This window comes from Nocardia sp. NPDC005745 (genome assembly GCF_040630775.1).
GTDB lineage: Bacteria > Actinomycetota > Actinomycetes > Mycobacteriales > Mycobacteriaceae > Nocardia.
The window spans coordinates 1-57671 of the sequence record NZ_JBEXYF010000035.1; the positions used below are offsets into that span (position 1 = coordinate 1).

The 57671-nt window shown below is 69.1% G+C and carries 51 protein-coding genes, 1 pseudogene and 1 riboswitch (1 of these 53 running past the window's edge); of the genes and pseudogenes, 34 read left to right on the plus strand and 18 right to left on the minus strand.

Annotated features, from left to right (window positions below; genetic code table 11):
- The first annotated feature begins 800 nt into the window (after positions 1-800).
- The 3 genes from ABZ420_RS28700 (at position 801) to ABZ420_RS28710 (ending at position 3206) form a co-directional block, all read left to right on the plus strand.
- On the plus strand, positions 801-1481 hold the full coding sequence (locus ABZ420_RS28700; RefSeq protein ID WP_357129027.1) for an enoyl-CoA hydratase/isomerase family protein: 681 nt from the start codon (positions 801-803) through the stop codon (positions 1479-1481).
- Entirely contained in the window at positions 1478-2041 is a 564-nt protein-coding gene (locus ABZ420_RS28705; protein WP_357129030.1) for a TetR family transcriptional regulator, read from the plus strand. Before ABZ420_RS28700 ends, ABZ420_RS28705 begins: the two co-directional genes overlap by 4 nt.
- Positions 2042-2465: 424 nt before the next feature.
- Complete coding sequence (locus ABZ420_RS28710) at positions 2466-3206, plus strand: GAF and ANTAR domain-containing protein (protein WP_357129033.1); 741 nt, start codon at positions 2466-2468, stop codon at positions 3204-3206.
- 199 nt (positions 3207-3405) lie between these two features.
- Here ABZ420_RS28710 and ABZ420_RS28715 read toward each other — a convergent pair whose 3' ends face one another.
- Positions 3406-3663 carry a WGxxGxxG family protein gene (locus tag ABZ420_RS28715; protein ID WP_357129036.1) on the minus strand — a complete coding sequence of 86 codons (258 nt, stop codon included), beginning with the start codon at positions 3661-3663 and terminating at the stop codon, positions 3406-3408.
- 92 nt (positions 3664-3755) lie between these two features.
- Positions 3756-3959, minus strand: a complete 204-nt coding sequence (locus ABZ420_RS28720; RefSeq protein ID WP_357129038.1) for a hypothetical protein — start codon at positions 3957-3959, stop codon at positions 3756-3758.
- A gap of 423 nt (positions 3960-4382) precedes the next feature.
- Here ABZ420_RS28720 and ABZ420_RS28725 point away from each other — a divergent pair, with 423 nt between their 5' ends.
- Together ABZ420_RS28725 and ABZ420_RS28730 are read left to right on the plus strand one after the other, a co-directional pair.
- Positions 4383-4745, plus strand: coding sequence for an STAS domain-containing protein (locus ABZ420_RS28725; RefSeq protein ID WP_357129041.1), 363 nt, complete (start codon positions 4383-4385; stop codon positions 4743-4745).
- Positions 4742-5710 (plus strand): sensor histidine kinase, encoded by a 969-nt coding sequence (locus ABZ420_RS28730; protein WP_357129044.1) that lies wholly within the window; start codon positions 4742-4744, stop codon positions 5708-5710. The genes ABZ420_RS28725 and ABZ420_RS28730 overlap by 4 nt, the downstream gene beginning before the upstream one ends.
- A 151-nt stretch (positions 5711-5861) precedes the next feature.
- On the opposite strand, the gene ABZ420_RS28735 is transcribed toward ABZ420_RS28730, so the two are convergent.
- On the minus strand, positions 5862-6566 hold the full coding sequence (locus tag ABZ420_RS28735; protein WP_357129047.1) for a helix-turn-helix transcriptional regulator: 705 nt from the start codon (positions 6564-6566) through the stop codon (positions 5862-5864).
- A 162-nt stretch (positions 6567-6728) separates the two neighbouring features.
- On the opposite strand from ABZ420_RS28735, the gene ABZ420_RS28740 reads away from it, so the two are divergent.
- The 3 genes from ABZ420_RS28740 (at position 6729) to ABZ420_RS28750 (ending at position 9357) form a co-directional block, all read left to right on the plus strand.
- Positions 6729-7706, plus strand: coding sequence for a zinc-binding dehydrogenase (locus tag ABZ420_RS28740; protein WP_357129226.1), 978 nt, complete (start codon positions 6729-6731; stop codon positions 7704-7706).
- Positions 7707-7927: 221 nt separating this feature from the next.
- Positions 7928-8323, plus strand: coding sequence for an ectoine synthase (locus ABZ420_RS28745; RefSeq protein WP_357129050.1), 396 nt, complete (start codon positions 7928-7930; stop codon positions 8321-8323).
- A complete protein-coding gene (locus ABZ420_RS28750) occupies positions 8320-9357 on the plus strand; it encodes a beta-eliminating lyase-related protein (protein ID WP_357129053.1) in 1038 nt (345 codons plus the stop codon). The genes ABZ420_RS28745 and ABZ420_RS28750 overlap by 4 nt, the downstream gene beginning before the upstream one ends.
- 93 nt (positions 9358-9450) lie before the next feature.
- On the opposite strand, the gene ABZ420_RS28755 is transcribed toward ABZ420_RS28750, so the two are convergent.
- Complete coding sequence (locus ABZ420_RS28755; protein WP_040871975.1) at positions 9451-10038, minus strand: TetR/AcrR family transcriptional regulator; 588 nt, start codon at positions 10036-10038, stop codon at positions 9451-9453.
- Between the two features lie 159 nt (positions 10039-10197).
- On the opposite strand from ABZ420_RS28755, the gene ABZ420_RS28760 reads away from it, so the two are divergent.
- The 7 genes from ABZ420_RS28760 (at position 10198) to ABZ420_RS28790 (ending at position 23441) form a co-directional block, all read left to right on the plus strand.
- Positions 10198-11124, plus strand: a complete 927-nt coding sequence (locus ABZ420_RS28760; RefSeq protein ID WP_357129056.1) for a ParB N-terminal domain-containing protein — start codon at positions 10198-10200, stop codon at positions 11122-11124.
- Positions 11125-11178: 54 nt separating this feature from the next.
- The gene (locus tag ABZ420_RS28765) at positions 11179-13395 is read left to right on the plus strand and encodes an MMPL family transporter (protein WP_357129059.1); all 2217 of its coding nucleotides are present in this window, start codon (positions 11179-11181) and stop codon (positions 13393-13395) included.
- 15 nt (positions 13396-13410) lie between these two features.
- On the plus strand, positions 13411-14556 hold the full coding sequence (locus ABZ420_RS28770) for an LLM class flavin-dependent oxidoreductase (RefSeq protein ID WP_357129062.1): 1146 nt from the start codon (positions 13411-13413) through the stop codon (positions 14554-14556).
- Between the two features lie 129 nt (positions 14557-14685).
- On the plus strand, positions 14686-20967 hold the full coding sequence (locus ABZ420_RS28775) for an SDR family NAD(P)-dependent oxidoreductase (RefSeq protein ID WP_357129065.1): 6282 nt from the start codon (positions 14686-14688) through the stop codon (positions 20965-20967).
- A gap of 11 nt (positions 20968-20978) precedes the next feature.
- The gene (locus ABZ420_RS28780) at positions 20979-21941 is read left to right on the plus strand and encodes an AvrD family protein (RefSeq protein WP_357129067.1); all 963 of its coding nucleotides are present in this window, start codon (positions 20979-20981) and stop codon (positions 21939-21941) included.
- Between the two features lie 36 nt (positions 21942-21977).
- A complete protein-coding gene (locus ABZ420_RS28785) occupies positions 21978-22754 on the plus strand; it encodes an ATP-binding protein (RefSeq protein WP_040871970.1) in 777 nt (258 codons plus the stop codon).
- A gap of 9 nt (positions 22755-22763) precedes the next feature.
- Complete coding sequence (locus ABZ420_RS28790; protein WP_357129070.1) at positions 22764-23441, plus strand: class I SAM-dependent methyltransferase; 678 nt, start codon at positions 22764-22766, stop codon at positions 23439-23441.
- Between the two features lie 135 nt (positions 23442-23576).
- On the opposite strand, the gene ABZ420_RS28795 is transcribed toward ABZ420_RS28790, so the two are convergent.
- Positions 23577-26120 carry an AAA family ATPase gene (locus ABZ420_RS28795; RefSeq protein ID WP_357129073.1) on the minus strand — a complete coding sequence of 848 codons (2544 nt, stop codon included), beginning with the start codon at positions 26118-26120 and terminating at the stop codon, positions 23577-23579.
- A gap of 119 nt (positions 26121-26239) precedes the next feature.
- On the opposite strand from ABZ420_RS28795, the gene ABZ420_RS28800 reads away from it, so the two are divergent.
- Complete coding sequence (locus tag ABZ420_RS28800) at positions 26240-27442, plus strand: styrene monooxygenase/indole monooxygenase family protein (RefSeq protein ID WP_357129076.1); 1203 nt, start codon at positions 26240-26242, stop codon at positions 27440-27442.
- A gap of 14 nt (positions 27443-27456) precedes the next feature.
- Here the strand turns inward: ABZ420_RS28800 and ABZ420_RS28805 are convergent, their stop codons facing one another.
- Positions 27457-28713 carry a cytochrome P450 gene (locus ABZ420_RS28805; protein ID WP_357129079.1) on the minus strand — a complete coding sequence of 419 codons (1257 nt, stop codon included), beginning with the start codon at positions 28711-28713 and terminating at the stop codon, positions 27457-27459.
- 458 nt (positions 28714-29171) lie between these two features.
- Here ABZ420_RS28805 and ABZ420_RS28810 point away from each other — a divergent pair, with 458 nt between their 5' ends.
- From ABZ420_RS28810 to ABZ420_RS28830, 5 genes are all read left to right on the plus strand, one after another.
- Positions 29172-29567 (plus strand): hypothetical protein, encoded by a 396-nt coding sequence (locus ABZ420_RS28810; protein WP_357129082.1) that lies wholly within the window; start codon positions 29172-29174, stop codon positions 29565-29567.
- 82 nt (positions 29568-29649) lie between these two features.
- Positions 29650-29764: riboswitch (TPP riboswitch) on the plus strand.
- On the plus strand, positions 29761-31125 hold the full coding sequence (locus ABZ420_RS28815) for a cytosine permease (protein ID WP_357129085.1): 1365 nt from the start codon (positions 29761-29763) through the stop codon (positions 31123-31125). It overlaps the preceding riboswitch by 4 nt.
- A gap of 21 nt (positions 31126-31146) precedes the next feature.
- Positions 31147-31974 carry a DUF72 domain-containing protein gene (locus ABZ420_RS28820; protein ID WP_357129088.1) on the plus strand — a complete coding sequence of 276 codons (828 nt, stop codon included), beginning with the start codon at positions 31147-31149 and terminating at the stop codon, positions 31972-31974.
- A 5-nt stretch (positions 31975-31979) separates the two neighbouring features.
- Positions 31980-32735: an LOG family protein gene (locus tag ABZ420_RS28825; RefSeq protein WP_357129091.1), complete on the plus strand. Its 756-nt coding sequence runs from the start codon at positions 31980-31982 to the stop codon at positions 32733-32735.
- Complete coding sequence (locus ABZ420_RS28830; RefSeq protein WP_357129094.1) at positions 32648-33481, plus strand: alpha/beta hydrolase; 834 nt, start codon at positions 32648-32650, stop codon at positions 33479-33481. The genes ABZ420_RS28825 and ABZ420_RS28830 overlap by 88 nt, the downstream gene beginning before the upstream one ends.
- Positions 33482-33499: 18 nt before the next feature.
- Here the strand turns inward: ABZ420_RS28830 and ABZ420_RS28835 are convergent, their stop codons facing one another.
- The 6 genes from ABZ420_RS28835 to ABZ420_RS28860 all read right to left on the minus strand — a co-directional run bounded on the left by ABZ420_RS28835 (position 33500) and on the right by ABZ420_RS28860 (position 38169).
- On the minus strand, positions 33500-33823 hold the full coding sequence (locus ABZ420_RS28835; RefSeq protein WP_051175844.1) for a CopG family transcriptional regulator: 324 nt from the start codon (positions 33821-33823) through the stop codon (positions 33500-33502).
- Complete coding sequence (locus tag ABZ420_RS28840; RefSeq protein WP_357129097.1) at positions 33816-34094, minus strand: hypothetical protein; 279 nt, start codon at positions 34092-34094, stop codon at positions 33816-33818. The genes ABZ420_RS28835 and ABZ420_RS28840 overlap by 8 nt, the downstream gene beginning before the upstream one ends.
- Positions 34095-34128: 34 nt before the next feature.
- Complete coding sequence (locus ABZ420_RS28845; RefSeq protein ID WP_357129100.1) at positions 34129-35646, minus strand: DUF4173 domain-containing protein; 1518 nt, start codon at positions 35644-35646, stop codon at positions 34129-34131.
- Positions 35647-35855: 209 nt separating this feature from the next.
- On the minus strand, positions 35856-36899 hold the full coding sequence (locus ABZ420_RS28850; protein WP_357129229.1) for an ATP-binding protein: 1044 nt from the start codon (positions 36897-36899) through the stop codon (positions 35856-35858).
- Positions 36900-36937: 38 nt separating this feature from the next.
- Positions 36938-37633 (minus strand): response regulator transcription factor, encoded by a 696-nt coding sequence (locus ABZ420_RS28855; protein WP_357129103.1) that lies wholly within the window; start codon positions 37631-37633, stop codon positions 36938-36940.
- 86 nt (positions 37634-37719) lie between these two features.
- Positions 37720-38169: a MarR family transcriptional regulator gene (locus ABZ420_RS28860; protein WP_357129106.1), complete on the minus strand. Its 450-nt coding sequence runs from the start codon at positions 38167-38169 to the stop codon at positions 37720-37722.
- A gap of 154 nt (positions 38170-38323) precedes the next feature.
- On the opposite strand from ABZ420_RS28860, the gene ABZ420_RS28865 reads away from it, so the two are divergent.
- The gene (locus tag ABZ420_RS28865) at positions 38324-39763 is read left to right on the plus strand and encodes an MFS transporter (RefSeq protein WP_357129109.1); all 1440 of its coding nucleotides are present in this window, start codon (positions 38324-38326) and stop codon (positions 39761-39763) included.
- Between the two features lie 10 nt (positions 39764-39773).
- Here the strand turns inward: ABZ420_RS28865 and ABZ420_RS28870 are convergent, their stop codons facing one another.
- Entirely contained in the window at positions 39774-40910 is a 1137-nt protein-coding gene (locus tag ABZ420_RS28870) for a lipase family protein (protein WP_357129112.1), read from the minus strand.
- A gap of 116 nt (positions 40911-41026) precedes the next feature.
- Here ABZ420_RS28870 and ABZ420_RS28875 point away from each other — a divergent pair, with 116 nt between their 5' ends.
- The 5 genes from ABZ420_RS28875 to ABZ420_RS28895 all read left to right on the plus strand — a co-directional run bounded on the left by ABZ420_RS28875 (position 41027) and on the right by ABZ420_RS28895 (position 45239).
- Positions 41027-41656, plus strand: a complete 630-nt coding sequence (locus ABZ420_RS28875; protein WP_357129115.1) for a TetR family transcriptional regulator — start codon at positions 41027-41029, stop codon at positions 41654-41656.
- 65 nt (positions 41657-41721) lie between these two features.
- A complete protein-coding gene (locus ABZ420_RS28880) occupies positions 41722-42435 on the plus strand; it encodes an endonuclease/exonuclease/phosphatase family protein (RefSeq protein WP_357129117.1) in 714 nt (237 codons plus the stop codon).
- A gap of 176 nt (positions 42436-42611) precedes the next feature.
- Positions 42612-43109, plus strand: a complete 498-nt coding sequence (locus ABZ420_RS28885; RefSeq protein WP_357129120.1) for a hypothetical protein — start codon at positions 42612-42614, stop codon at positions 43107-43109.
- 353 nt (positions 43110-43462) lie between these two features.
- Positions 43463-44035, plus strand: coding sequence for a copper chaperone PCu(A)C (locus ABZ420_RS28890; RefSeq protein WP_357129123.1), 573 nt, complete (start codon positions 43463-43465; stop codon positions 44033-44035).
- Positions 44028-45239: a Dyp-type peroxidase gene (locus ABZ420_RS28895; protein WP_357129125.1), complete on the plus strand. Its 1212-nt coding sequence runs from the start codon at positions 44028-44030 to the stop codon at positions 45237-45239. Before ABZ420_RS28890 ends, ABZ420_RS28895 begins: the two co-directional genes overlap by 8 nt.
- A gap of 82 nt (positions 45240-45321) precedes the next feature.
- Here the strand turns inward: ABZ420_RS28895 and ABZ420_RS28900 are convergent.
- A pseudogene (locus ABZ420_RS28900) lies at positions 45322-46458 on the minus strand (transcription termination factor Rho, short form); the annotation flags it as partial.
- Between the two features lie 607 nt (positions 46459-47065).
- Complete coding sequence (locus ABZ420_RS28905) at positions 47066-48088, minus strand: ABC transporter substrate-binding protein (RefSeq protein ID WP_357129128.1); 1023 nt, start codon at positions 48086-48088, stop codon at positions 47066-47068.
- 155 nt (positions 48089-48243) lie between these two features.
- Between ABZ420_RS28905 and ABZ420_RS28910 the strand changes: the two genes are divergently transcribed.
- The 5 genes from ABZ420_RS28910 to katG all read left to right on the plus strand — a co-directional run bounded on the left by ABZ420_RS28910 (position 48244) and on the right by katG (position 53961).
- A complete protein-coding gene (locus tag ABZ420_RS28910; RefSeq protein WP_357129132.1) occupies positions 48244-49005 on the plus strand; it encodes an enoyl-CoA hydratase in 762 nt (253 codons plus the stop codon).
- Between the two features lie 295 nt (positions 49006-49300).
- Entirely contained in the window at positions 49301-49822 is a 522-nt protein-coding gene (locus ABZ420_RS28915; protein ID WP_357129135.1) for an SRPBCC family protein, read from the plus strand.
- A 12-nt stretch (positions 49823-49834) separates the two neighbouring features.
- The gene (locus ABZ420_RS28920; protein WP_357129138.1) at positions 49835-51004 is read left to right on the plus strand and encodes a zinc-dependent alcohol dehydrogenase; all 1170 of its coding nucleotides are present in this window, start codon (positions 49835-49837) and stop codon (positions 51002-51004) included.
- 246 nt (positions 51005-51250) lie between these two features.
- Positions 51251-51694: a Fur family transcriptional regulator gene (locus ABZ420_RS28925; protein ID WP_040871953.1), complete on the plus strand. Its 444-nt coding sequence runs from the start codon at positions 51251-51253 to the stop codon at positions 51692-51694.
- A gap of 35 nt (positions 51695-51729) precedes the next feature.
- Positions 51730-53961 carry a catalase/peroxidase HPI gene (gene katG, locus ABZ420_RS28930; RefSeq protein WP_357129142.1) on the plus strand — a complete coding sequence of 744 codons (2232 nt, stop codon included), beginning with the start codon at positions 51730-51732 and terminating at the stop codon, positions 53959-53961.
- Between the two features lie 78 nt (positions 53962-54039).
- Here katG and ABZ420_RS28935 read toward each other — a convergent pair whose 3' ends face one another.
- Positions 54040-54705 (minus strand): PhoU domain-containing protein, encoded by a 666-nt coding sequence (locus ABZ420_RS28935; protein WP_357045385.1) that lies wholly within the window; start codon positions 54703-54705, stop codon positions 54040-54042.
- Positions 54706-54831: 126 nt separating this feature from the next.
- A complete protein-coding gene (locus ABZ420_RS28940; protein WP_357129144.1) occupies positions 54832-55251 on the minus strand; it encodes a hypothetical protein in 420 nt (139 codons plus the stop codon).
- A 263-nt stretch (positions 55252-55514) separates the two neighbouring features.
- Here ABZ420_RS28940 and ABZ420_RS28945 point away from each other — a divergent pair, with 263 nt between their 5' ends.
- A complete protein-coding gene (locus ABZ420_RS28945) occupies positions 55515-56474 on the plus strand; it encodes an MBL fold metallo-hydrolase (protein ID WP_357129147.1) in 960 nt (319 codons plus the stop codon).
- A gap of 43 nt (positions 56475-56517) precedes the next feature.
- Here the strand turns inward: ABZ420_RS28945 and ABZ420_RS28950 are convergent, their stop codons facing one another.
- Positions 56518-57246 (minus strand): nuclear transport factor 2 family protein, encoded by a 729-nt coding sequence (locus tag ABZ420_RS28950; RefSeq protein ID WP_357129150.1) that lies wholly within the window; start codon positions 57244-57246, stop codon positions 56518-56520.
- Between the two features lie 128 nt (positions 57247-57374).
- Here ABZ420_RS28950 and ABZ420_RS28955 point away from each other — a divergent pair, with 128 nt between their 5' ends.
- Positions 57375-57671, plus strand: partial view of a TetR/AcrR family transcriptional regulator gene (locus tag ABZ420_RS28955; protein WP_357129153.1) — the start only. The gene runs 327 nt beyond the window's last position; the window shows 297 of its 624 coding nt (coding positions 1-297); it begins with the start codon at positions 57375-57377; its stop codon lies off the right edge, out of view.

Sequence of the window (57671 nt, forward strand, 5' to 3'; positions counted from 1 at the left end):
CCCGAACCACTCACCACCACACCAGCAACAACCAAAGCCGAGACCGTTATCGGAGCAGATACACGCATTCGGCCACACCCAATCCTCGACGTCGTCCGCGTCTCGGGCGGATGCATCCGCACGCGGACAACGGAGTCCTTCTGCAGGGCCCATATCGACCCCGGCCCACTCCGCAGAAGCGGAGCGAACCTGCGATAACATACAGTACACAACTGCGAGTACATCACGGGTACGATCGGGGAAATTACTAGTAACTTAACGCTCTTCGCAGCTGCTCTGAATCCAGAGTACCGGCCCGCGCGGCCCCACGCCCGTGCCCGTTTCGTCCGCTGCTGTCGCAGTTGAGGTTTCGCGAAGGCCTTGTCGCACTCGACATGTCGGTCGAACAGGCCCGGATCCAGCTACTCCTCCGCGAAGTGGAGCAGCACCGAGGACGCCGACGACTGCCGCATCCGGCCACGCCGTGGTATGGGATCCGTACCGGCCCAGGATGTTCGGCACGAGTCCTGGATGTCGGCCACGCGAATAGCCCACCGGCCACGAACCCCGAGACGCGGCGACGATCACGCCGCCCTGCCCGCCTGCACAGACGAAGGCCGCGGGGCCGTGCCGCGACGATCGGGTAGTCGTGCCCGACCGTGAACGTCACCGGCATCCGTAATCAATCGTTCGATGACAGCGTCTTCCAGACCGGTGTCGTAGTCCACGCCATGCCGGGCACCCGAGCTACGACGTATCGCGCCGACCCGGGAATCGAGCGGCCAACCCGATACTCGCACGGTCGTGCTACCTTATTGCGCATGACCCATGAGCACCTTGTGGTGGAGGACCTCGGCGGAGGCGTGTGGAAGTTGGGTCTGGACCGCCCCGACGCGCGCAACGCGCTCTCCTCGTCGCTGCGTGTCGCGGTCAGTGATGCGGTGGATCGCCTCTGCGGCCGTGACGATGTGGGCGCGCTGGTCCTCTCGGGCGCCGGTTCGGTGTTCTGCGCAGGCTTCGATATGGCCGAGTTCGGACGGGCCGCGGAAGATCCGGACTTCGGTGTCGAGTTGTGGGCGTCCAGCGACCGGTTCCACCACACCCTGTTGCGGTGTCCCGTCCCGCTGATCGCGGCGTTGAACGGGCCCGCGCTCGCCGGCGGCTTCGATCTCGCGACGATGTGCGACCTGCGCATCGCGCAGCCGGGAGTGTGGTTCGCTCGTCCCGAGGTCGCCTTCGCCGTGCCGCTCTACGAACCCCTGCGTGACCTCGTCGGTGGCGCGCTGGCCCGCGAGCTGTGCCTGACCGGCCGGCGTGTCGAACTCGACGAAGCCTTGCGCATCGGGCTGGTCAATCGCGTGGCGCCCGAGACCGGAGCGCTCGAGGCGGCGATCGAGTTGGCTCGCGAAATCGCCGCGCGGCCACGCGAGGCCATCAGGGCGACCAAGGCGAAGTTCGTGACCGCCGCCGGGGTCGCGGGTCGAGCCACCCTCGCGCTGTGAGCGACCGGCGCCGCAACGGCACCCGTGATCGGCTCATCCGGGTGGCCACGGGCCTGTTCCGCCGCCGGGGTGTGGCGGGCGTCGGCGTCGGTGAGATCTGCGCGGGCGCACAAGTCACCAAAGGCGTGTTCTCCCATCATTTCCCGGGCGGCAAGGACGAACTCGTCGTCGCAGTCGTCGACCGCAACGGTGCGGATGTCAGCGGGCAACTAGCGGCTTTCGGCTCCGGCGACGCGGCCGATTCCGTTCAGGCCCTGTTTCGCGCGTACGCGAGCGCGATGCGCCTGAAGGGCAGCGACTTCGGTTGTCCGGTCGCCGCCGCCGTCGTCGACGGGGCCGCCTCGACATCACCCACGATTTCCGCCGCGAACCTCGCTTTCGACCGGTGGCGCGTGATCCTCGGCGAACGGCTGGGCGACGACGACATGGGAGCACTCGTCGTCGCGGCGCTCGAAGGCGCGATCCTGCTCGCCCGCGCGGAGAAGGATCCGGCGACGCTGGAACGGGTCGGTGACGCGCTCGCGCAGCTGATCGAGCCCGCGACTCGAAGCGCCGGCTGATACCGGATCTGTGGGCAGAAACCACAATCCTTCCGGAATTGGGGTCGTCGCTGTGGGTAACCCACCCGACGTTGCCCGGCGCAGCTACTGCGTGACGAGGTCACTTTTCCCGGCCCGGATTGGTTCGTGGTTCTGCGTCACGCTTCTCGCTCACGGGTTGCGGGTATGCACGCGGCGGCAGGAGTTCAATGCGGCTCGACCGTGCACCTGGCTGCCGCGGTCGGTGTGTCGGCCCCCTTGTCGACCAGCGCCGAGGCGTTCGCCCACTCCCGGCGCACGCACGTCGGGGTCGATGACGTCGCTGCTACTACGCCACCGGTTCGCGCGTAGAGTGGTGTGCACTGTCCTTCGGAACCAGGGCGAGGCCGGCGCTCCCGGACGGCACCTGCCGGCTCGGGAGCTTTCTCGGAAAGACGGGCAGACGATGACGGATGCGCGCCTCAGCGACGACGACAACACACCGACCGGTTCCTTCGCGGCGGAGGGCGATCTGGCTGCGCGATTCGGCGATCTGGCACGTTACCTGCAGGAACAAGACGATCTCGATGACACGTTGCGCGGCATCGTCGATACCGCCGTGCAGACGGTGCCCGGCACCACCTACGCCGGAGTCCTGGTCAGCGACAACCGCGAGACGATGCATACGCCTGCCGCCACCGCCGACCTGATCCGTCGAGTCGACCGAGCGCAGATCGACCTACGGCAAGGGCCATGTATGGACGCGCTCTACCAGGAGCGCATCGTGGTACTGCCCGATACGACCGACGAGCCGCGGTGGCCACGTTTCGCGGCCCGGGCCGCCGAACTCGGCATCGGCAGCATTCTGTCTTTCCAGCTCTACGTCACCGGCAACGATCTCGGTGCCCTCAATCTCTACTCGCCGGCCCCCGCGGCCTTCGACGCCGAATCCGAGCACGTCGGGTCCCTGTTCGCCGCCCATGCCGCCGTAGCGCTGGCCTCCGCCCAGCAGGTGACCCAGCTCACGCGGGCGATCGACACGCGCGACCTGATCGGACAAGCCAAGGGCATCCTGATGGAGCGCCACAAACTGACCGCCGATCAAGCCTTCGCCCTACTCGTACGCGCCAGCCAGCACACCAATACCAAACTGGCCGATATCGCCGAGTACCTCACGCACCGCGGCGAACTACCGCCGCGCCCATGATCAGCGCTCGAAGAACGGCGTCACTGGAAGCCGACGGCGGTCACCGCGCACCGAGCCGCCCTCTCCAGCCGTTCAGGCGCTGATCCATCGCCGGATCGATCGGACCGGAATCCCGACGCATGGCGCTCGGGGGCCGCGGCAACCGGTGACGGGGCCCCTGCCTGCGGACAGGGGCCCCGTGATTCCCAGCGCTACCGTGTCAGGGCTGACGGGGGTGCGTACCGGTGGTGGGGGTCGTGCGAGCGTCCTTACGGCGCGCCAGTCCCGCCAGGCCGCCGAGGCCGAGCAGACCGAGCAGGCCCCACAGGCCGGTCTTGTCGCTGTTGTCGTCGTGGGTGTCCTGGGCCAGTTGCGCCGGCGCAGGAGCCGGGGCCGGGGCCGGGGCCGCGTCGGCTACCGCGGCACCGCCGAGCATGAGGACCAGGGCCGTCAATGGGATCGCGAAGGTTTTGCGCATCGTGCATCACTCCCTTTCTCTCGATGTCCCAGCCGCTGTACCCGGCGGGAGAGATCGGAAACATGCCGATCCCTGCTGACCGCTTCCGCGTGTCACCCGTTTTCGGTGACGGTGGTGTCCGGGTGGCGGCGGCTGGTGTCGGGCTTGACGAAGTGCCCGGTGATCGCCGAACGGTCGCGGCGGTTGTCACCCTGGTGCGGCTCGTCCTCGCCGAGCGTGGTCTTCGGGTTCTCCGCTGCGGTCTCCTCGCTCACATATTCGCCGGTCTCGGCGGAACGATGGCTTTTGTCGGTCACAAGATCCTCCTCGAGCTGTCTGGTCGCACCCCTCGTCAGGGTGCCGATCCAGTCCTTGACCGAATAGCACCCAGACGGCGCGGGAAACGTCCGCCGACAGCTGATTTCGAATCGGGTGGCCGCTGTGCGCGAGCGGGAAGCCGAAAGCGCCCGGCAAGCCACATCATTCGGGATCTTCCCGTCACAGCAGGCCGATGGGTCGCTTCCCATCCGCAGTGACACCGAGCACCGAGGCGGAGCGGGAGGCCCCGATGTGTCAGAGGCCCCGACGAGCCGCGACGAACGTCGCATAGGCCGTGACCACGCAGGATCGCAAATATGGCGTCGGGCCACGGCACAGCAGGCTGCCTGGAGGTGCCTCTCCGGCGGAGGCGTAGGATCCCCCGCGTCGTCTCGTGTTGACCAGTGGAAGGTCGGTGAGCAGTGGAGCCCGCACCGTCGGCCACACCTGCGCGTCGTGCCGCGATCTCCCATCCTTCGACCCTCCGGACGTCTCGGACCAGCAGTCCTTTCGGTCTACGGTGCGCAGGAGCGGTGGATTTCACCACTCGGGATGCATGGCGCTCGGCACTGGCGGAACTGACCGCCGCGAAGCGCGAGGCCCACTTGGATCTGTCCGCGCTGACGTTCATCGATGTCCACGGGACGTCGATTCTGGTGGAAGCTGCCGCCTCCCGCGCACCGCAGGCGCCACGAATCGTGTTACATCGGCCCCCGCCGATGATGCTTCGGATCCTCGGAGTGTTCTGGCCCTCCCTACCCACGATCGAGGTAGTGCACACATGAGCTCTGTTGGCGCTGCGTCGGCCACTGCGGAATCGACCGATCCGTTCGTGCATCCCGCGCTGTTCTATCGCGACACCGAGGAATACCTCGCGGGCACCCTCGGATTCATTCGCGAAGGACTCGCGAACGATGAACCGGTCGCCGTCGCGGTCCCCGGCCCGAACCTCGCCCTCCTGCGCGCCGAGCTGGGCTCCGACGCCGGCTCGGTACACCTGATGGACATGACCGTCGAGGGTCGCAACCCCGGCCGCATCATCCCGGGAGTGCTCCGCGCCTTCGCCGACCGGCATCGGTCCGGACGAGTGCGAATCATCGGCGAACCCATCTGGGCCGGCCGCTCGTCGCTGGAGTATCCAGCGTGCGCTCAGCACGAGGCGCTGATCAACGCGGCGTTCACCGGGCGCGAAGTCAGCATCCTGTGTCCCTATGACACCGCGCGCCTGTCGCCGGAGGTCCTGGCCGACGCGCACGCCACCCATCCCGTCCTCATCGACCACACGGGCCGGCGAACCAGCGACGACTACGACCCCGACCACATCGTCGACCTCTACAACGAACCGCTCCCCTCCGCACCCCCCACCGCCACCACGATCGTCTTCGACGCGACATCCCTGGCGCACCTCCGGCACGTCGCCACAGAGCACGCCCGCAAAGCGGGCATACCCGAGCACCGTCTGATCGATCTCGAACTGGTCATCGCCGAGACCACCACCAACTCCGTCGTCCACGGCGGCGGGAACGGCACGCTGCGGATGTGGGCCGACGACAACCGGCTGTGCTTCCAGATCAGCGACAAGGGATACATCACCAATCCACTCGCGGGCCGCCTGCCCGCAGAAACGTATCGACCGGGCGGCCGCGGTCTGCTGCTGGTCAACCAGCTCACCGACCTCGTGCGCATACACACCGGCCGGCACGGCACCACCATCCAGCTCCACTTCGACTTCGATCGCGAGCTGCCGTAGCCCACTGCGGAGCGGTCGGCGACCGGGGTAGCCGTCGACCAGGTGGCGGCTACCCCGGGTTCGCCGGAAGGTCAGTGCGATGCGCCGCGGCGGCCGGTCACCAGCCCGACCGGGAACAGCAGGATCACCGCGCCGCCAGTCGATTCATGCGCTACTTCGCCGGATACGCAGCCCGGTAGCGGCCGGGTGTTGTGCCGATGATGCCGGTGAATGCCGCGATGAAACTGCTGGGATTCGCCCATCCGCAGGCGTGTGCGACGTAGGCGGTGTCGTGGCCCTCGGCGAGCAGGACGAGTGCGTGATAGACGCGTAGCTGGGTGCGCCACTCGTAGAAGGTCATGCCGAGTTCGTTGTGGAACAGACGGCTGAGTGTGCGAGCGCCGGCTCCGATCGTCCGCCCGAGTTCGGCCAGCGTCGTGTTGTCCGCGGGGTTTCGGTGCAGTATCCCCGCGACGGCCTGCAACCGGTCGTCGTGCGGTTGCGGCAGGATCAGTGGCTGCTCATGCGCTTCGCGGAGTTCGTCGACGAGGACCCGGCGAAGGCGAGCGCGCGCGGCGCGCTCGTCGCCGGCGGCGACCCGGTCGCCATCGCGCGAACCCGTGAGGGTGAGAAGGATTTCGCGGACGAGGCCGGAGGCCGTGAACACGGCTGGGTGGGTTGGTACGAGGCGGGCCAGGGATGCCGGGAGAAAGACGATCCGCATATCGGTGTGCCCGTGCGCGCGGTGGTAGTGCGTGAATCCCGCAGGGGTCCATGCGACTCGATTGGCCGGAACGATCGATGTGCCACGTTCGGTGTGCACCGACAAGACACCACGCGCCGCGTAGACGAGATGCCCGCGGGGATGGGAATGCACCGCACTCGTTCCTCCCGACGGCCAGGTATGAACGCCTCCGGACGGCCATATCCGCGATGTCGCCCCGAGCCGGGGAGATTGGCGGGCAACGGGCATAACTCGGCATTCTATCGGTGGCAGGCCGGTCCGCCTCCCGGCGACAGTGGACACATGTCTACGACGATGCGAGCGGCGGTCTGTGTCGGAGCGGGTGGCCCGGAGAGGCTGGAGATCCGAGAGCTGCCGGTACCGGAGGTCCGGGAAGGCTGGAGCCTGGTGCAGGTGAAGGGCGCCGGCCTGAACCGGTCGGAACTGAGAACCCGGCAGGGTCACTCTCCGAACGTGAGGTTCCCCCGCGTGCTCGGGATCGAATGCGTCGGAATCGTGGCGGCCTCGACCGACCCCGGGCTGCCGGAGGGCACGACCGTCGCGGCGGTGATGGGTGAGATGGGCCGGGAATTCGACGGCGGTTACGCGGAGTACGCGCTGTTGCCGAACGCACTGCTGATGCCGGTCACCACCACGTTGCCCTGGGAGGTGTTGGCCGCGCTGCCCGAGACATATCTGACCGCGCAGGGGTCGCTGGACGCGTTGGGGGTCGTGCCGGGTGCCCGGGGGCGGTTGCTGATTCGTGGCGGGACCTCGTCGGTGGGGATGGCGGCCGCGTCGATCGCGTCCGGCCACGGTGTCGAGATCGCCGCCACGACACGGCAGCCGGGCAAGATCGACGCCTTGGCTGCGGCCGGCGTCCACCACGCACTCCTCGACGAGGGTGGCGCGCCCGCGGCGAGCGTGCATGCGATCTGGCCCGAGGGTCCGGACCATGTACTGGATCTCGTCGGGGCGAGCACGGTGGTGGACTCGCTGCGCCTGGTGCGCCGCGGCGGGACCGTGTGTGTGGCGGGCTCGCTCAGCGGGTGGTCGATTCAGGACTTCGAACCGATAGCGATGATCCCGTCCGGAACCAAACTCACGGCCTTCCACAGCGATACGGTGCAGGGCAGCGCGGGAACGCCGGTGCTGCGGCGGATCGTCCGCGCCGTCGAGGCCGGCGCCTATCGGCCCAACCTCGACCGTGTCTTCGGCCTGGCCGACATCGTTTCGGCCCACCGGTACATGGAGAGCGATCACGCCACCGGAAAGGTCGTCGTGGTGCCCTGACCACGTGCCCGTCGAAGGCCGACACCGAGACGGTGACGGCCGTCGGGAGCCACGACCGTCATGGCGCAATCTTGACGAGAGGGGGCGGTTCCGCCCCTGTCGCCGAGCTCGCGCGGCAGCCATGATCGGGAAGATCGCGAGTACACGCCCGTCGCGGGAAAGGGTGACGACCGCGGTGCCCGATGCACCTCGCCGTGCAGAACCGAGAGGAAACGTACTTCATGATCGTCCGTTCACTGAAAGAGATCGTCGGCACCGAGCGTGAGGTGAAGGGCCCCGCGTGGACCAGCCGTCGCCTGGTGCTCGCCGAGGAGAAGGCCGGCTTCTCCGTGAACGACACCGTGGTGCGCGCGGGCGCCGAGCTCGAGATGTGGTACGCCAACCACATCGAGGCCGTCTACGTCATCGAGGGGCGCGGCGAAGTGGTAGACCACGAGACCGGTGAAAGGCACCAGCTCGAGCCGGGCGTGATGTACCTGGTCGACGCACACCAGCGTCACACCCTGCGCGCCAACACCGAGTTCCGCGCGGTATGCGTGTTCGACCCGCCCCTCACCGGCCGCGAGGTCCACGACGAGAACGGCGCCTTCCCACTGCTGACCGAAGAGGACCAGTGAGCGACTCGATCTTTTTCGCCAGCGACAACAACGCCCCCGTGCACCCGGACATCATGGCGGCGCTGGCCGCCGCCAACGTGGGCCACCAGCCGGCCTACGGCGCGGACGTCCACACCGCGCGGTTGCGCGAGCTGATCAAGGACCATTTCGGCGAGCGCGCCGATGTCTACCCGGTCTTCAACGGCAGCGGCGCAAACGTCGTCGGGCTGCAGGCGATGTGCGACCGGTGGAGCGCGGTGGTGTGCCCGGACTCCGCGCACATCCACCTGGACGAGTGCGGCGCACCCGAGAAGGTGGCCGGGCTGAAGCTGGTCCCGGTGCCCACCCCGGACGGCAAGCTGACCCCTGAGCTGCTCGACCGGTACGCGTGGGGCTTCGGCGACCAGCACCACGCCCAGCCGAAGGTCGTCTCCATCACCCAGAGCACCGAGCTCGGCACCCTCTATACACCCGGCGAGATCGCGGCGATCGGCGCGCTGGCCCGCGAGCGCGGCATGCTGCTGCACGTGGACGGCGCCCGGCTGGCCAACGCCGCCGCCGCGCTCGGCCTGCCGCCACGCGCGTTCACCACCGACGCCGGTGTGGACGTGCTGTCGTTCGGCGGCACCAAGAACGGTCTGATGCTCGGCGAGGCGATCGTGGTGCTCAACCCGGACGCGGTGCGCGGCACGGCGTACCTGCGCAAGGCCGCGCTGCAGCTGGCCTCCAAGATGCGGTACGTGTCGGCGCAGTTCGTCGCGTTGCTGGAGGGCGACCTGTGGCTGCGCAACGCCGGGCACGCCAACGCGATGGCGACCCGGCTGGCCACGGCCGTCGCCCGGGTGCCCGGCGTCGAGATCGTACGGCCGGTCCAGGCCAACGCCGTCTTCGCCGTACTGCCCCGCGAGGTCACCGAGCGGCTGCGGAAACGGTTCCGCTTCCACGTCTGGGACGAGCGCACCGGCGAGGTCCGCTGGATGTGCTCGTTCGACACCACCGAGGCCGATGTGGACGCCTTCGCGGCGGCCATCGCCCGGGAGATGGCCGCCGCGTAACCGCAACCACAGCAACGTATGGGCTACGGCAGCTGCCCAGCATCTGTGAGCCACGAAAGATATTCGGTCCGAAGCACTTTCGTGCCGGGAAGCTCAAGTCGCATCGCCCTCGGGCGGTTCCCCGGCAAGCGATCCGGTGCGATTGGCGGTCAGCATCCGCACGGCCGCGATCCGCAGATCCGGACGGGCACGCCGGGAGGTCAGCTCGGCGAGGCAGATCTCACCGACCATGGCGACCTTCATCCGGGAGGCGGCGTCGGGGTCCGGCCACCCGGCGGCGACCATGTCCGGCCGCCCGACCGCGATGAACAGTTCGTGGCGGCGGCGGATCTCCTCGCGCAGATCCGGATCCGTGCGCGCTTGGACCATGAACGCCTCGGTGCCGCGGGCGTCGAGGCAGGCATCGAGGAACGCGTCCAGGCTGGGGCCGATCCGTTCGATCCCCGGCGGAATCCCGGCCAGCGCCGCGGCCACCGACTGCGACAGCGCGTCGAAGAATCGGCGGTGCAACGCGATGACGTAACTGCGGCGATTGACGAAGTGATGATAGAAGGTGCCCTTGGCCATCCCGGCTTCCTCGACCACCGCGTTGATCGAAAGCCGGTGCAGCCCCTCGCGTTCCGCCACCACGGTGCCCGCGATGAGCAGAGCCGTGCGACCGGGGTCGGCAATGACTGTCATGCTTTCGAATTCTCCCGACTCTTTTCGGAAAGCCTAGTGTCGCGCACCGGGCGCACCTACGCTGTGACCGATCGGTCGGTCGAAGCCTAGCCGGGTTCCGGATGGACCATCGGGTCATCGAGGACCGATCTGAATCCGGGCGACCCTGGGGGTTTCGAAATGTCCGCTGAGTTTAAATTGGTGAGCGGCGATGTGGTGCCGCTGGCGTCGAACGCACGCTATCTCGTATCCATCGATGAACTGTTGCCCGCGGACTCGCCGCGGTCGAACGGCGAGGACCGCAGGCATATCGCACGACTGGCCGAGAGCGACACCGAATTACCGCCGATTGTGGTGCATCGCAGCACGATGCGCGTCATCGACGGAATGCACCGGCTGCGGGCCGCGCAATGGCTCGGCCGCGAAGACATCGAAGTCGTGTTCTTCGACGGAACGGCGGCCGAGGCTTTTCTGCGCGGCGTCGAACTGAATACGACGCACGGGCTGCCGTTGACGCTCTCGGACCGCAAAGCGGCGGCCGAGCGGATCATCGAGACGATGCCGGAATTGTCCGACCGGGCCATCGCGTCCACCACGGGGCTGTCCGCGCGCACGGTGGCCACGCTCCGGCAGCGTTCGAGTGCGGAAATTCCGCAGTCGAACATCCGCGTCGGCGCCGACGGCAGGCGCAGGCCGATGGACCGCGCGCAGCGCAGGCGCCGCGTCGCCGAGCTGCTGGCGGACTCCCCGGACATGCCGTTGCGCGCGCTGGCCGCCGCCGCGGAAGTGTCCATCAGCACAGCGCACGCGATCCGCAAACGCTTGCGCGAGACCGGATCACCCGAGCACGACAGCGCCGCCGACCAGCCCGAGGGCAGCGCGCTGCTGCTGCAGCAACTCACCCGCGACCCGGCCATGCGGCACAGCCAGCAGGGCCGCGACCTGCTGCGCTGGTTGCACACACACTCGATGCAGCGCGAGGTGTGGACCGCCCTGGTGGCCACGGTCCCGCCCCATTGCATTCCGGCTGTCGCCGAACTCGCCCACCGCAATGCCAAGGAGTGGCGCGCGCTGGCCGGCTACATCGATCCCGGCGCCACCGAATAGCACCGATCGCATACGCATTCGCCACGGCCGGAGTTCGAGAAGAGGTCTTTCATCATGCTTGTTGGTCTCGCACGCCTCGCGATCCGGCGGCCGCGATCCATCCTCTACGGCGCGCTGCTCATCGGGATCGTCTGCGTCGGGCTGGGCTGGTCGGCGCCCGCCCACCTGAAGTCCGGTGGTTACGTTCCGTCCGACACCGAGTCCGCCGAGGTCGCGGCGTTCCTCGGCCGCGAATTCCCCGGCGCCGCGCCAAATCTCGTGCTGCTGGTCACCGCGCCGGATGGGCTCGACAGCCCCGCGGCGCGGGCGGTCGGTGAGCGCCTGACCGCGGATCTGCGTGGCCGCCACGAGATCGACGCGGTCCAGTCCTATTGGGAACTACCCCCGGATCTGCGGCAGGGCCTGCGCGGCAGCGACGGCCGCGACGGTCTGGTCCTGGCCCATGTCACCGGCGACGACACCGACGCGCCCAAACGGGCGGGCGCGATCGCAGGCCGGGTGAGCGGCGACTTCGACGGCGTCACCGTGCGGGCGGGCGGCCAGGCGGTGGCCTTCGACGAGATGAGCCATCGGATCGTCACCGACCTGCTGATCACCGAGGCGATCGCGATACCGCTGACCGGGCTCGCCTTGATTCTGGTGTTCGGCAGCGTGACGGCCGCGCTGATCCCGCTGGCGGTCGGCGTGTTCAACATCTTCGCGACGCTGCCGATCCTGCGGTTGCTCACCGAGGTCGGCGACGTGTCGATCTTCGCGCTGAACATGATGAGCGCGTTGGGTTTCGCGGTCGCGATCGACTCGAGCCTGTTCATGGTCAGCAGATTCCGCGAGGAACTCGCCGCTGGACGCGACACCGCCTCCGCGGTGTCGCGCACAGCACGCACGGCGGGGCGCACCGTCTTGTTCTCCGGTGTGGTGATCGCGCTGTCGCTGTCGACACTGCTGGTCTTCCCGCTGTATTTCCTCAGGTCGCTGGCGTACGCGGGGCTGGCAGTGCTGGGGGCGGCCGTGTTCACCACGCTGCTGTTGGTGCCCGCGGCGCTCGCCCTGCTCGGCCCCCGTGTCGACGCCTTCGACCTGCGAGCCCTCTTGCGCCGCCGATTCCACCGGCCGCGGCCGGCATCCGTCGAGATCACCGAGACCCGGTGGTATCGCGCGGTGCGGCTGGTCATGCGCCATCCCGTCGTGGCCGCGGCGGCCGTGATCGCGCTGCTGCTGGTGCTCGGGTCGCCGTTCCTGTCCATCCGGTTCGGCGCCGCCGACGACCGGGTCATCACCGGGGCGTCCAGCCATGTGGTCGGCGACGCCTTGCGCAGCGGCTTCCGGGAGAACGCGATGGCCGGCGTGCTCGTGGCCATGCCCGGATACCGGGGCGGCGACAGCGAAATCGCCGCCTACGCCGAACGTTTGTCACGGGTGGAGAACGTCTCGACCGTGCTGTCCGCGGCGGGCGTCTATGCCGGCGGGCTGAAAGTCGCCTCCGCGCCACCCGGCATGCGCGACGACGCGGGCACCTATGTGCGCGTAGGCACCCGGCTCGACCCGTACTCCCCCGCCGCGATCGATCAGCTCGACCAGGTGCGCGCAGTCCCCCCGCCGAGCCACGCGATGGTCGGGGGTGCGGCGGCCGAAAACGTCGACACGCTCGACGCGCTCGGAGCGAAAGTCCCCGTAGCCGTCTTCGTGATCGCGCTGTCGACCGTGGTGGTGCTGTTCTTCTTCACCGGCAGCGTGCTGCTGCCGATCAAAGCGCTACTGCTCAACACGCTTTCGCTGGCGGCGACGTTCGGCGCCATGGTCTGGATATTCCAGGAAGGGCACCTGTCGGACCTGCTCGGTTTCACCTCGACCGGCTATCTGGTGCCCACGATGCCGATCCTGATGTTCTGCATCGCCTTCGGCGTCTCGATGGACTACGAGGTGTTCCTGTTGTCCCGGATTCGCGAGGAATGGCTGTCCTCCGGTGACAACACCGGCGCCGTGGCGACCGGCGTCGCCCGCACCGCACGCGTCTTCACCGCCGCCGCCTGCCTGATGGCGATCGCCTTCGCGGGCATGGTGACCTCGCACGTGTCGTTCATCCAGCTGTTCGGCCTCGGCCTGACCCTGGCCGTACTCAGCGACGCGACGTTGATCCGCGGTGTGCTCGCCCCCGCCTTGATGCGCCTGCTCGGCGCGGCCAACTGGTGGGCGCCGTCCCGGCTCGCCCATTGGCACCGAAGGATCGAAATCCCCGAGACCAGTGCCGCTCTCGAACCAGTACCCGAATAGTGCGATAGGAACAACATGGCGAAATTCCGCACAGGTGTGATGGATTCCGGCGTCTACACCAGGTTCGCGCCCGACCTGCAATTTCGCGGCAGCCGCTCGGTGGCGATGGCGGGCGGAGCGGACTCGCTCTGGGTGACCGACCACCTGCCCTCGATCCTGCCCGCCTCGATCTGGAAACCGCGGCACGTCGGCATCACCCGGCTCGCACCGCACGCCGACGGGATCTACGAACCGTGGACGGCGCTGGGCTATCTCGCCGCGCAGAACCGCTTGGCCCGCCTGCGGCTCGGCGTGGGCGTCACCGACGCGGGCCGGCGCAATCCCGCGGTGACCGCGCAGGCCGCGGCCACCCTGCACCAGTTGAGCCGCGGCCGGGCCATTCTCGGCATCGGCACCGGCATCCGGGACAACAACGAGCCCTACGGCGTCGACTGGACCGCTCCGGTCGGACGGTTCGAGGAGGCGCTGGCCACCATCAGGGTGCTGTGGGATTCCGACGGCAGCCTGGTGACCAGGGACTCGCCGCACTTCCCGTTGCGGAACGCGGTCTTCGATGTCCCGCCCTACCGGGGCACCCGTCCGGAGATCTGGGTGGCGGCCGGCGGCCCGCGCATGCTGCGGGCCGCCGGTCGCTACGCCGACGTGTGGTTCCCGGGCTTCGCGCAGCGCCCGCACGAGTACCGGCACCGTCTCGAGCAGGTCCGCGCCGCGGCCTCCGACGCGGGCCGCGACCCGTTGACGGTCGCGCCCGCCGCCGTGTTCAGCGTGCTCACCGCGGCCCGTCCCGGGGAGGTGGACGCTCTGGTCGAGAGTGTCGGCGCGCGGGCGCTGACCCTGTGCGCCCCCGGCGAGATGTGGACCAGGCACGGCGCCACCCACCCGCTCGGCGCGGACTTCACCGGCCTGCAGGACTACCTGCCGCAGACGCTCGACGAGCGCACCGTGCTGGACTACATCGAGAAGGTCCCGGCTTCGCTGGTGCGGGAATTCTGCCTGGCCGGTACGCCGGACGAGATCGTCGAGCAGCTCGCGGACTGGCGCGACCACGGTCTGCGCTACGCCGTGCTGATGAATCTCAGCGCAATTCATCCGCGCCTCGCACGCGGGATGCTTTCCAACGCGCCATTGGTGGCGACGTTACGTAAATTGAAGAAGCTGTAACGCAGAACAATTGACGCTCGAGTGGGCTGCGCAATAGCATGACCATTCGAGCGAAGAAGCTCATCAGATATTTGTGCTGCTGCGGTCGGGGGGCTCAGCATGGACCCGCATTTCAGGCCAGGAGAAATAATGGTCGACATTGCAATAGTGGGTATCGGCTGCCGGTTTCCAGGCGGTGTATTCGACCCGGAGAGTTATTGGAATTTCCTGATCGACAAAGGTGACGGGATCGTCGATATCCCGCCGGATCGCTGGAGTATCGAAAAGTACTACGACCCGGATCCGGACGCGCCGGGGCGTATGTACACCCGGCGCGGCGGATTTCTCACCCAGCCGCTGTGGGATTTCGACGCCGACTTCTTCGGCATCGCCCAGAAGGAAGCCGCCATCCTCGACCCGCAGCAGCGACTGCTGCTCGAGGTGACCTGGGAGGCGCTCGACGACGCGGGCATGGCGGGCCGGGTCTCCGGCCACCGCGTCGGCGTCTACGTCGGCGGCTTCATCCTCGACAACGTGCTCGGACGCAGCGGTCCGCTGGTCCGCTCGGCGATCACCAGCCACACCGCGATGAGCGCCTCGCACACCTTGCTGTCCAACCGCATCTCCTATCTGCTCGACCTGCACGGCCCGAGCCTGACCGTCGACACCGCATGCTCGTCGTCGCTGGTCGCCACGCATCTCGCGGTGCGGGCGATCGCCAACGGCGAATGCGAGATCGCGCTGGCGGGCGGTGCGAACGCGATGCTGCAGCCCGAGACGTTCATCTCGATGTGCAAGGGCCGGTTCCTCTCGGTCGACGGGCGCTGCAAGACCTTCGACGCCGCCGCCGACGGATACGGCCGCGCGGAGGGCGCGGGCGCGGTACTGCTCAAGCCGCTCGACGTGGCGCAGCGCGACAACGACCGCGTCTACGCTGTGATCCGCGCGACGGGTGTGAACCAGGACGGCCGCACCATGGCCATCCCGGTCCCGAATCCCGTTGCGCAGGAACAACTGGCCCGCCAGGTGCGCGACGACGCCGGTGTCGCCGCGCACGAGGTGAGCTACCTCGAGGCGCACGGCACCGGCACCGCGGTCGGCGACCCGCTCGAGATGTCGGCGCTGGGCGCGGTGTACGGCGCGGTGGACGGCCGCGCCGAGCCGGTGCCGGTCGGTTCGGTGAAGAACAACTTCGGGCACACCGAGGCCGCCGCCGGGGTCGCGAGCCTGATCAAGGCCGCGCTCACCCTGCACCACCGCACGGTCGCGCCCCAATTCGACCTGACCACACCGAATCCGGAGATCAAGTTCGACGAGCTCCGACTACGCGTCCCGCTGCACCCCGAACCGCTGCCCGCGCAGCCGGGCAAGGGCGTGGTCGCGGTCAACGGCTTCGGCTACGGCGGCACCAACGCTCACGTCATCCTCTCCGAAGCGCCGCCGCGGGCCGCGCGGGCCGACGACGAACGCCCGGTGCCGAAGGTACTGCCGATCTCCGGCCGCCACGAGACCGCGGTACGCACGCTCGCAGGCGACCTCGCGCAGGCCCTCGACCACCATCCCGCCGACGCGGTCACCGCGGCCGCTTGGACCCGGCGCGCCCACCACCCCCTGCGGGTCGGCTTCGCCTACGACGACGCCGACGATCTGCGCACCCAGTTGCGTGCTTTCGCCGCGGGCGAGGGCCGGGCGCCGTCGCGGGTCATCGGTGACGGCGAGGTGGAGCCCGTCTTCGTCTTCAGCGGGATGGGCCCGCAGTGGTGGGGCATGGGGCGTGAGCTGCTCACCACCGACAGCACGTTCGCGAAGGTGGCCAGGGAGATCGACCGCGAGTTCGTCTCGATCGCGGGCTGGTCGATTCTGGACGAGATGCTCGCCGACGAGGCCGACTCGCGGATCGTGCGCACCGCGTTCGCGCAGCCTGCCAACTTCGTGCTGCAGGCCGCGCTGACCGCTGAACTGGCCGAGTACGGCGTGTATCCCGCGGTGGTGGTGGGGCACAGCGTCGGGGAGGTCACCGCCGCGTACGTCTCCGGCGCGCTCTCGCTGCGAGACGCTCTCACCGTCAGCTACCACCGCGCCCGGTTGCAGGCGACCACCGCGGGCACCGGAGGCATGCTGGCTCTCGGCATGTCCGAACGCGAGGCACGGGAGTTGCTCGCCCGCACCGACAGCATCTCGATCGCCGCGGTCAACAGCCCCGGCGCGGTTACCCTCGCAGGCGACAGCCAGGATCTGGAACTACTGCGCGACACCCTTTCGGCCACCGGCACGTTCGCGCGCAGCCTGCGGGTCGAGGTGCCCTACCACAGCCATCTGATGGACCCGATCCTCGACGATCTGCGCGGCGCGCTCGGCGGGCTCACCCCGCGGGACGCGAAACTCACCACGTACTCCACCGTGACCGCCGCCGAGATCGCGGGCACGGGATGGGACGCGGACTACTGGTGCCGCAACGTCCGGGAGCCGGTCCGGTTCGCCGACGCCATCGGCGCACTGGTCGACGCGGGCCACCGGGTCTTCCTCGAGGTGGGCCCGCATCCGGTGCTCAGCGGCAACATCCGCGAGATGCTGATCCATCGCGGGGTGATCGGCGCCGCGGTGACCACGCTCTCGCGCGACCTGCGCGACCGCAACAACGTGCTGCGCGCTGTCGCCGATCTGTATGTCGCGGGCTCGCTGGACGGTTCGGCCGTACCCGGCCGGCCGGACTCGATCGTCGAGCACCTGGATCTGCCCGCCTACCCTTGGCAGCGCAAACGGGTGTGGCACGACGAGCCGGTCACCCTGCTGGATCGTCTCGGCACGCCGGAGGGCTACGCGCTGCTCGGTGATCCCACGACGGCGGCGAACTCGGAATGGGAGGTGCAGCTGTCGGTCTCGCGGCTGCCCTGGCTGCGCGACCATGTCGTGGACGGGTATGTCGTGCTGCCCGGCGCGGCCTACCTCGATGCCGCGCTCAGCGCCGCCGTCGAGCGCACCGGCCGCATGAGCGCCGGCCTCGAATCGGTGGAGTTCGTCGCGCCACTGGTGATCGACGAGCACGACGTCCCGGTGCTGCGGGTGAGCGTCGAGGAATCGACCAAACGCTTCCGGATTCACTCGCGCTCGGCCACCGCCACCACCTGGACGCTCAACGCCCACGGCAGGCTCATCGAAGCCGACTTCGCCGCCGCCGCCGTGCACGTCGACGCCCCTGAGCATGCCGCCGCGGTCGCGGGGGCGGATCTCTATCGCGGGCTGGCGGCGCGCGGGCTGGACTACGGGCCCGCCTTCCAGCGCATCGTCTCGGCCGTCGTCGGTGCGGACGCGGTGGTCGCCTCGCTCGCGCCGGTCGAGCAGGCCACGCCGATCCGGCATCTGGCTCACCCGGCGGTGGTCGACGCCGCGCTGCAATGCGTCGCCACGCTGGCCGCGGACTCGGATGCCGACGTGGCGATCGTGCCTGCCGCCATCGCCGGGGTGCGCCTGCTCGGCGCGCTGCCGGAGCGGCCGCGGGTCGTGGTGACCCGCCGCGGCGCGGGCCCGCTGCGCGCCGACATCGCCATCGTCGGCGAGCACGGCGAGGTGGCGATGCGGCTGCTGGGCGTCGAATTCCGCCCGGTCAGCGCGGCAGTCGATGTCACCCACCAGCTGGAACGGGTGTTCTACCAGCCCATCTGGGAGATCGTCGAGGCACCGGCAGGTGAGCGTCTCTCGGAGGAGGAAGCCGTGATCGCCGTCTGTGTCGGCGCCGACGCGGCCGGCCGCGCGGCCGCACTGCTGGGCGACCGGACCGATGTCACCGTCGTGCTCGCCGACGCGGACGCCGACGACAACGACGAGCGCCTGCGGCTTGCGTTGCGCTCACCAGACGGTGTCCCGATCGCCGAACGGATCCGGGTGGTCAATGTGTTCGGCACGGCGCTCGACGGGGCGCGCAACGTCTACTGGCTCGCGCGCGTGGCGAATGCCATCGAGCATCTGCTCGCCGACGCGCCCCAGATCCGTGTCCACAGCGTCGTGGTCACCGAAAACGCGCTGTGCACCCCCGCCGACACCGCCGTACAGGTGTCGCACGGCGCGCTGGTGGGCGCGCGGCGGGCCCTGCTCAACGAACAGCCCGCCGCGGCGTGGCGGCTGGTCGATACGGGAGCACAGGCCACGGCGCCGCCGACCGATCTCGTTCTCGCCGAGAACGCGCTCGACGAGATCGGCGTGCGGGGAGACGACCACTGGGCGGTGCGGCTGGACCGGAATTTCGGCACCCACCTCGACGAGCGCAACCGCGCCGTTCCGCTGTCGGACCCGGAAGCCTCTTTCGTAGTGGAGATTCCGAAGTCCCGGTTGTTGTCCGACCTGGCGTTGCGCCGAGTCGACCGGGTCGCGCCCGGTCCGGGCGAGATCGAGGTCCGGATGGAGACGGCCGGGCTCAACTACAAGGACGCGATGAAGGTCATCGGCGTGCTCACCGAAAAGGAGCTCGCGGGAACCTATTTCGGCACGACGGTCGGAATGGAGGGCTCCGGCGTCGTCGAGCGCGTCGGGCCCGGCGTCACCGACGTCGCGGTCGGCGACCGGATGATGGTGTGCGCCAGGGACATCTTCCGCAAGTACGTGACGATGCCCGTCGACGCGGGCGCGACGCTACCGCACCAGCTGCTGCCCGGGGAGGACTACGACCCGCTCACCTGCGGATCCGGATTGCCGTTCCTCACCGCCGAATTCGGGCTGCGGACACTGGCGCGCCTGCGGCCGGGTGAGACGGTGCTCGTGCACGGCGCGGCCGGCGGCATGGGCATGGCCGCGGTACAGGTCGCGCTGGACATCGGAGCGACGGTGATCGCGACGGCGGGGACGCCCGAGCGGCGTGCGCAGGTGCGCCTGCTCGGCGCGCAGCACGTGCTGAACTCGCGATCGGCCGACTTCGTCGACGAGATCGCCGATCTGACCGGCGGACGCGGCGTCGACGTCGTCTACAGTTCGGCTCCGGGCGAGATCCTGCGCCAGAACTTCCGGGTCGCGGCGGAGTTCGGCCGTGTGGTCGATATCGGTAAGGCCGACATCTACACCGGCGGCGTCATCGATCTCGGCCCCTTCGACCGCAACCTCACCTTCTTCTCCGTCGACATGGACCGCGCGCTCGCCCACGACCCGGAACTGCTGCGCACGCCGATGCGGGCGAGCCATGCGGCATTGCGCTCGGGCACATACCGGTACCTCCCCTATACGGCTTATCCGGTGTCGGAGCTGGCCGCGGCTTTCGAGTCCGTCGCACGCTCCGACCAGATCGGCCGGGTTGTGCTGGACCTGCGCGAAGAACAGCCGATGGTGCGCCCCGAGCTCGCTCACCCGCGCATCGACCCGGACGGCTGCTATCTGGTGACCGGCGGCTTCGGTGGCTTCGGCCTGGCCACCGCCCGCTGGCTGGTCGCCGAGGGCGCACGGAAACTCGTGCTGGTCGGCCGCAGCGGCGCGTCCACGCCACAGGCCAGGGACCAGGTCGCGGCGTTCACCGCGGCGGGAGTGGCGGTGATCGACGAACGAGTGGACGTCGCCGACTACGCCGCCACGGCAGCGCTGGTGGAGCGTATCCGGTCGGTCGCACCGCTGCGCGGCATCTTCCACGCGGCGGGGGTGGTGAACAACTTGCCCATCCCGCAGATCACGCCTGAGTCGCTCGACGAGCTGTTCGCCAAAGTGCGTGGCGCCCAGCATCTGGACCGGGCGGTCGAGGCCGCGGGAATCGAACTGGACATGTTCGTGCTCTACTCCTCGATCAGCGCGCTGGGCTGCATCACCCCGCAGGTCGGCTACGCCGCCGCCAACGCCGCCTTGGACGCGCTCGCGGCCGACCGGCGTGCCCGCGGCGCCGCGGCGCTCGCGGTGAACTGGGGCTTCATGAGCGGCGGCGGCATGGCCGACAAGACCGAGGCACTGGCCGACTACGTGAAGTCGATCGGCTTCCTGCCCATCGACATGGACCGCGCCACCGCCCTGCTGCGCGAATGCCTGGCACTCGACAGCGCTCAGGTCGCGGTGGCCGATATCGACTGGACGGTGTGGTCGCGGGTGGCGCGCCCGTCCACCGACACCCGGCGCTTCGGCCAGTTGCTCGCCGACATCGGAGTCGGCGGCGAGGCAGGCGGCACCCTGCGTGCCGAGATCCTCACGCTGCCCACCGAACAGCGCGCCGATTTCGTCGCCCAGCGCCTCGCCGATCAACTCGCGGTGGTGCTCGGCGTGGACACCGACGCCATCAACATCGATGAGCCGGTCACCGACCTCGGCATGGACTCGCTCATGGCGATGGAATTCGGTGCCCGCACCGAGAAAGAGCTCGACGTCAAGATCTCCGCACTCGAACTCAGCCGGGGCCTGTCCTTGCGCGGCATCGGCGCCAAGGTGGTCAGCCAGTTCGCCGAGCCCGCCGACGCGCCGGCCGCGGCATGAAAGGAACCCACATGTCCACCGAGCTGATCGCCTACGCCGATATCGACACCGTGCTGGGACACCGGGACGGGCGGTTCTTCGGCGAGGGGTACAAGCGGATCACGCACCGCATCTTCGACATCGTCCTCGACCGCGACGCGCAGGACCGGCCGCGGCTGACGGCCACGGCCGGCGTGCACTATCCGCTGGACTGGTCGCGCAAGAGCACCCGCGTGCTGGTGCCGCACGTCAGCAGCATCGACTGCTCGATCTTCGGCTACCGGCTGCTCGAGGTGATCCTGCGCGAGTGCTACGGGCTCACCGACAGCGATGTCCGGTCGTGCTGGGTGCCGTACGTCCAATTCAGCAGCGGAACCATCGCGACGGAATCGCTGGAGGAGTTCCCGATCAGCGCGACGGTCGTCGCGGTGGAAGGGAACACGATCAGCATCACCGGAGCGCTGGGCGGCGGCATGAGCCTGGAGGCCACCGTGGCGCTGCCCGCGCCGCCGCGACCGTCGCAGGCCACACGGCGCACCGTGCACGAGACCGGGCGGGGATACTTCCACGGCGGGGTCTACACCCGCGGGCAGTATCTGCGCAACGTCGTCGTCTCCGACGGCGGCAGCCGCGCGCACGCCGATTTCGTTCTGGCGGAACCGGATTCGGCGGGTCCCTGGCAGGGCGTGGCCGACGCATACCAGCCTTCGGTGACGCTGGTCGACGCGACGGTGATCCTGGCGCAACTGTCCCAGGTCGTGCTCTACGAGCTGGACAACATCGCCCGCAAAGACAGCGAGACGCTGTGGATGCGCCGGATGACCGCGCGCGCGTCCACTCCCCCGGCGCCGCTCACCTCCGGCACCGCGACCACGCACATGGTGCGCTCGATGGTCCTCGCCTTCGGCGGCGGCGACTGGCGCATCTCCAGCTGGGCATCGGATTTCGCGGGCTGCGAGATCCGATACGACCTCGCGCACCGGCTGCCCGCCTGACCCCGCGCATCCCCGAACGATCGGAAAGGCACTCCCATGTCGGGAAACAACTATCGACGCATCGTCATCTCCGGAACATATTCGACCGGAAAGACCACGACCTCCACGGCGCTGTCCCTGCTGACCGGCATCCCCCGGGTGGACGCCTCCTCCGCCCGCGAGGTGGTCACCGAGCTCTACCCGGGCATGCGGTTCCAGGATTTGAGCACCACCGAATTGATGGCGCTCGGCTTCCGCAGACTGGAACTTCGCATCCAGGCCGAGGCGATCCTCGACGCCCAGGGCGGTTTCATCGCCGACGGCTCGGTGCTCAACGAGTGGGTCTACGGCACCACGCGGCTGGTCACCGGTCCCAACCCCGGATCGAGCCGATGGCACAAAGCCGTCAAGAACACCATCACGCTGCCCGGCCGGCCGTTCTACCGCCGCTACCTCAACGCCTACGGCGACATGGCCCGGCAGCGAGCCCGGCAGAACTACGACATCTTCTTCCACCTCCCGGTGGAGGTGCCGATGGACCCCGACGGCCACCGGCCGGTCGACGAGCGCTACCGCGCCATCTCCGATCGGCAACTGCTGCACGCGATCAGCGAGCTCGGGCAGCCGGTCGTGACGGTACGCGGCACCCCCGAACAGCGCCTGGAATCCATCGTCTCGATGCTCGACATCCCCACCGTCATGGACATCGACGTCGCGGTGAAGGAGGCGATGGAGATAGTGCGCAGCAGCCGCGAGCGCGTCCAGGAAACGATCGTCGCCCAGCAACAACCGCACACTCTCGGCCGCAAGATCAAGTTCGCCACCCGCGTTTAGGAGCACGCCATGACCGTCCTGCTGGACAAGACCAAGCGCTACAACCCGATCGACTCGTGGTTCTACGACAACTTCATCTCCGATGCCGTGCGGGAGATGACCCCGACCCTGTTCGCCGACATCGTCGCCCAGCTCGACGAGGGCGCGCAGGTTCTCGACGTCGGTTGCGGCGGTGGGCAACTCGCGGTCGGGCTGGCCACCGCCGGGACCACGCTGCGGCTGACCGGCATCGACCTCTCCCCGCAGCAGGTGCGCAGGGCTCGCAAGCGCGGCGCGGCGCTGGGCAGCCGCATCCAGTTCCGGGAAGGATCGGCGACGGACCTGCCGTTCCCCGACGCCGCCTACGACGCGGTGATCAGCTCCGGTTCGATCAAGCACTGGCCCGATCAGCGCAAGGGGCTCGCGGAGATGATCCGGGTGCTGCGGCCCGGCGGGCTGCTACTGGTGATCGAGGCCGATCGGGGCTGCACCTTCGAGGACGCGCGAACTTTCGTCGACCGCTGGAAACTGCCGCAGCCGATGGCGCGGGCCTGCCTTCCGTTCTTCCGCACCTACATCGCCGGCTACGGCCTCGATCTGGAGGACGGCCGCGACCTGGTGGCCGATCTCCCGGTCACCGACGCCGAGGTGCGCCGCATCCCGGGCGAGCCCGGCATCCAGATCACCGCGCGCAAACGGGCGGAGTGAGCACCGGTCGCCTCGGCGAATCCGGCCGGTAGCGGGCCGGGCGGCGTCCCCGCAGAGACGTCGCCCGGCCTGTCGCCCGTCATCGGGGCCGACGACACCACCGGACACCTCGGCCGAGTGCCGACGGTGCTGACCTCAGCGCCGGGCGCGCTGCGGTTTGCGCGCGGCCTCCTCGGCCACCTGGGCCTGCCGGTCGTCGGGCACGAGGGCGCGGATGTCCTCCCGCGAGCCGATCATCAGTTTTTGCAGGATCGCGGCCATCTGGGCGTCGACCGTCTTGAACGAACTGCCGCGCCGGGCGGCGATGGCGGTGTTCGTCCAGCCCGCCGCCGCCAGCACGGCGACCTCCTGTTCGGCGACAGACAAGTCCTCCCAGTGCGAAGGACGGTGCCGCCGGACCGGATGCTCGACGGGTAGCCGGTCCAGCGACAGCTTCCCCAGCGCCAGCTGTGCCACCTCGCCCAGTTCCGGCCGCAGCAACGCACCCTCGCGTTCCGCCTCCGCGAAGGCGGTCTCGCCCAGGACCGCCCGAGCGGTGTCGGCGGCGATGTCGGTTTCGGTGGCGAACGGGCCGAGATTGGCGATGTCCACGCCGATCCTGTCCCGCAGGGTGGCACCGCCACCGGTCAGGCGCGCGACTTCGCGCGCCCAACCCGTCACCGTGCCGGAGCGTTCGCCGTCGGTGTCGCGGATCAGGCGCGCCAGTGCCCAGCCGCGGATGTGGACGGCCCATACCGCGCCCCATTGGTCGCGCATCGCCAGCTGAGTGGTCAGGGACGCGTGCGTCACGGCGAGCGCTTGCTCCGGGTCACCGTGTTTGGTCAGTGCGATAGCCCGGGCCAGGCCGACCCAGGACGTCGCCCACCGCGCCCCGGAGCGCTCGGCGTGCTCCAGGTGCCGCCGGGAGATCTCCAAGGCCTGCGCGGGTGTGCCGAGCAACGCCGCGGCCAGCGCTTCGAACAATTCGCTCATCGCGGCCCCACCACGGTCGCCGTCGACGGAGAACTTCTCTCGCGCGCGGGCCAGCACCGCTATCGCGCGCACGTCGCGGTCCACCAGCATCATCTCGGCGCCTCGGGCGAACTCGACCGGGGCGGGCAGACCGAGGTCGCGGTCGGGGTGCTCGCGCCAGCCCGCCCGGGCGGCGCCGTCGGGCGCGCACAGCGCCACACACTCGTCGAGCGTGCGTTCGGCGTCGTGGTGCAGGCCTTGGCACAGGCTGATCCACGCGATCAGCGACATCGTCGTGACCTGCAGCGCCAGCGGCGGCGGGTCGAGTTCCCGGCTGGCGGCCAGCGTGCGCTCGGCCCAGTGGCGCGGTTCCCGCAGCGAGCCGGTGAGGAACGGGCAGCGCAGCGCGATCAGCCCGGCGGCGATCTCCAGCCCGACGGCGGCCTCCTCCGCGGTGGCGAGGCTGCCCGCCATCGCGCACAGCAGGTTGTCCCAGGCTGCCCGCGCCCAATCCAGCAGCCGCTGTTCGTCCGGGCCGAACCATCCGGCTCGGGCGGCGACGACCTTGTCGCGGTAGTAGCGGCGGTGCCCGCGCGCCAGCCGGGCCGGTTCACCGCCGCGTTCGCTCGCGCGCTGCTGGGCGAACAGGCGAACGCTCTCCAGCAGCGAATACCGCACCGTGGTCGCGGTCAGATGCACCGAGACCAGCGATTGGTCCGCCAATCGCTCGAGCAGGCCTTCGATCTCGGCGCGGGCCAAGCCGTCCGGCTCGTCATCGGCGCAGACCGCCTCGATCGCCTCCAGTTCGGCGCCGACGTCCGATTCCTCCGCATCCGCGTTGTCGTGGTCCACGTCGTACCCGGCCGCGAACACCGACAGGCGGTCGAACAGCAGCCGCTCTTTGTCCCCGCACAGGTCGTAGGACCAGGCTATGACATCGCGAATGCCTTGGTGGCGCGCCTCGGCACCGACGCGGGGACCATGCGACCAGCGCAGCCGCCGGTCGGTCGCCTCACCGCTGAGGTCACGCAGGATCATCGGCAGCGGCTGCCGCAACAGCCGCGCGGCGGCCAGCCGGATGTAGAGCGGATGGTTGTGCACGTGACGGCAGATCGCCACAGCCAGCTCGGTCTCGTCGTCGGCGACGGCGTGCCCGGTCAATCCGGCGCGGGCCCGGAAAAGAGCCAGCGCCTGTTCCCGCGACAGCGCGGGCACCGGCACCAACTGCTCGTCGACCCATCCGATCGCCTCTCGGCTGGTGGCCAGCACCGTGAGGCCCGGCGCCGCCTCCAGCAGGTCGGCGATCACCCGGCCCGCGCCGTCCAGGACGTGTTCGCAATTGTCCATCACCAGGATCGTCTGCAGGGTGCGCCCGACCGCGTCGCGGCGGCGCAGCGTGTCCAGCACCGCCTCCCACGCCGAGCGTCCGGAGAAGTCGGCGTCCATCAGCGAGCGCGCGACCTGTTCCTCGACCGCCGCCGCGTCGGCGTTACGCGAGAGCAGCGCCAAGCGCACCCAGTGCACCGGAACACGGCGCGCCTTGTGGAACCGGTGCACCGCTTCGGTCGCCAGCCGTGTTTTGCCGATGCCGCCGGCGCCGATCAGCGTGACCAGGCGGGTTCCGCCCAGCAGCGCCATCCCGATCCGCTCCAGCTCACGTTCGCGCCCGACGAAATCACTGGCGGCCGCGGGTGGGAGACCCGGACTCGACGCACGTCCTACCGACACAACAGTGCAGCGTAGTCCGGTCGCATCCGCAGATTCGCGGGTCTCTACCGATGTGCCGCGCCCACCTATACGCGGACTATTGCGCTGTCGCGGTAGTTCACGACCGGAAGGACACGACGGTGGGACAGATACTGGTACTCGGGGCGGGCGAATGCGGTTTACCCCTCGCCCATCGTCTGCTGCGCGGCGGCCGGGTCGTCACGCTGGTGACCGATCGGGACGCCGAGGCGGTGCTCACCGGCACGGTGACCAGCACCCAGGTCAAGTTCCCGCCGACGCTCGACCTCGAATCGGACCTCGGCCTGGGCTTCTGGCGCTCGACCGCCCCGAACATCGAAGGCATCCGGTTCACCATGGCCGCCGACCGGGCGACGGTGGTGACCTGGGCCGGACGATTCACCCGCCCCGCGCAGAGCGTTGATCAGCGGACGGTGTTCGCTCGCTGGCTCGGCGAGTTCCTGGCCGCGGGCGGCGACCTGCGCATCGCCGAGCCCTCGGTGGCCGAACTCGACCGGGCCGCAGCCGACTACGCCCTGACCGTGGTGACTCGCGCCGGTCGCGAACTCGCCGACTGTTTCGAGGCCGATCCGGCGTGGCCCGCGCCCGCCGCCGCGCTGCGGCGGCTCGCCGTGCTGTACCTGGACGGTGTCGAGCCGGACCCGGAAGGCCTCGGCTCCTACACCGCGCTACCCGAGCACGGTGAAGTGATCTCCTATCCCGGGCTCACCGGACGGCCGGGGCAGGAACGCCGCTGCGAGATCTTGCTTTTCGAGGCGCGGCCGGGCGGCGCGCTGGACGTATTCGACCAGCACGGCACGCCGGCACAGCGCTGGTCACTGGCCAGGCGACTGCTGGAGGCGCACCTGCCCGCCGAACTCGCCGAGCGCTACCGGCACGCGGAACCGACCGACGCCGGGGCCACGCTGGTAGGGGCGGTGACCCCGCTCATGCGCCGTCCGGTGGGCACCCTCCCCTCGGGACGGCCGGTGCTGGGCGGAGGCGACGTCGTCTGCCGGATGGATCCCGGTGGTGCGCAGGGCGCCAACAACGCCGTGCACTGCGCGATCCGCTACGGCGAGGCGATCCTGCACGACCCCGACGGCCCCTATGACCGCGCGTGGATGGAATGGGCGGCCGCGCCGTGGCTGACGGCTGTGGCGCACCCCGCCGCGCGGTGGACGGCGACGGTGCTCGATCCGCCCCCGGCCATGCAGGAGATGATGCTCGCCGCCCGGGACGAACCGGCGCTGGCCGATGCCTTCGCCGACACCTTCGCGCGACCGGCGAACCTCGCCCGGCTCGCACCGAAAGTGCCGTCCTGACCGATTACCGGATCTCAGGATCGCCAGGGCTGCGTTGCCGGGAAGACGACCGGCAGTGCGGCCAGGGCACGGTGGAAAGGCCCTGGCCGCCACGTCAATTCGCGCACGGGCACGGCGGGCCGCAATTCCGGCAGCGCGTCCAGCAGCTGGTCGACCGCATCCTGGGCGATGAGATAGGCCGGGCTGCGGGCGGGGCACGCGTGCGGTCCGGCGCCCCACGCCAGATGCGACCGGTTGCCGCTGTGGTTGTGCCCGCTGATCGCCGGGTCGTTGTTGCAGGCGGCGAAACTGATGACGACCGGTTGGTGGGCGGGCAGCCAGACGTCATCGATCAGGATCGGCTGGCGTGGATAGGTGACCGAGAAATTGGCCATCGGCGGGTCGGTGAACAACACCTCGTCCAGCGCGTCGCGAGTGGACAGGCTGCCGCCGAGGACGTCGCCACCGAACCGGTCGTCGGTGAGAATCAGCAGCAGGGTGTTGACGATCAGATTCTGCAGCGGTTCGATTCCCGCGCCGTAGAGCACGACGAGCTGGTGGATCACCTCCGCGTCGTCCAGGCCGGCCGGATGCCGCAGCAGTCGCGTGGTGATGTCCCGGCCCGGCTCGGCGCGCTTCAGCTCGATCAGCCGCAGCAGGGCGGTGCCGAGCATGCGGTTGCCCTCCTCGGCGTCCACCCCGTCGAACACGGCGGCGGTCGCGGCGGCGACCTCTCGCCCGATCTCCGGCGGGCAGCCCAGCAGGGCGTTGATCACCTCGAAGGCCAGCGGAAGGGCGTACTGGGACACCAGATCGGCGCTGCCCGCCGTGCCGAAGGCGTCGATCAGCCCGGCCGCGATCCGCTCCACCGTTTCGTGCAAGGCGTGCAGGTCGACGGCGTTGATGCTCGCGGTGTTGACCTGCCGGTAGCGCGCGTGCGCCTCGCCCACGCTGCGCATGGCGTTGGGGCGCCACTCCAGGACCGGCAGCACCGGGCAGTCGGCGGGGACGTTCGCCTGCCAGGCGCGCGGGTCGGCGGGAAAGTGCTGCGGGTCGTGCATGATTCGCACGGCGGTGTGGTAGCTGAGCACCAACGTCGCGGGCACGCCGGGGGCCAGCTCGACCGGCGCCATCGACCCGTAGCGGGCCCGCATGTCCCGGTAGGCGCGATGTGGATCGGTCGCGAAATCCGGCGAATACAGCGGTATCCGCTCGATCCGGTGGTCGATGGGCGAACCGTGGTGGGCGCCGGATTCGTTGATGATCCGGTCGAGATCTCGGGGCGTGGTCAAACGCGTGACTCCCACAGTAGAAGCGTTTTCGGCGAGCGCGGGGTGAGCGAACTCGGCGCGGATCCTCGCGACGCCGTCGTTCGGTCCATGCGGCGCACCGCTGGGCCGCGTCTTCTCGACGGCGCAGCGGCTCGACACACAGGATGGTCCCGTAGGTAGGGTCCGGGCATCGGTAGGGGCGGCCTGCCTGCGGCGATGCGATCACTCGTCCGCGCGGCATCCGCCCCCACACCGGCCACGGTCAAGCAGCCGCGCGCGGCTTCGTCCGCGCTCCCGAACCCGTTGGTGATGCTGAACATTCGCTGAAGGCGGTCGGGCCGATCGAGCGGTCGGGTGCGCTGCGAGGCGCCTGCCGCGTGCTCGCATCGCCGGGAGCACAAGCACTTCCACGCGCGGACGGCTGGTGTATAACTTCCATCGGCCCGGTCGATTCCACCGACAAGCGATAGCGAGACACGATGCACGGTTACCTGAATCAGGTGTCCCAAGGCACGACCCCCTCCGGCTATCCGACGCGTGAGCCCGAGACCCACGTGGTCGCACCGCCCCGCCCGGCGGATCTCGTCGTCAGCGCACTGTTGTGGTTCCTGCCCGCGACGCTGGCCGCGATGTCGACCATCCTCGCGCCGTGGTTCCTGATGGCGGGGGGCATCTGCGCGTCCAAGCCCGAGTGCCGGGTCGACACCAGCGCGGGCGTGTGGATCATGGTCGGGGGCGGGATCGTGGGATTCGCCGTGGGGGTGCTGCTCTCGGGTATGGCGGCCCGGCAGGGGCGGGCGTTGTTCCCCGGCGCGCTCGTCGGTGCGGTGCTGGTCGTGCTGGCCTGGTTCGCCGCCTCGTTCCTCATGGGCTGAAACGCCGGGCGGCCGGATGAACGTCCGCCCCGACTCTTCTCCCCCGGCACGGAAAATGGCGCGGGTGTACTATTCGCCGGAATCACCCCACCGCGGGAGCTCGGGTACGGCCGGGCTGAGAGGGCGAACCGCACGCGTCGCCGACCGCATGAACCTGTCTGGGTAATGCCGGCGTAGGGAGAGCGTTTCCGTCATGTCGTCATCGACCCGCGCGAACGCGCACGAAGCCCCCCTGACCCTCGATCAGCCCGCACCGAAAGTGCTCTCGTTCTGGGACCAGAGTGCGTTCTGGGCCAATCTCGGCGTCAGCCTCTTCGCCTTCTCCGGGGCGTACACGGTGCTCGCGCCGAACGCCGAGGGGGCCGCGCAGCTCTCGATCGCGGCCGGAATCCTGGCGACCGTCCTGGGCACCCTGATCGGCGCGGCGATGCTCGGCGCCGCGGCACTGACGGGTGCGCGCACGGGACAACCCGCGATGGTCCTGCTGCGCGGGCTGTTCGGCGCCAGGCTCAGCTATCTGCCCACCGCGCTCAACATCGCTCAGTTGATCGGCTGGGGAACGTTCGAGCTGATTGTCATCGGTGACGCGGCCGAGGAACTGTTCGGCGGCGGCCCGCACTGGCTCTACGTGGTGGCCGCGGGCGTACTGACGACGGTACTCACGATCTGGCCGCTCGGCTCGGTACGGTTGCTGCGCAGATTCGTCACCGCCGGCGTCGTGATCGCCCTTGTCTGGTTCTACGCGCAGTTCTTGCGCGCCGGTCTGCCCGATCTGCGGGCGAACCCGGGCCCGAGCGGGGGTGGGCCGTTCGGCGTCGACTGGAACCTCTTCTGGGTTGCCACCGATGCCGCCTTGGCCGTCTCCATCTCATGGGTGCCGGTCGCCGCCGACTACACCCGGCACGCACGCTCCGGTCGCTCGGCGTTCGGCGCGGCAGGCGGGGCCTACGCGCTCACCCAGATCATCGCCTACGTCCTCGGCCTGTTCGCGCTGGCGCTCGCGACCGGCGAAGGCGGACCGTACGCGCCTTTCCTGCAGGTGAGCCTCGGTGCCCTGTTCTTCTTCGTTTTCGTGCTGCGAGAGGCGGATCAGTCCTTCGCCAATGTCTATTCCACCGCCGTCTCGATCCAGAATCTGGCACCGCGCGTCGATCGCCGGGTGCTCTCGATCGGCCTCGGTGCCCTGATCACGATTCTGGCTCTGCGGTTGAACATGGCGAACTACTTCGGCTTCCTCGGGCTGATCGGCTCGGTGTTCGTGCCGCTGCTCGGCGTGCTCGTCGCCGACTTCTTCTTGCGTGCCCGCCGCGAGTGGAACACCGCATCGGACGCGCCAGCGCGCTGGGGCATGGTGGCCGCCTGGCTGACCGGGTTCGCCGTATATCAACTGGTCAACCCGGGTGACGCCGGTGCGTGGACGCGATTCTGGGACGGCGTCCGGCAGGCTGTGCACTTCATCGGGCAGGCGTGGATGAGCGCATCGCTGCTGTCGTTCCTGGCGGCGCTGGCGGTGGCCTGGCTGGTCGGCAAGGTGACGGCGAAGACCACATCGGCGTAGTGAATTTGCCACCATGGAGGGATGGGCCGGATCAGGATCGGTACGTCGGGCTGGGTCTACCCGCCGTGGCGCGGAACGTTCTACCCTCGGGGCCTCGCGCACAAGCGCGAATTGGCCTATCTGTCGGAGCGACTCGACAGCGTCGAGATCAACGGCTCGTTCTATTCGTTGCAGCGCCCGTCCAGTTACCAGAGGTGGGCGGAGCAGACTCCGGACGACTTCCTGTTCGCGGTGAAGGGCAGCCGCTTCATCACACACATGAAGCGGCTGCGCGACGGTGACGAACTGCTGGCGAACTTCCTCGCGTCCGGCCCGCTGGCGCTCGGGCCCAAACTGGGCCCGATCCTCTGGCAGCTGCCCCCGACCTTCCGCTTCGACGCCGACGTGCTGGACGACTTCCTGTCCCGGCTCCCCCGCGGCACCGAGCAGGCCGCCGAGATCGCGCGGCGCCACGATCACCGCGTCGACCCCGCGCACACCAGCACCGATGCCGACCGGCCGGTGCGGCATGCCCTGGAGATCCGGCACGACAGCTTCATGACCCCGGCGTTCACCGATCTGCTGACCCGTCACAACGTGGCCCTCGTCGTCGCCGACGCCGCGGGCAAGTATCCGCTGCTCGAAGAGGTCACCGCCGACTTCGTCTACATCCGGTTGCACGGGCACGACGAACTCTACGTCAGCGGATACACCGACGAGGGCTTGGACATGTGGGCGGAGAAGATCCGTTCGTGGGCGGGATCGTGCGACGTCTACACCTATTTCGACAACGACGCGAAGGTGCGGGCGCCCCGCGACGCGATAGCGTTGCGCGAGCGCCTGGAACCGGTCGTCCGGCCCGCGGGGTGAGGCCGGTGCGGCAGGTCGCGGTCTGCGGGCCGAGAGAGTGCACGCAGCAGGAAGCGGAGTGGGCCCGCGCGGTCGGCGCGCTCTTGGCGCGCGCGGGGGTGACCGTGCTGTGCGGTGGCGGTACCGGCGTGATGGCCGCGGTCGCCGCCGGCACCGCCGAGGCCGGCGGGCTGGTGATCGGCGTGCGTCCGGACACCGATCGCGCCGCGGTGTGTCCCGCGTTGTCGGCGGTGCTGTTCACGAACATGGGTGAGGCGCGCAACGCGATCCTCGTCGAGTCGGCGGACGCGGTGATCGTCATCGGCGGCTCGTGGGGCACGCTGTCGGAGGTCGCGCTCGCGCGGCGGCGCGGCGGGATTCCGGTGGTCTCCCTGGGCGGTTGGGAGATTCGCGAGGCGAACGGGCGACCGGTGGCTGCCACGGTGGTCGCGGCCGACCCGGCAGACGCGGTGCGCCGGGCGCTGGACGGGATCACGAGGCCGAGCCGACCTGATATCGCCGGGCTGGTTACCCACCGCCACAGTTGTTTCGGCATGCCGATGCCCCTGATCTGCTCTGACACAAACCTTTCCGATCACGCAATCTTGCGTGCCATGCAATTTTCGCTACGGTGGAGACGCCGGTCATCCGGGAGGCACTGCGGCAACTGTCCCTTCTTCCAGGAGCATTTCCGATGGACGTACCGTCCCAGCACACTCTCGCCGTCCCCGGCGCCACCCTCTACTACGAGGTCCGCGGCGCCGGACCGCTGTTGTTGCTGATCCCCGGCGGCAACGGCGACGCCGGGACTTTCGACGGCATCGCCGAACGTCTCGCCGACCGCTACCGCGTGGTCTCCTACGACCGGCGCGGTTTCACCCGCAGCCCCCTCGACGGACCGCCGGACGATCGCGTGGCCACCGACGGCCTGGACGCCGCGGCGCTGCTCACGCACCTGACCGACCAGCCCGCCCACGTGCTCGGCAGCAGCTCGGGTGCGATCGTGGCACTCGAATTGCTGCGCGTCCGGCCGGAACTGGTGCGCACGCTCGTCGCGCACGAACCACCGCTGGCCACGCTGCTGCCCGATGCCGAGAAGTGGCTGACCTTCCTGGACGGCATCCACGAACAGAGCAGGACCGAGGGCACGTCCGCGGCCATGGCGGCGTTCGCGAAGGGCGTCGGTCTGCGGATCGCGCCGCCTCCGCCGGGTGAGCAGCTGCCGCCGCAAGCCGTCGAGATGGTGCGGAGGATCCAGCGGAACCTGGTGTTCTGGATGGAGCACGAGCTGAGGCAGTACCCCCGATACACCCCGGATCTCGCGGCGTTGCGCGCGTCGGCGGACCGCCTGGTGCTCGGGGTCGGGCGCGAATCGCGAGGCACCTTCCCGGCGCTCCCGAACGCCGCGCTCGCGAAGGAACTCGGGCTGGATCTCGTCGAGTTCGCGGGCGATCACGTCGGCTACCGCAGCGCACCCGACGAGTTCGCCGCCCGGCTCGACTCGATCCTCACCCGCGACGACCGGTGACGCCGTCGCGGCGGCAGGTCAAGCCGACTGCCGCAGCGGATGCAGGGCAGCCAGTGCCCGCAGGGCGTCGGCGCGCGAAATGGGCTGATCGTTCTCCAGGGCGGCCAGCTCCAGTTCGATCCAGTCGCGAATGAGTGCGGACATGGTCACGTTGCGCTGCTCGGCGGCCTTCTTGACGCGCTGGTGTAGATCCAGCGGGATGCGCAGCGACGTGGTGACGGTGACCGTGTCCTCGGCGCGCAGCGGCGGGGGCAGCTCGGCCGGGTCGACGGGCGCGTCGCTGTATTCCAGACCGGACAGGAAGTCCCGGACGTCCTCGGGGTTCGTCGGATAGTCAGTCATCGGCGTGCTCCCAACGCTCGAGTTCGGCCACCTGGGCTTCGGTCATCTCGACCGCGCCCAGGATGTCCCACTGCCAGCCTTCGGTGCGGCGGACAGCGACGATGAGCGGCCGGCCCGTCTCGGTTCGGCCCCACACCGTCAGGACCGCGAGTTCGTTCCGGCCACGCGCCCACCGAGGCCATCGGCGGGCGCCCATGAGCACCTGCAGCACTTCGCGAGGGTCGATCCCCACCAGCGACAACAGTGCCCACTCAGGCCAGTTATAACCCACGATCAGCGATAATACAAGTGTATTGCACGGGAGCTCACCGTGCTCTCGCCCGGGACAGATTCCAGCTCTGCCAGGCGTCTCCGTCGAGGTCCGCGCGCAGCCGGGTTCGCACCTGCGTGCGCAGCGGCTCGGGGAGCCGATCGGTCGCGGGCAGGATGTCCGGCGAGAGAGTCACCAGGTATTCGGTGTCCAGCGTCTTGCCCCGCTGCCAGCGATCGATGTTCTTCTCGGCGATCAACCGCTCCGGGTCCAGGACGGCCAGCGCCAGCAGCGTCGCCATCGCGGTGCCCACCACGGCGCGCGGCAACCACGCCCGGCGCAGCCGCAGAACCGCGGCCGACACCAAGACGTAGACCAGGCCGAGCCACAGTTCGCAGACTTCCACCAGCAGGCGCAGCACCGTGAACCCGTAGGCCTGCTGGTAGGTCCACATCCGGCCGAGCGCCGAGGCGACGATCACCAGCGCGAGCACACTCACCGCCACCAGCAGCCCCCGCAGCCACCACCGGTCGGCGGCAGTGTCCTGGGCCGCCCAGCGCAGCACGACCATCAGCACCGCGAGGGTCAGCACGGTCACGGCCGACAGTTGCCAGAAACCGGTGCGCGCGTATTCGGCGTAGGTCAGGCCCGACGTCTCCTGGACGTAGTCGTCGCCACCGAAGAGCACCACGAACTGGGTCGCGACGAACGCCGCGAACAGGACCGCGAGCGCACCGACCGGCAGCGCCCATTCCGATCGGCGCAACGTTCGCCCGGCCACCGCCGCTGTGGCGGGCGGCGGTGGGCCCGCCAGCAGGAACAGTGCGCCGAGCGTGCCGAGACCGGCCACCGCGAACAGTGCGATCCAGCGCGCCACCGACGGCATGTCCACGTCCGGCGTCACGGTCTCGAGCAACGCCGCGAACATGGCGTCGGCGCTGCCGAGCAGCGGAACGAACACCGTGAGCAGCGCGACGGTCACCGCTGCCGACAGCCCGAGTCGCCGCGCACGCGGCGCGTTCCCGCTACGCACGCGGGCGGTACCGGCGTAGGCCCACGGCACGGCGGCAGCCGCCGCGAGCCAGACGGCGAACGCGTCGTAGAGGATGCCGTTCGCCGAGCGGCGTGCGACGACCGCCAGCGAACCGGCGACGCATGCCGCGACCACGCACAACGCGAACAACCAGCCCGCGGCGCGGACGGCGCCTACCGCGAGCAGGGCGAGGGCGAGCGCCGCCCACCACAGCCGCCCCGCGTTGAACCGAGCAGAACCGGTGCGGGCCGTCTGTCGTCCGGACGTCGCCTCGACCGCACCATCGCTCGTCGTACTCGCCGCTCGCCCGCGGGCATTGCGGTCGACGAGGAACACTGCCGTCGCGGCGACACCGGCCGCGAGGAGCCACCCGATGCCGGGCCGGTCCCAGTGGATCAGAACCGCGGCAGCCGATCCGGAGACGAGCGCGGCGAGCGCCACCCCGGGAGGGCAAGCGACCCCTCGCCACTTCGACGGACGCGGGGGAAGCGTCGGCCAGGCCACCGGCGGACCGGCCTTCTCCGCGCGCGCCTCGGCCACCGCGACCCCTGAGTGCCCCGGCGGAGCCCACACCGATGCCGGCGTGGCGGGGACTGCGCTGGAATCGGTTGCCGATGGCGCGGATTCAGTTGACACCGGGTCGGGAGCCGACGCTGATTCGGGTTCTGGAGGCATGGTTCGTTCCTTCGATGGGCGTGCGGAATCACCCCGGGTCCGCGCCTGCGGTCCGGGTCGGGTGGTGTGGCAGATCAGCGTCCGGGCAGAACCACCCGGATGCGGGAGCCGGGATCGGCGACGGCGATGGTGCCGCCGTGCAGGTCGACCACCCACCGGGAGATGGCCAGGCCCAGTCCGGTGCCTCCGCCCGCGGTGCGGCCGCCTCTGGTGAACCGGTCGAACACCTGGGCGCGTTCGGCGAGCGGAATGCCGGGGCCGTCGTCCTCGACGTCGATCACGGTCTCGCCCTGCGATGCGCGCACGGCCAGGCGGACTTCCCCGCCCGCGGGCCCGTGCCTGGCGGCGTTGTCGAGCAGGTTGAGCAGCACCTGATGCAGGCGGGCACGGTCGGCGTACACGCGGGCGGCGCCGGGCAGCACCTCGGTGCGGAAGCGCACGCCGCGTCCGAGCGCGGCGGTCATGACCTCCGCTTCGGCGACGACGTCGGCCAGCAGCGGCGCGATCGGCAGATCCTCACGATCGAGCGGGAAGGCGCCCGCTTCGATGCTGGAGAGGTCGAGCAGTTCCGAGACGAGCAGCGTCAGCCGTTCGGTCTGGGCCAGCGCGGTGCGCAGGGTCGCCGGGTCGGGTTGGGAGACGCCGTCCACCAGGTTCTCCAGCACCGCGTGCAACGCCGTGATCGGGGTGCGCAATTCGTGCGAGACGTTCGCGATCAGATCGCGGCGTTGCCGGTCGGCAGCCGCCAGGTCGGCGGCCATCTGGTTGAACGCCTCGGCGAGTTGCCCGACTTCGTCGCGCGAACTCGCCCGCACCCGCAAGGTGTAGTCGCCGTGAGCCATCCGCTTCGCCGCCGCGGTCATCTCCCGCAGCGGCCTGGTGATGCCGTGGGCGAGGAACTGCGAGGTGATCAACGCGATCACCACCGCGGTGAGCGTGGTGCGCGGCGGCAGCCACCCGATCTTGAATCGGAAGAATCCGAACGCCACACCGCCGGAGCACAGCATGAGGATCGCGAGCTTCAGCTTGATCGACTTCACCGGGTCCAACGGCCGCGGCAGCAGCTCGGCCACGCTGTCGCCGAGCCTGCGCCACTCGCCGGAAAGAGTGCCGGACATCGTCTTCCGCACCCGCGGCGCGTTCTCGGGACCGGCGCTCATCGGGCTTCCAGGGCGTATCCGACGCCGCGCACGGTACGGATCAGGTCGGCGCCGAGTTTGCGGCGCAACGCCTTGATGTGGCTGTCGACCGCGCGGGTGCCCGCCGCGTCGGACCAGTCCCAAACGTCTTCGAGCAGTCGCTCCCGCGCGAGCACCATGCGCGGACGCCGGGCGAGCCGGGCGAGCAGATCGAATTCCAGCGGCGTGAGCAACGCCTCCACCTCCGCGCGCCAGACCCGGCGCTGGTCGACATCGATGCGGAGGTCTCCGACCAGGATCGTCGCGCCGTCGCGGTCGGCCGCCCGGTCCATCCGGCGCAGCAGCGCGTGTACCCGGGCGGCGAGCACGCGCAGCGAAAACGGCTTCGTCAGATAATCGTCCGCGCCGACACCCAAGCCGACTAGCTGGTCGGTTTCGTCGGCGCGCGCGGTCAGCATGAGCACGGGCACCGCGCGGCGCGCCTGAATGCGACGGCACACCTCCAGCCCGTCGAATCCCGGCAGCATGACGTCGAGCACCACCAGGTCCGGGTCGACGGCCTCGGCGGCGGCGACAGCCGAGGGGCCGTCGTGTGCCAGCTCGACGGTGAACCCCTCCGCCCGCAGGCGCGCCGCGACGGATTCGGCGATGGTCATCTCGTCGTCCACGACCAGGATCCGCCGTACGGTGTGCGCCGGTGCGCTGTGTTCCATGCACCGAACCCTAACCACCGGTTGTGGAGAGAACCGGCGTCATTTGTGGAGATTGCGTGTGCATGGGCGGGCGGTGCGGCACTCGTTCACGGCCGGGGCCACGGACGCTTGTCGATGCGTTCGATGTCGGTGTTGAACCGCTTCAGGAATCCGGCGAACGCGGCGACGTCCTCGGCGGTCCAGTCCGACAGCACGCGCTCGAGAGCGCGGACGTTGTAGGCGCGTTCGGCATCGAGCTGGCGCCCGCCCTCGGCGGTGAGGCGGAACTTGCGCGCCATGCCGCCGTCCGGATCCGGAATGCGTTCGACGAGACCGGCTTCGCGCATGGCGGTCGTCTGGCGGTGCAGCGTGGAGGTGTCCAGACCGAAGGCGTCGCTGAGTTCGCCCACGGACATCGGGCCCTGCACTCGCAGCCTGTTCAGCACCGTGTAGGCGCTGCGGTCGAGGTGGCCGCTACCCCGGCGGGCCTTGGCGCTGAGGCTGTGCCGCCCCAACAGCATGGTTTCGAACTCCACCGAAGATACGGGCTTGTCCACACAACGCTCCTGCCGATATCCGCCGCTACGGGCTCATCTCCGCACGTATACCACACCCACCTGCGCGGACCAGCGCAATTGCATAGTGCAACTCTTGTGCATAATGCAATCCATATGTACTGTACACACAGATCGAATAGAGAGGGAGATCCGCGTGGCAGCACCATCGGAAGTCCGGTCCGAGGGCATAGTCGGTGTACTCGCGGCGGCGGGCATCGTCGCCGCCCTGATGCAGACCTTGGTGGTGCCCCTGATCGGGGACCTCCCCCGGCTCCTGGGCACCACGCCGTCCAACGCCTCCTGGGTCATCACGGCGACACTGCTCGCCGGTGCGGTGGCCACGCCCATCACCGGCCGCCTCGGCGATCTCTACGGCAAGCGGCGCATGCTGCTGGCGTGCACGGTTCCGCTCATCGGCGGTTCGCTGGTCTGCGCGCTGGCGAGCTCGGTCGTGCCGATGATCGCCGGACGCGGCCTGCAGGGCATCGGCATGGGCGTCGTGCCGCTGGGCATCAGCGCGTTGCGGGACCTCCTGCCCACCGAACGGCTCGGCACGTCCATCGCGGTGATGAGCGCCTCGATGGGGATCGGTGGCGCGCTGGGCCTTCCGATCGCCGCCGCGGTCGCCGAGAACGCCAGTTGGCGCGTGCTGTTCTGGGGCTCGGCCGTGCTCAGCGCCGGCGTGGCCACGCTGATCTGGCTGCTGGTGCCCGCCATCCCGGCACGCGGAGGCGGCGGCTTCGACGTGCTCGGCGCGCTCGGCCTCGGCACCGCGCTGGTGTGCCTGTTGCTCGCGGTGTCCAAGGGCGCCGACTGGGGCTGGACGAGCGGAACCACCCTCGGCCTGTTCGCGACCGCGCTCCTGGTCCTGGCGGTCTGGGGCTGGTGGGAACTGCGAACCGCCGACCCGCTGGTGGATCTGCGAGTGACCGCGCGCAAGCAGGTACTGCTGACCAACGCGGCCTCGATCGTGGTCGGGTTCGCCATGTACGCGCAGTCGCTGATCATCCCGCAGCTGCTGCAACTGCCGGTGGTCACCGGTTACGGCCTCGGGCAGTCCATGCTGGCGATGGGATTGTGGATGGCCCCCGCCGGTCTGGTGATGATGGCGGTTTCCCCGCTGGGCGCCCGGCTTTCGGCCGCGCGCGGCCCGAAGGTGACGCTCATCGTGGGCAGCATCGTCATCGCCCTCGGGTACGGCTCATCGGTCCTGCTGCTGGGATCGACCTGGGGTCTGCTCGTCGTGACGTGCGTGTGCAGCGGTGGCGTCGGCCTCGCCTACGGCTCCATGCCCGCGCTCATCATGGGCGCGGTCCCGCTGTCGGAAACCGCGTCGGCCAACAGCTTCAACACCTTGATGCGCTCGATCGGGACCACGGTGTCCGCGGCGGTCGTCGGAGTCGTCCTCGCGCAGATGAGCACCGGGCTCGGTGGACACACCATCCCCACCGAGGCCGGTTTCCGCACCGGGCTGCTGATCGGGTGCGGCGTCTCCGTGCTCGCCGCACTGGTCGCGCTGGCCATTCCGGTCCGCAAGCCCACCGAGCCGACGCGGGACACCGCAGAACTCGAGCCCGCGGCCGCGCGCGCCTGAGCGCGCCGACTCAGGCGAACAGGCGCGCGACGAACGGAATGCTGTGCGGCAACGAAGCGGCCATCGTGGCGCTGTGATCCTTCCCCGCGTACACGTGGACGTCGGGCCGGACACCGTGCGATTCCAGATCGATGACCAGTTTCGCGGTCAACGGCGCGGGGACGTCGGTGTCGTTGGTGCCCTGCCCGATGAACAGCGGCCGGTCGTATCCCGTCAGCGGGACGTCCATGACCGGGCGGGCCGTGGCGACGAAATCGCCGTCGGCGAGCGGGCGGGAGAACAACTGGTCGACCGAGATTCCCTGCGCGCGATCGGCGAGCGGCTGGAAGCACAGCGACTCCGCTGCGGTCGCCAATTGCTTGCCGACCGGGCTGAGATAGCTGTCCAGATCGAAGCCTGGTCGCGCCGCCTTCAATCCGTTCATCACATACGCGATATAGGCGGTGAGGTGCGCGTTGCCGATCGCGGGCACACCGGGTCCGAGGAGCGAAGCGGCCTCGACGATATTGGAGGCAGGGCCGGTCGCCACGGCGCCGCGATAGTCGAGGTCGGGTGCGTATTCCGTGGCCAGTGACGCGGTGAACACCGCGGCGCCCCCGCCTTGCGACTGCCCGATCGCCACCCATTTCGACGACAGCGAATCGTCGGCCGCGCGAGCCGCACGCACCATGTCGATCGCCGCGTGCGCCTCGGCACGTCCGTCCAGGTACGCGTGCGGTCCCGGGGTGCCCAGACCGATGTAGTCGGTCGCCACGACGGCGTAACCCTGGCGCATCCAGGTCGCCAGGTAGTCCAGGTCGCGTTTGCTGCGACCCGCGGTGGAAGGCGCGCATTCGTCGGCGAGGCCGACCGTTCCGTGTTCCCAGGACAACACCGGCCAGCCCCCGCTCGGCGGCGTGCCCGCGGGCACGAAGACGGCGCCGCTGGACAGCGCGGGCTGGTCGTCGGAAGTCCGGGTCCAGTACGTCAGGCGATGGGCCGAGCCCGCGCCCTCGATCCAGAGCGGTTCGGGCATCACCTCATCGGTGGCGACCGTGCCCGGCGCCGCCCCCGGCCCCGCGGGATCGGCCACCGCCGGACCCATCTGCGCCCCCGCGCACAGCAGCGCCGCCATGGCCACGGTAATTCCCGCACGTCGCACCGACATGGGCGTCACCTCTCGATCGTCGGCTTGGTGTCTCGATGAGACACTGTAGCCCGGCAATCGGCTAAAGTGTCACTTTGAGACATCAACGTCGGGACATCGCGAAGAGAGCTGCGGGCATGACGGGCGTGAACGGTCCACGCGAACGCGAGAAGACGCGAGTGCGCCGGGAGTTGGTCGAAGCGGCGCTGCGGCTGTTCGAACTACACGGGTTCGAACAGACCACCGTGCAGCAGATCGCCGACGCCGCGCAGGTCTCGCGGCGCACCTTCCACCGCCATTTCCCCTCGAAGCTCGCGGTGGTCTTCAGCCACGAGGAAGACCTGATGGCGCAGTTGCTCGCCGCCGTCGACCGGCGCCCGGTGAGCGAATCGGTGCTGACCGCGCTGCGCGCGGCATTGCGCGACTTCTTGCTCGACGAGCAGGACGCCCCGGCACGCCACCGACAAGCGGACACGGCGCGCCGGGCCAGGCAGCTGCTGGTCGGCAACCCGGAATTGCGCCGGGAGAACTTCATCGGCGCCCTCGGACGCCAGCGCGCGATGGCACTGAACTTCGCCGCCCGCGCCGGGCTCCCCGCCGGCGATCTGCGCCCGCAACTCACGGCCGCGGCCTGTTTCGCGGCCTTCGGCGTCGGACTCGATCACTGGATGATGGGTGCGGACCATTCGATTCCGGCCCTGCACCGCGTCCTCGATCGCGCGGTGGCCTCGCTCCAGCAGGGCATCGACATCCAGGGCGCGGGCTGAGCGCGCCGAGGGCGGCGCAGCCCGCGCCGTAACCCGTTCCGCCCGGGTCGCATACCATCGCGAAGGTGATCACGGTGGCCACTTGGAACGTTCTGCATCGCGTGCACGCCGAGAACTGGTACGAGGACGTCGCTACCCGATGGCCGGACGAGGGGGCGCGGATCGCCGCGGTGACCGCGCGGGTGGCCGAACGCACCGAACGAATCATCGCGTTACAGGAGGTCAGCGGTGATCAGTTGGCCGGCCTGCGAATGGCGCTGCCGGGCCGGACGATCCATGCGATGCGGTATCAGCGGCTGCCGACCCCGCGGCGCGTCCCGAGCTCCCTGCTCGACGGCGGCGAATATCTGGTCGTGCTCACCGCCGAGCCGAGCCGTGAAGTCACCGCCGAATCCTTTGCCCAGGACCGAGGTAAAGGCGCTCTCGTCGTCGACGCGGGCGGCCTGACCGTGATCGCCACCCACGTGACCGGTGACCGGCGCCGCACCGACCAACTCACCCGCCTGGCCGAACTCGCCACCGACGCATCGCAGAACGCCGCGGTGCTGCTTGGTGACTTCAACATCGACCGCGCCGCCGTCGCCGCCGGGTTGGGTGACGCCTTCGTCGTCGCCGAACACGCCGCAGACGCGATTCCCACCCGCCCGCGCGATTCGGGCCCGAAGTCGCAGTACATCGACCACGTGGTGGTGCACGGCGCGACCGTCACGACGGCGGCGGTCGACGACGTCGGCGGGGTATCCGACCACAACATCGTCCACGCGGCCCTCACGGTCTGAACGGGCCGCCGTCGCTGTTGCGCTGCGGAGATGTTGCGCCCCACGCCGATTCGGTCCGAACAGCGCGGACTCGCGGCAGACCCGATGGCAGGGCTCCAACTCGATCCGGTGCCGGTCACCGCTACGACAGGAAGTAGTATGAGCCGGTGGATAATCCGGCGATAGTAGCGGCGCGGATGCGCGGCGCGTTCGTCGGATCCGCGGCCGGGGCGGTGAGCATCGCGGCGCACGCGCTCGGCGGCGGCGCGCTGTCTCCCGGCGCCGCGCCGATCGCCCTGCTGATCGCCGCGTGCGCGGCGGTGGGCGTGCTGGCCGGTACGCGGCCGCACCGGCGTGGACCGGGCGAGATCATGGCGACGCTGGCGGTGGGGCAAGCCGTCGCACACGTCGCATCCACCCTGTCGGCCGGCCATCACCACCAGGCGGGCACCACGTCGGCGATGCTCTTGACGCATCTGGCGGCCGTTCCGCTCGGCGCGCTGCTCATCCGCGCCGCCGAACAAGGCGTGCTGCGAGCGGTTTCCGACGTGCGACGCGCGGTGCGCGTGCTCGCCGACGGGCCCAGCGCACCGGTCCGGCTCGGCTCGTTCGCCTTCGGCCGGGCGCTGCCTCATCCACGGCGCCTGCTGCTCGGTTCGGGCTCCGGTCTGCGCGGTCCACCACTGCGGGCCTGACCCTTCCTCGCGCCGGCGAGTATCGCGGGCTCACCGCCCCGCGACGCGAATCGGATCGACATCGTCCACGCGGCTCGAAACCTGTCCGAATCAGCGAATGCCATGGCAGTTCGTAGCACGGCACAACGGTTCGCCACGAGATTCGGTGAGCAGCAGCCTATTTCGGCGAGTCCCCTAGTGTTTGCGGCGTTCGGGGGAACCCCCGCCTCGGCCGGTCCGCTGATGTCTCCACGAGTCCGCTGCGCCGGCCGACAGCACCCGGTGACCCGACCGGCAGGCCCACCGGCGGATCGGTCGACGCCGCACGCCTCGTCGGCGCACCACACCACATCGCGCGAAACTCCGGAGTTCTCATGTTTGTCGATACCTTCACTGCACCACGCATCGCTCGCCTCCTGCGGGGCACGATCGCCGCCGCGGCGGTGCCGCTTCTGCTGACCGCGTGCTCGTCGGCCGACAAGACCGGCACCGTCGCATCAGCCGATGCCGTGACGATTGCCGACCAGTGGGTCAAGGCGGCCGACAGCGGGATGTCGGCCGCGTTCGGCGACCTGATCAACAGCGGCGACACCCCCCGCACCATCGTCTCGGCCACCAGTCCCGCCTCCGGCCGGATCGAGCTGCACGAAGTGGTCACCGACGCGAACGGGACGAAGGCGATGCGGCCCAAACGCGACGGATTCGTCGTCCCCGCGCACGGCCGCACCCAGCTGCGGCCCGGCGGCGACCACATCATGTTCATGGACCTGCACGGACCACTGCGCACCGGATCGGAGACGTCACTCACGCTGACCTTCGACGACGGCTCCAGCACGACATTCACCGCGCAGGTGCGCGACTTCGCGGGCAACCAGGAGAATTACGTGCCCGATCACGCGGGCGGCGAGTCACACGCCGGCGCGCAGACTCCCGCGCACGGTGGCTGAGCGGAACGGACCGCGACCCGCACGGATCAACCGGCGGCGCCTGCTGGGCGGCGGTGCCGCCGCGGCAGGCGTCGCCGGTGCCGGGCTCGCCGCCGCCGCCCGCATCGGACAGCGGGGGCCCGATCCGGCGCCGTGGGACGCGGCGGTGCCGTTCTACGGACCGCACCAAGCCGGGATCGATACCGTGGCGCAAGCGCACGCGGCGTTCGTCGCATTGGATCTGAGGGCGGGAGTCGGGCGTGAGGACCTCGTCGGACTGCTGAAGATATGGACCGGCGACGCCGCCCGGCTCACCCAGGGGCGGCCCGCCCTCGCGGACACCGAACCCGAACTGGCGCAGCGTCCGGCGCGGCTCACCATCACCGTGGGTTTCGGGCCCGCGGTGTTCCCGGCGGCCGGCCTCGAGCAGCGCAGGCCGTCCTGGCTGCGGCCGTTGCCCCCGTTCCCCATCGACCGGCTCGAAGCCGCCTGGAGCGGAGGCGACCTGCTCCTACAGGTGTGCGCGGATGAGGCGACCACGGTGTCGCACGCGGTGCGTGTGCTGTGCCGGAGCGTGTCGTCGCTGGTCACCGTGCGCTGGGTGCAGCGTGGATTTCGCGATGCCGCGCCGGGCGGGACGCCGCGCAACCTGATGGGCCAGGTGGACGGCACGGTGAACCTCGCTCCCGGCACACCCGCGTTCGCCCGCCTGGTGTGGGACGACGGCGCGACCCAGCCCTGGCTGAGCGGCGGTACCTCGTGCGTGCTGCGGCGGATCGCGATGACATTGGACACCTGGGACCGAATCGACCGAGAGGAAAGGGAACTCACCATCGGCCGCACCGTTGCCAACGGTGCTCCGCTGACCGGAACCGACGAGTTCGACGAACCGGACTTCACGGCCGTCGACGCGAACGGGATACCCGTCATCCCCCCGTCGTCGCACATCGCTCGGGCTCATCACACGCACGACGGCGAGCGTTTCCTACGTCGCGGCTACAACTACGACGACGCGCCCGCGCCGGGCGGGATCTCCAACTCGGGTCTGCTGTTCGCCGCCTATCAGCGCGACGTGGACGCGCAGTTCGTTCCGGTGCAGCGCAGGCTCGCGGAGTTCGACGCGCTCAATGTGTGGACGACGCCGGTCGGTTCCGCGGTGTTCGTGATCCCGCCCGGGGTCGCGGCACCGGGCGGCTATCTCGGGCAATCACTGTTCGAGGCGTGAGACGTGTTCGGCGCCCAGTGGGCGCCGAACACATCAGGTCAGCAGAACACCTGCAAGGCAACTCGTCGAACAGCGCATCGTCTCAGCCCGCGTTGCGAATCTGGGTCAGGAAATCTCCATTGGTCTCGGTTTGCCTCAGGCCGGTCAGCAGCAGTTCCAGCGCTTGCTGTGGGTCGCGGCCCGACAGGGTCTTGCGGAGGGATCGAGTGGCCGCGAGCTCATCGGCGGTGAGCAACAGCTCCTCTTTGCGGGTGCTCGACCGGTCGATGTCGATCGCGGGGAACAGCCGGCGGTCGGAGAGGTGCCGATCGAGCTTCAGTTCGGCGTTTCCGGTGCCCTTGTACTCCTCGAAGATCACGGTGTCGGCCAGCGAGCCGGTCTCGACCAGCGCGGTGGCGATGATGGTGAGCGAGCCGCCGTTCTCGATATTGCGGGCGGCGCCGAGGAATTTCTTCGGTGGCGCGAGCGCCCCGGCGTCGACGCCACCGGAGAGGATCCGGCCGGACCCGGCGGCCGCCAGGTTGTAGGCACGGGCCAGCCTGGTCAGCGAGTCGAGCAGCACGACCACGTCGCGGCCCATTTCGACGAGACGTTTGGCGTGTTCGATGGCCAATTCGGCGAGCGCGATGTGTTCGCGGGCCGGCTGGTCGAAGGTCGCGGCGGCGATCTCAGCGGGCACCGCGCGGGACAGGTCGGTCACCTCTTCCGGGCGTTCCCCGACCAGTACCAGCATCAGGTGGCACTCGGGATGATTCTTGGCGATGCCGTGCGCGATGGATTGCAACGCGGACGACTTGCCCGCTTTGGGCGGTGCGACGACCATCGCGCGCTGGCCCTTGCCGATCGGCATCATCAGATCGGTGACGCGAGTGGTCAGCTCGTGCGGCTCGGTCTCCAGCCGCAGCCGGTCCTGCGGATAGATGGGGACCAAGTCGGCGAAGTGCGGTCGCGACCCGGTATTGCCCGGAGGCAGGCCGTTGACGCTGCCGACTGCGACCAGCGGTGCGAGTTTCGCGCCTTCCCGCTTGGATCCGACTGTGCCGGTGACGATATCGCCGCGGCGAAGGCCGTACTCGCGGATCGAGCGCGCGGGCACATGAGCATCGTGCGGTCCGGACAGGTAGCCGTCGACGTGCAGCGAGGCATGGTTGTCGGTGATATCGAGGATACCCGTGACCGATGTCGCGCGGTTCTCTCCGGTTGCGTTGTCTTGTCTGCGAATAATGTTGTCCTGCATGGATTTACTCCTGGTGAGATGTGGATGCGGCGGGTCGCCGTGAATGCCGCCTGCTGGGAATGACGCTCGCTGCGGCGCGCCGATGTGCTGCGTGGCCGGAGCCGTCCAGTCCGAGCGCGGTGCTGTGGGCACGGCATGCGAGAACGCCGTGGCGAATGTGGACTCTTGTGGGAGGGAACTGTCACCTACATCCACAAGATGGAGACCGCACCAACAGTAGCGGCACCAGTGACAACACGCAACGGCGCCCGATTGTTCCAGTGGCCGATCCGATGACCGTCGCCATGATCGAACCAGTGCGACGCACGTCGCGTGAATCGCTCGGCAGGCGATATCGGGCATACGCCCGGATTGCGGTTCGATGCCCCCACCAGGCGGTTTGCGCTTTATCCGGTGAGATTCGGAGCCTACGGCAACGGCGGGCGCCACGTCGTACCGGCCCCTGACGGGAACAGTCTGTCGCTAGCCGAGGCACCCGCCGAATAGCTTCGCGGCGACACGAAATACGCGATACGACGCTCGGCTCCGCATCGAAAAATTCGACAGGTCAGGCTCTCGCGGCACAGCGGAGCCCGACCTGTCTTGCGCACTACTTCGGCGCGTACGGGTTGTATTCGTTGGTGTAGAACTTCGAAGGATCGAACGAACCGGTGATCGCGCCGGTATCTCGCAGCCAAGCCTCCCAGCGCAGAAAGTCGGCGTCGGTGATGACGCCGCTGACGGCGGGCACTCCGACCGACAACCAGTACTTCACCGACGAGGCGTCCTCGCCCGATCGCTTCCGCTTCTCGATGATCTCGGTGAACTTCGCGATCACCTGGTCGCGCGGGGTCGTCTTCTGCCATTCGATGGCTTTGGCGACCCCGTCGACGAATGCCCGGACACTGTCGGGATTCTTGGCGATGAAGTCGTTGCGGAAAACGTACTGACCGCCGTTGAACGGACCGAATTCCTCGTAGTCGGTGAACACCGGACGGAGTCCGCCGTTCGCGATCGCCCGCTGCTGGAACTGCCCGCTCAACGCGGCGACGTCGACCTGCCCGCGCCGAACGGCGTCCTCGGTGTTCGGCGGGGGCAACACCACCAGCTGAACCGACTTGATCTGTTGGTCGTCGAAACCGATCTTCTTCAACGCGGTGTGGATATCCGCCTCGGACTGGCCGCCCAGCGTATTCACTCCGATCTTCTTGTCCAGCAGATCTTTCGGAGTTTTGATCGGGCTGTTCTCGGGAACATAGAACCCGGTGAACGTCTTCTCGTCGGACCCGTAGTAGTTCACCACGGCCGTAATCGGCGCGCCGCCCCGCGCCAGCTTGGCCACCGCGCCCCCGAACGCACCGCCGAAGTCGACCTGACCGGTCGCCGCCGATTGGATGTCCTGCGGACCGCTGATGGTATTGCCTTGCCACTCGAGCTTCACTTTGCCGTCGAAGAAGCCGAGATCTTCCGCGAGTTCCGGAATGACGACTTGAGACGCCCAACCTTGATAACGCAGCACCGGCACACCGCCGGACGTACGGACCTCCCCGCCGCCGCATGCGGTGAGCAGCATCGCCACCGTTGCGGCGACTATCGCGCCGACCAGAAACCTGCTGTGCGCTCTCACGCTCATACTCTCCTCGCTAGCAGCAACGCACTGACGCGTCGCAGTCCAGCGATCGTTGAGCACGGGCAATCTCGCGTCCATGATTGTCTTCGGCGCGATTCGAAAGCGGCGATCATCACGTGCGTGTCCACCGGCCGCGCCCGGGCGCCTACGATCCGGTCATGGCGGAGATCAGCACAGAGCGGCGGGACAAGGTCGCGGTCATCACCGTGCACGACCCGGATCGGCGGAACGCGTTGACACCGGAGCTGTCCGGACAACTGGCCGCCGCGGTGGCCGAGGCCGAGCGCGATACCGGCGTGCACGCGGTGGTCGTCACCGGAACCCCGCCCGCCTTCTGCGCGGGCGCCGATCTCAGCGCGCTCGGCGAGGCCCGCGAGCAGGGATTGCGGGTGATCTACGACGGATTCCTCGCGGTCGCGCGGTGCGCTCTGCCGACCATCGCGGCGGTCGGCGGCGCGGCCGTCGGCGCGGGACTCAACTTGGCCCTGGCCGCCGACGTGCGGATCGCCGGCCCCCGCGCCCGGTTCGACGCCCGGTTCCTGCGGCTCGGCATTCATCCGGGTGGCGGGATGACCTGGATGCTGCAACGCGCCGTCGGGCCGCAGCGGGCCGCCGCGATGACGCTGTTCGGGGAGATTCTCGACGCCGAGGACGCCCGCGACGCCGGTTTGGCGCACCGGGTGATCGACGGTGACCACGACGCGCTGCTGGACGGCGCGGTCGAGTTCGCCGCGGCCGCTGCCGACGCGCCACGCGACCTGCTCATCACCACCAAGCGCACCATGCGCCACACCGCGAATCTGGCCGCCCACGCCGACGCGGTAGACGCCGAGATCGTGCCGCAGGTGGCCTCGCTCGAATCCCCCGAATTCGCCGCGCGGCTGGCGGCGAAGAAGGCCGAGATCGGCCGATCGAGATGATCCGGCGGCGCTCGTGCGGCGGGGGCCGGCCGCCGAGCGCAACCCTGGTCGGCGGCCGGACAGCCGAGGAAGGCGAGCTCCGGTCCCCCTGACCTTGTCGGACGCGAGCGACAACGGCGAATCCGGTTTGGTGTATCCGGCGGCGGGTAGCCGCTTCGAGACCGCATAGGACATGCGCGGCAGTTCTTGCTCCGCGTCCTCTGCGACCGACGATTCGTGCCGCTGACCCACAGGGCACGGTGCTTCTCGTGCGCGTCGAAGTGTCGGGCGACAACGGAGAGCAACAGGAGGCCCCATGCACTACATCGATGACACCAAACATTTGCTGAGCGACCTCGTGGGGCGGCTGATCGAGTCGGCGAGCAGCTATTCGAGCAGCCAAACCGTGACCATCGCTCGCCCGCGAGCCGAAGTCGAGCGGTTCTGGCGCGACCCGGCGAACCTGTCGGAGGTGCTGGGCGACGTCGCCGAGGTCAGGTCCACCGAACCGTCGACCTACGAGTGGTCTATGCACTCCGGCACCGACGGGCGCACGACCTGGAAGACCACCCTGCGCGAGGAGGACGGGCACCTCCGGTTCGTCGGCTCCGACGACGGGGACGGCACCTCCGCCCGTGGCCTCGAGGTCGACCTCGACTTCCGGGACGCGCCGCGCAATCTGGGCACCGAAGTGACCATGCGGGCGCGGACCCCACTGCCCGACCTGCTGACCGGCGCGGCCATGTTCACCGCCCTCTATCGAGCCCGAGCCCGGCTGCAGACCGGCGAAATGCCCACCCTCGCCCACAATCCGAGCGCTCGCTCGTCGGCTCGGTGAACAGGAGGAGACATGCGTGCGCTCTGCTGGAACGGCGTCAACGACCTCGCCGTGGAAACCGTGCCCGACCCGGCGCTGGTCAATCCGCATGATGTCATCGTGCAGGTGCGGCTGACCACCACCTGCGGCTCCGACCTGCATTTCATCGACGGATACCTGCCCGGCATGCGGGAAGGTGACGTTTTCGGGCACGAATTCATGGGCGAAGTCGTCGAAATAGGGGCCGAGGTCGGCTCGACGAAGGTGGGCGACCGCGTCGTCGTCCCGTCCTTCATCGGGTGCGCATCGTGCTGGTATTGCGACCACGAACTGTATTCGATGTGCGACACCACCAATCCGAACGGTGCGCTGCAACAACCGGTGCTCGGCTATCCGAGCGGTGGAATCTACGGCTACACCCACCCCTTCGGCGGCTATCAGGGATCCCACGCGGAATATGTCCGCGTCCCCTTCGGCGACGTCAACTGCTTCCGGATACCGGAAGGCATCACCGACGAACAGGCATTGTTCCTCTCCGATGCCGTACCGACGGGTCTGATGGGCGCCGAGTTCTGCAATATCCACCCGGGCGACACCGTCGCGGTGTGGGGCAGCGGCGGGGTCGGATTGATGGCCGGGCACACCGCCCGCCTGCTGGACGCCGACCGGATTTTCGTCATCGACCGGTTTCCCGAGCGGCTGGCCGTAGCGAGTGAGCAGTTCGGCGCGGAGACCATCGACTACACCGCCGTCGACAGCGTCCAGGAGACGCTGCGCGAGAGCACCGGTGGCCGCGGCCCGGACGCCTGCATCGACGCCGTCGGAATGGAAGGGCACGGCACCGGATTCCAGCAGATCTACGATAAAGCCAAACAACTCCTGCGGCTGGAATCCGATCGCGCGACACCGCTGCGAGAAGCGATTCTCGCGTGCCGGAAAGGCGGCGTGGTCGCGGTGCTCGGCATCTACGGCCTCACCGACAAGTTCCCCATGGGCGTCGTGACCAACAAAGGCCTCACCATTCGCACCGCACAGCAGTTCGGGCAGCGGTATGTGCCCCGGATGTTCGATTACATCCAGCAGGGTGACCTGGACCCGTCCTATTTGATCACCCACGACATGCCACTCGACGACGCGGTGTACGGCTACGACATCTTCAAGCACAAAAAGGAAGGGTGCATCCGATCCGTCTTCCGGCCTTGATCGGTTTCCGGCGGCCTGGGCCGGGCATCCGCCGAGCATGGCAGGACGGACAGAACCGGCGGTAGCCGCGTGATCGCGGCCTGCCGCCGGTGCGCCGCGGCGGGCGGCCGGGACCGCCGAAGGTGGACGCGCACCGACCCGCGTCCCTGACCTGCCACCGCCTCGGAAGCGCCGATCTCGATTGGGAGAGCGCGACTTTCGGACAAACTCTTGACTCGTTCCAGAAAGCGGACGAGACTTCCGTGCATGCCAACGGCCTCGGAATTCCAGCAGCTGCTGCGAGGAGTTTCGCTGCGTGTGACCCGTCCCCGGGTCGCGGTGCTCAGCGCGGTGCACGACCATCCGCACGCCGACACGGAGTCGATCATCCGTGCCGTTCGATCCGCGCTGCCCGAGGTATCCCATCAAACGGTGTACGACTCGTTGAACGCGCTCACCGCCACCGGCTTGGTGCGGCGTATCCAGCCCTCCGGGTCCGTCGCGCGCTACGAGTCGCGTGTCGGCGACAATCACCACCACGTCGTATGCCGGGCGTGCGGGGTGATCGCCGATGTCGACTGCGCCATCGGCGATGCGCCGTGTCTGACCGCGTCCGATGACAGCGGGTTCTCGATCGATGAGGCCGAAGTCATCTACTGGGGCCTGTGTCCCGATTGTGTGGAAACACAGGCTTCCCGATCACATCCGTGATCGCAGCCCACATCACTCATTCAGGAAGGAATGCTGTGTCATCCGATAGCCGCCCGCCCAATCCTGACACCGAAACTCACAGCTCGAGCGAAAGTGAGAACCCGGCGATCCCGTCGCCCACCGCGAAGACGGATCATCGCCCCCACAGCAACAAGGACTGGTGGCCGGAGCAGATCGATGTCTCGGTGCTGCACGCCCATTCGTCCAAATCCAACCCCCTGGGTGAGGACTTCGACTACGCCGCGGAGTTCGCGAAACTCGACGTCGATGCCCTCAAGGCCGACGTCGCCGCGGTCCTGACCAATTCGCAGGACTGGTGGCCCGCCGACTACGGCAACTACGGCGGCCTGTTCATCCGGATGAGCTGGCACGCCGCGGGTACCTATCGCATCGCCGACGGCCGCGGCGGCGGCGGTCAGGGCGCGCAGCGCTTCGCGCCGCTCAACAGCTGGCCGGACAACGCCAATCTGGACAAGGCTCGCCGGCTGCTGTGGCCGGTCAAGCAGAAGTACGGCAACAAGATCTCCTGGGCCGACCTGCTCGTCTTCGCAGGAAACGTGGCCTTGGAGTCGATGGGCTTCCAGACCTTCGGTTTCGGCTTCGGCCGCCCGGACATCTGGGAACCGGAAGAGGTCTTCTGGGGCCCGGAGGACACCTGGCTCGGCGACGAGCGCTACAGCGGCGACCGTGAACTGGCGGGCCCCCTCGGCGCCGTCCAGATGGGCCTGATCTACGTGAACCCGGAAGGCCCCAACGGTCAGCCGGATCCCGTGGCCGCCGCGCGGGACATCCGGGAGACGTTCGGCCGCATGGCGATGAACGACGAGGAGACCGCCGCACTGATCGTCGGCGGCCACAGCTTCGGCAAGACCCACGGCGCCGGTGACGCCGGCCTGGTCGGCGCCGAGCCCGAAGGCGCCCCGATCGAGCAGCAGGGCCTGGGCTGGAAGAGCGCCTACGGCACGGGCAAGGGCAAGGACGCCATCACCAGCGGCCTGGAGGTCGTCTGGACGTCCACCCCGACCCGGTGGGGCAACGGCTTCCTGCAGAACCTGTACGGCTACGAGTGGGAGCTGACCAAGAGCCCCGCCGGAGCCTGGCAGTGGAAGCCGAAGGACGGCGCGGGCGAGGGTGCCATCCCGGATCCGTTCGACGGCCCCGCGCGTACCCCGACGATGCTGACCACCGACCTCGCGCTGCGGGAAGACCCGATCTACGGCGAGATCACCCGTCGCTGGTTGGAGCACCCCGAAGAGCTGGCCGAGGCGTTCGCCAAGGCGTGGTACAAGCTGCTGCATCGCGATATGGGGCCGATCACCCGCTACCTCGGGCCGTGGGTTCCGGAGCCGCAGCTGTGGCAGGACCCGGTTCCCGCCGTCGATCACGAGCTGATCGACGAGCAGGACATCGCGGCCCTCAAGAGCAAGGTCCTGGAGTCCGGCCTGTCGGTAGCGCAACTGGTCAAGACGGCCTGGGCGTCGGCGGCCAGCTACCGCAGCACCGACAAGCGCGGCGGCGCCAACGGTGCTCGGATTCGTCTCGAGCCGCAGAAGAACTGGGCGGTCAACGAGCCGGACGAGCTGGCCAAGGTTCTGCCGGTGCTCGAGCAGATTCAGCAGAACTTCAACGGTTCCGCCTCCGGCGGCAAGAAGGTCTCGCTGGCCGACCTGATCATCCTGGCCGGGTCCGCGGCGATCGAGAAGGCCGCGAAGGACGCCGGGCACGAGGTCACCGTGCCGTTCACCCCCGGGCGGACGGACGCGACCCAGGAGAACACCGATGTCGAGTCGTTCGCGGTGCTGGAACCGCGGGCCGACGGGTTCCGCAATTACGCGCGCAGCGGCGAGAAGGCTCCGCTCGAGCGCCTGCTGCTCGACCGGGCCTACATGCTGGACGTGACCGCTCCTGAGCTCACGGTGCTCATCGGCGGCCTGCGGGCTTTGGGCGCCAACTACGGCGGCACCGACCACGGTGTGTTCACCGACCGGCCGGGCGTGCTGACGAACGACTTCTTCGTCAACCTGCTCGACCAGGACACCGAGTGGAAGGCGTCCGAGTCGGCGGAGAACGTCTACGAAGGCTTCGACCGGTCCTCCGGGGCGGCCAAGTGGACGGCCACCGCCAACGACCTCGTCTTCGGGTCGCACTCGGTGCTGCGCGCACTGGCCGAGGTGTACGCGCAGGACGACGCCGGGGCGAAGTTCGTGAACGACTTCGTCGCCGCGTGGGTCAAGGTGGTCGAGAACGATCGGTTCGACCTCGCCTGATCCGTCCGGGCGAATTCCAGGCCGGCCCTTCGGGGCCGGCCTGGATTCTCGGGTCACGATGTGGCGTGCCGCCCGGAACTAGCCGGGCTGCAGAGCCGTGTCGTCGGGCCGCTGCCCGGTGGTCATGTACAGAGTGCGGCGGCCGACCTCGACGGCATGGTCGGCGAAGCGTTCGTAGTAGCGGCCCAGCAGGGTGACATCGACCGCGGCGGCGGTGCCGTTGTCCCAGCCCTCGGCGAGGATCGCGGCGAGCAGATCGCGGTGCAGGTCGTCCATGGTGTCGTCGCGGGCGTCGAGATCCGCGGCGTCGCCGGGGTCGGCGGTGGTCAGTACGCCGACCGCGGCGTCAGCGAGGTCGACCGCCGTCTCACCCATGTGACTCACCAGGTTGCGCACCGGCGCGGGGACGGCGTCGGCGGGATGCCTGCGCCTCGCGGTGCGGGCGATGTGCTCGGTGAGGGTGCTCATCCGGGTGAGGTCGTCGACCAATTGCAGCGCGGTCACCACTCGCCGCAGTTCTCCCGCCACCGGCGCCTCGAGCGCCAGGAGCGTGACCGCGGCATGTTCGGTGTCCTCGCGCATCGCCACGGTTTCGGCGCAGTAGTCGATGGTGCGCTCGGCCAGCTCCAGATCCGCGCCGAGCAGCGCGTCGGTCGCCATCGCGATGGCTTCCCGATTGCGCGCGCACATCACTCGCAGTTGACCGGCGAGCTGCTCGAGGTGATCGTGATAGCGGGTGCGCACTACTCCATCATCGCGCGTATCCCACTCGCGCGCTGCAGGCTCGCGGCGTCGGCCCGGTAGAGGTCGGTACGCCGCCGTGAGTCAACCGCTCCCGCCACGGCGGACAGGGTCTGGTGCGAGACCTGGTCAGCGCCGCACGTGGTCTGCTCGTTGCACCTTCCTGGCGGCGAGCACCAGTGGGATTTGCAGCGGAAGCCGCACCAGGGCAACCGCTTTCACGGGCGCCGGGATCCGATCGTTGCGCAGCCAGTCGACCGCCATCTGAATGTTGGCCGGGAACACCGCCAGGAACAACCAGGCGGCCCAACGCCCGCCCCACCGCCGCGTACGCGGCGTGACGAGTGCGGCGGCCACGACGAGTTCGGCGACCCCGGAGCCGTGGGTGTACAGGCGAGGCCGGCCGGGCAGCCGGGCGGGGATCACCGAATCGAACGGCTGTGGCGCGAGGAAGTGCAGTATCCCCACGCCGAACAGGAGCGCGGCCAGTCGCCGCGCCGTCGATGCCGCTGCGCGTTCGCTCGCGTCGGCATGTTCCACTGATGCCATCACCTCTCGCTTTCCGGCAACCAAACGGCATACCTGCATGAACAAATAGAACTTCTAGTAACTTAATTACCTGACGACTCTAGCGGCCCGGGTATAAGCGGTCGACACAACATCGAATTTCATGAGCAATCGGCCGCTCCATCCCCCTATGCGGACGATCGCGAACCACTCGACCAACGACGAGAACGAAAGTTCACATAGGGCGGTGCGCGAGTAGGCTGTCGTCGGACATGTCGCTGCTGGTCGGGCGGGAAGGGGCGGGTGTGGGATTCCCATCAACCGGACCGTTGACGGCGCGCACCGGCGCTGCCGGAACGTGGTGGTCGTGTTGTGCCGCCGGGATGTCGATGCCGTGGCGCACGGTGTTCCCCCGCCGCCCCGACGCGGAGTTGCTGGGATCGATCACGAACGCGGGACTGCCCCCGGCACGGGCCACAGTTCGTTTGACGGCGCTCGTCCATGGTGTGCGCCCCGCCCCGGCCTACGGGGTGATCGAAGGAGCGCTGCGGCCGCCCACGGTAGCGATCGCGATGACCAGTTTCCTCGTCGAACACCCGGAAGCTCGTTTCCTGGTCGATCCGGCGATGTGCGCCGACGTGCACACCCAGGTCCTGCCGCGGCTGCGCCGCCCCTATCGCGGGCTCGTCGCGCCGTGGAAACCGCTTGTCGGATTGGGCGATTCGCTCGCGATGTCGGCTGTCCCCGTCGACGCGGTCGACTTCGCGATCGCGACGCATATTCACTGGGACCACGTGGCCGGACTGCTCGATCTACCGGCGTCACTCGCACTGCGGGCGTCCACGGCCGAACTGGCGTGGGCGACGAACCCCGCGACGGCCCCGATGGGAGTCGCCGAGTCACTCGGCTCACGACCCACCCCGTCCTTCGACCTCGACGGACCTCCGGTTCTGACCTTTTCGCGCAGCCACGATTTCTTCGGCGACGGCTCGGTCCTGGCGGTGGATCTCTCCGGCCACACCCCGGGCAGCATCGGGCTCGTTCTCGCCGTACCGGACGGCGGCACCGTGCTGCTGGCCGGTGACGCCGTCTGGCGCCGCGAGCAGATCGCCCTGCTCCGCGAAAGGCCTCCGCTGCCGGGCCTTCTCGTCGACCATGATCGATCCGCCGCCTTCGCCGCCATCCACCGCCTGCACCGCCTACCCGCCGGCATCGAGGTCATTCCCGCCCACGACCACGCGGCCGCGAAAAGATGGGCGCCGTAAGAGATCCCCATCGCGGAGATGGCCGGCCGCTCAGGGGCCGCGGTCATCTCCGGAAGCGGGTGGCGAGGGCGGGAAGCTTGGACGCGGCCAGCAGGGCACGGAACCGCCAGCTGCCGTCGCCGGGGAGGATCCCGGCGCGTTGCGTGACATCGAAAGCGTCGTAGAGGGTTTCGCCTTCTTCCATCAGGCCGTCCTGGTTGAAGTGATAGCGGTCCACGGCCGGGCATTGGATGAATCGGCCGTCGCCATGGAGCGCGGGCGCGCTGTCGTCGTAGGGATACAGGCGCAGCGGGCCGTCCCAATGGCCGCTGCCGATGTACCGGATGACCGTGCGCACCCTGCCTTCCGGCGTCACGTCGAGGTACACCTGGCCGGGCACCGGGTCGTATCGCCAATCCGGGATGGCGTCGAAGAAGGCGAAGTTGTACTTCACGAACTCGTCGATGCCGACGATCGTGCGTCCGAACGTGGTCACGTCGGTATAGCGGACGTCGGCGGTGTAGAGCTCGTGGTTGCGGCTCATGTCCCGGACCAGGAAGCTCCACCAGTACTTCTTCGCCCAGTCGAGCAGCCAGCTCAGATCTATGCCGAGCTTCCCGTAGTAGGCCAGTTTGCGCTCGAACTCGCCGAACCACTCCTCGGTCGTGGCCTGTAGCTCCACTTCCGGGACAGCCCGGATCGGCACCGCCCGGTTCGTGCTGAGGAACTCCGGTACCGGTTTCGACAATCGGGGACGACGTAGGGCTTGCTGGAACTGTTCGTCGCTGAACATGGGCAACCTTTCACCGCGGCCGCAGGGCGGGCGAGGCGGCACGCCCCACCAAACTTGAATCAGATGATTCATGTTGAATCGGTTGATGTCAACATGGTGGCGCGGCAGCGCGATGCGAGGATGAGCGGGTGAATGCGCCCAAGCTCTGGCGTGGCCAGACGCTGCGAGACCGATCCGGCGATCGCCGCGAACAACTCCTGGACGTCGGGTTCGAACTGCTCGGTACGGCGGGGACGAGCGCGGTCACCATGCGGGCGGTCACGCGTCAGGCGAATTTGAGCCCGCGCTACTTCTACGAAAGCTTCGACAGCCGCGAGACACTGATCCGGGCTGTCTACGACCGGGTCGAAGCGGCCTTGCGGGAGCGGGTCGCCGCCCTCGAGCCCGCCACCGATCCGCGCGCCGCCGTCCGATCCGCGCTGCGG

Bases quoted from the DNA above. Each gene is read 5' to 3' on its own strand.
- ABZ420_RS28700 (WP_357129027.1), top strand. From the start codon at position 801: ATGACCCATGAGCACCTTGTGGTGGAGGACCTCGGCGGAGGCGTGTGG.
- ABZ420_RS28710 (WP_357129033.1), top strand. From the start codon at position 2,466: ATGACGGATGCGCGCCTCAGCGACGACGACAACACACCGACCGGTTCC.
- ABZ420_RS28715 (WP_357129036.1), bottom strand. From the start codon at position 3,663: ATGCGCAAAACCTTCGCGATCCCATTGACGGCCCTGGTCCTCATGCTC.
- ABZ420_RS28730 (WP_357129044.1), top strand. From the start codon at position 4,742: ATGAGCTCTGTTGGCGCTGCGTCGGCCACTGCGGAATCGACCGATCCG.
- ABZ420_RS28740 (WP_357129226.1), top strand. From the start codon at position 6,729: ATGCGAGCGGCGGTCTGTGTCGGAGCGGGTGGCCCGGAGAGGCTGGAG.
- ABZ420_RS28745 (WP_357129050.1), top strand. From the start codon at position 7,928: ATGATCGTCCGTTCACTGAAAGAGATCGTCGGCACCGAGCGTGAGGTG.
- ABZ420_RS28755 (WP_040871975.1), bottom strand. From the start codon at position 10,038: ATGACAGTCATTGCCGACCCCGGTCGCACGGCTCTGCTCATCGCGGGC.
- ABZ420_RS28760 (WP_357129056.1), top strand. From the start codon at position 10,198: ATGTCCGCTGAGTTTAAATTGGTGAGCGGCGATGTGGTGCCGCTGGCG.
- ABZ420_RS28765 (WP_357129059.1), top strand. From the start codon at position 11,179: ATGCTTGTTGGTCTCGCACGCCTCGCGATCCGGCGGCCGCGATCCATC.
- ABZ420_RS28770 (WP_357129062.1), top strand. From the start codon at position 13,411: ATGGCGAAATTCCGCACAGGTGTGATGGATTCCGGCGTCTACACCAGG.
- ABZ420_RS28775 (WP_357129065.1), top strand. From the start codon at position 14,686: ATGGTCGACATTGCAATAGTGGGTATCGGCTGCCGGTTTCCAGGCGGT.
- ABZ420_RS28780 (WP_357129067.1), top strand. From the start codon at position 20,979: ATGTCCACCGAGCTGATCGCCTACGCCGATATCGACACCGTGCTGGGA.
- ABZ420_RS28785 (WP_040871970.1), top strand. From the start codon at position 21,978: ATGTCGGGAAACAACTATCGACGCATCGTCATCTCCGGAACATATTCG.
- ABZ420_RS28790 (WP_357129070.1), top strand. From the start codon at position 22,764: ATGACCGTCCTGCTGGACAAGACCAAGCGCTACAACCCGATCGACTCG.
- ABZ420_RS28810 (WP_357129082.1), top strand. From the start codon at position 29,172: ATGCACGGTTACCTGAATCAGGTGTCCCAAGGCACGACCCCCTCCGGC.
- ABZ420_RS28815 (WP_357129085.1), top strand. From the start codon at position 29,761: ATGTCGTCATCGACCCGCGCGAACGCGCACGAAGCCCCCCTGACCCTC.
- ABZ420_RS28820 (WP_357129088.1), top strand. From the start codon at position 31,147: ATGGGCCGGATCAGGATCGGTACGTCGGGCTGGGTCTACCCGCCGTGG.
- ABZ420_RS28830 (WP_357129094.1), top strand. From the start codon at position 32,648: ATGGACGTACCGTCCCAGCACACTCTCGCCGTCCCCGGCGCCACCCTC.
- ABZ420_RS28835 (WP_051175844.1), bottom strand. From the start codon at position 33,823: ATGACTGACTATCCGACGAACCCCGAGGACGTCCGGGACTTCCTGTCC.
- ABZ420_RS28850 (WP_357129229.1), bottom strand. From the start codon at position 36,899: ATGTCCGGCACTCTTTCCGGCGAGTGGCGCAGGCTCGGCGACAGCGTG.
- ABZ420_RS28855 (WP_357129103.1), bottom strand. From the start codon at position 37,633: ATGGAACACAGCGCACCGGCGCACACCGTACGGCGGATCCTGGTCGTG.
- ABZ420_RS28870 (WP_357129112.1), bottom strand. From the start codon at position 40,910: ATGTCGGTGCGACGTGCGGGAATTACCGTGGCCATGGCGGCGCTGCTG.
- ABZ420_RS28875 (WP_357129115.1), top strand. From the start codon at position 41,027: ATGACGGGCGTGAACGGTCCACGCGAACGCGAGAAGACGCGAGTGCGC.
- ABZ420_RS28885 (WP_357129120.1), top strand. From the start codon at position 42,612: ATGCGCGGCGCGTTCGTCGGATCCGCGGCCGGGGCGGTGAGCATCGCG.
- ABZ420_RS28890 (WP_357129123.1), top strand. From the start codon at position 43,463: ATGTTTGTCGATACCTTCACTGCACCACGCATCGCTCGCCTCCTGCGG.
- ABZ420_RS28905 (WP_357129128.1), bottom strand. From the start codon at position 48,088: ATGAGCGTGAGAGCGCACAGCAGGTTTCTGGTCGGCGCGATAGTCGCC.
- ABZ420_RS28910 (WP_357129132.1), top strand. From the start codon at position 48,244: ATGGCGGAGATCAGCACAGAGCGGCGGGACAAGGTCGCGGTCATCACC.
- ABZ420_RS28915 (WP_357129135.1), top strand. From the start codon at position 49,301: ATGCACTACATCGATGACACCAAACATTTGCTGAGCGACCTCGTGGGG.
- ABZ420_RS28920 (WP_357129138.1), top strand. From the start codon at position 49,835: ATGCGTGCGCTCTGCTGGAACGGCGTCAACGACCTCGCCGTGGAAACC.
- ABZ420_RS28925 (WP_040871953.1), top strand. From the start codon at position 51,251: ATGCCAACGGCCTCGGAATTCCAGCAGCTGCTGCGAGGAGTTTCGCTG.
- ABZ420_RS28940 (WP_357129144.1), bottom strand. From the start codon at position 55,251: ATGGCATCAGTGGAACATGCCGACGCGAGCGAACGCGCAGCGGCATCG.
- ABZ420_RS28950 (WP_357129150.1), bottom strand. From the start codon at position 57,246: ATGTTCAGCGACGAACAGTTCCAGCAAGCCCTACGTCGTCCCCGATTG.